57 protein-coding genes and 1 other RNA gene (2 of these 58 cut by a window edge) are annotated in these 54,698 nt (G+C 65.1%); 33 read left to right on the top strand and 25 right to left on the bottom strand.

Features of this window, described 5'->3' with window-relative positions:
- The 3 genes from AC4NN3_RS12705 to AC4NN3_RS12695 all read right to left on the bottom strand — a co-directional run.
- Positions 1-1,356, bottom strand: the 5' portion of a protein-coding gene (locus tag AC4NN3_RS12705; protein ID WP_491927460.1) for a monovalent cation:proton antiporter-2 (CPA2) family protein. The gene continues 495 nt to the left of window position 1, outside the view; 1,356 of the gene's 1,851 nt are visible here — the first part of the coding sequence; it begins with the start codon at positions 1,354-1,356; its stop codon lies beyond the left edge, outside the window.
- An 18-nt stretch (positions 1,357-1,374) separates the two neighbouring features.
- Positions 1,375-2,100: a DUF1013 domain-containing protein gene (locus tag AC4NN3_RS12700; protein ID WP_491927459.1), complete on the bottom strand. Its 726-nt coding sequence runs from the start codon at positions 2,098-2,100 to the stop codon at positions 1,375-1,377.
- Between the two features lie 143 nt (positions 2,101-2,243).
- The gene (locus AC4NN3_RS12695) at positions 2,244-3,257 is read right to left on the bottom strand and encodes an NAD(P)H-quinone oxidoreductase (protein WP_491927458.1); all 1,014 of its coding nucleotides are present in this window, start codon (positions 3,255-3,257) and stop codon (positions 2,244-2,246) included.
- 78 nt (positions 3,258-3,335) lie between these two features.
- Between AC4NN3_RS12695 and AC4NN3_RS12690 the strand changes: the two genes are divergently transcribed.
- On the top strand, positions 3,336-3,518 hold the full coding sequence (locus tag AC4NN3_RS12690; protein ID WP_491927457.1) for a DUF1192 domain-containing protein: 183 nt from the start codon (positions 3,336-3,338) through the stop codon (positions 3,516-3,518).
- A 6-nt stretch (positions 3,519-3,524) separates the two neighbouring features.
- Here the strand turns inward: AC4NN3_RS12690 and AC4NN3_RS12685 are convergent, their stop codons facing one another.
- Positions 3,525-3,737, bottom strand: a complete 213-nt coding sequence (locus AC4NN3_RS12685; protein ID WP_491927456.1) for a hypothetical protein — start codon at positions 3,735-3,737, stop codon at positions 3,525-3,527.
- Positions 3,738-4,360: 623 nt separating this feature from the next.
- On the opposite strand from AC4NN3_RS12685, the gene rcdA reads away from it, so the two are divergent.
- Positions 4,361-4,879, top strand: a complete 519-nt coding sequence (gene rcdA, locus AC4NN3_RS12680) for a protease adaptor protein RcdA (protein WP_232846612.1) — start codon at positions 4,361-4,363, stop codon at positions 4,877-4,879.
- A gap of 97 nt (positions 4,880-4,976) precedes the next feature.
- On the opposite strand, the gene rpmE is transcribed toward rcdA, so the two are convergent.
- Positions 4,977-5,198: a 50S ribosomal protein L31 gene (gene rpmE, locus AC4NN3_RS12675; protein WP_193334663.1), complete on the bottom strand. Its 222-nt coding sequence runs from the start codon at positions 5,196-5,198 to the stop codon at positions 4,977-4,979.
- Positions 5,199-5,420: 222 nt separating this feature from the next.
- Here rpmE and AC4NN3_RS12670 point away from each other — a divergent pair, with 222 nt between their 5' ends.
- Positions 5,421-7,238, top strand: a complete 1,818-nt coding sequence (locus tag AC4NN3_RS12670) for an ABC transporter ATP-binding protein (protein ID WP_491927455.1) — start codon at positions 5,421-5,423, stop codon at positions 7,236-7,238.
- Between the two features lie 104 nt (positions 7,239-7,342).
- Here the strand turns inward: AC4NN3_RS12670 and AC4NN3_RS12665 are convergent, their stop codons facing one another.
- Together AC4NN3_RS12665 and AC4NN3_RS12660 are read right to left on the bottom strand one after the other, a co-directional pair.
- Positions 7,343-8,368, bottom strand: a complete 1,026-nt coding sequence (locus AC4NN3_RS12665) for a peptidoglycan -binding protein (protein WP_491927454.1) — start codon at positions 8,366-8,368, stop codon at positions 7,343-7,345.
- A gap of 4 nt (positions 8,369-8,372) precedes the next feature.
- Complete coding sequence (locus AC4NN3_RS12660; RefSeq protein ID WP_491927453.1) at positions 8,373-9,359, bottom strand: flagellar motor protein MotA; 987 nt, start codon at positions 9,357-9,359, stop codon at positions 8,373-8,375.
- Between the two features lie 173 nt (positions 9,360-9,532).
- On the opposite strand from AC4NN3_RS12660, the gene AC4NN3_RS12655 reads away from it, so the two are divergent.
- Complete coding sequence (locus AC4NN3_RS12655; protein ID WP_491927452.1) at positions 9,533-10,249, top strand: DUF1868 domain-containing protein; 717 nt, start codon at positions 9,533-9,535, stop codon at positions 10,247-10,249.
- Between the two features lie 114 nt (positions 10,250-10,363).
- Here AC4NN3_RS12655 and AC4NN3_RS12650 read toward each other — a convergent pair whose 3' ends face one another.
- The 5 genes from AC4NN3_RS12650 to AC4NN3_RS12630 form a co-directional block, all read right to left on the bottom strand.
- The gene (locus AC4NN3_RS12650) at positions 10,364-11,158 is read right to left on the bottom strand and encodes an inositol monophosphatase family protein (protein WP_491927451.1); all 795 of its coding nucleotides are present in this window, start codon (positions 11,156-11,158) and stop codon (positions 10,364-10,366) included.
- 3 nt (positions 11,159-11,161) lie between these two features.
- Positions 11,162-11,728 carry an elongation factor P gene (efp, locus tag AC4NN3_RS12645; RefSeq protein ID WP_491927450.1) on the bottom strand — a complete coding sequence of 189 codons (567 nt, stop codon included), beginning with the start codon at positions 11,726-11,728 and terminating at the stop codon, positions 11,162-11,164.
- 122 nt (positions 11,729-11,850) lie between these two features.
- On the bottom strand, positions 11,851-12,984 hold the full coding sequence (locus tag AC4NN3_RS12640; protein WP_491927449.1) for a tetratricopeptide repeat protein: 1,134 nt from the start codon (positions 12,982-12,984) through the stop codon (positions 11,851-11,853).
- Positions 12,981-13,577 (bottom strand): thiamine phosphate synthase, encoded by a 597-nt coding sequence (locus AC4NN3_RS12635; protein WP_491927448.1) that lies wholly within the window; start codon positions 13,575-13,577, stop codon positions 12,981-12,983. Before AC4NN3_RS12635 ends, AC4NN3_RS12640 begins: the two co-directional genes overlap by 4 nt.
- 195 nt (positions 13,578-13,772) lie before the next feature.
- Positions 13,773-14,801 carry a class I fructose-bisphosphate aldolase gene (locus AC4NN3_RS12630; RefSeq protein ID WP_491927447.1) on the bottom strand — a complete coding sequence of 343 codons (1,029 nt, stop codon included), beginning with the start codon at positions 14,799-14,801 and terminating at the stop codon, positions 13,773-13,775.
- A gap of 221 nt (positions 14,802-15,022) precedes the next feature.
- Here AC4NN3_RS12630 and AC4NN3_RS12625 point away from each other — a divergent pair, with 221 nt between their 5' ends.
- Positions 15,023-15,853 (top strand): aldo/keto reductase, encoded by an 831-nt coding sequence (locus AC4NN3_RS12625; RefSeq protein WP_491927446.1) that lies wholly within the window; start codon positions 15,023-15,025, stop codon positions 15,851-15,853.
- A gap of 74 nt (positions 15,854-15,927) precedes the next feature.
- Here AC4NN3_RS12625 and AC4NN3_RS12620 read toward each other — a convergent pair whose 3' ends face one another.
- The 5 genes from AC4NN3_RS12620 to tkt all read right to left on the bottom strand — a co-directional run bounded on the left by AC4NN3_RS12620 (position 15,928) and on the right by tkt (position 21,318).
- Complete coding sequence (locus tag AC4NN3_RS12620) at positions 15,928-17,130, bottom strand: phosphoglycerate kinase (protein WP_491927445.1); 1,203 nt, start codon at positions 17,128-17,130, stop codon at positions 15,928-15,930.
- 86 nt (positions 17,131-17,216) lie between these two features.
- Positions 17,217-17,507 carry a hypothetical protein gene (locus tag AC4NN3_RS12615; protein ID WP_491927444.1) on the bottom strand — a complete coding sequence of 97 codons (291 nt, stop codon included), beginning with the start codon at positions 17,505-17,507 and terminating at the stop codon, positions 17,217-17,219.
- A gap of 118 nt (positions 17,508-17,625) precedes the next feature.
- Positions 17,626-18,165, bottom strand: a complete 540-nt coding sequence (locus AC4NN3_RS12610) for a putative glycolipid-binding domain-containing protein (protein ID WP_491927443.1) — start codon at positions 18,163-18,165, stop codon at positions 17,626-17,628.
- A gap of 123 nt (positions 18,166-18,288) precedes the next feature.
- A complete protein-coding gene (gene gap, locus AC4NN3_RS12605) occupies positions 18,289-19,296 on the bottom strand; it encodes a type I glyceraldehyde-3-phosphate dehydrogenase (protein WP_491927442.1) in 1,008 nt (335 codons plus the stop codon).
- Positions 19,297-19,344: 48 nt separating this feature from the next.
- The gene (gene tkt, locus AC4NN3_RS12600) at positions 19,345-21,318 is read right to left on the bottom strand and encodes a transketolase (RefSeq protein ID WP_491927441.1); all 1,974 of its coding nucleotides are present in this window, start codon (positions 21,316-21,318) and stop codon (positions 19,345-19,347) included.
- Between the two features lie 205 nt (positions 21,319-21,523).
- Between tkt and AC4NN3_RS12595 the strand changes: the two genes are divergently transcribed.
- Together AC4NN3_RS12595 and AC4NN3_RS12590 are read left to right on the top strand one after the other, a co-directional pair.
- On the top strand, positions 21,524-21,811 hold the full coding sequence (locus AC4NN3_RS12595; RefSeq protein ID WP_491927440.1) for a DUF4164 family protein: 288 nt from the start codon (positions 21,524-21,526) through the stop codon (positions 21,809-21,811).
- A gap of 4 nt (positions 21,812-21,815) precedes the next feature.
- Positions 21,816-22,193 carry a cell division protein ZapA gene (locus AC4NN3_RS12590; protein ID WP_491927439.1) on the top strand — a complete coding sequence of 126 codons (378 nt, stop codon included), beginning with the start codon at positions 21,816-21,818 and terminating at the stop codon, positions 22,191-22,193.
- Positions 22,194-22,199: 6 nt separating this feature from the next.
- Here the strand turns inward: AC4NN3_RS12590 and AC4NN3_RS12585 are convergent, their stop codons facing one another.
- Complete coding sequence (locus AC4NN3_RS12585) at positions 22,200-23,822, bottom strand: cation:proton antiporter (RefSeq protein ID WP_491927438.1); 1,623 nt, start codon at positions 23,820-23,822, stop codon at positions 22,200-22,202.
- A gap of 105 nt (positions 23,823-23,927) precedes the next feature.
- Here AC4NN3_RS12585 and ssrS point away from each other — a divergent pair.
- The 3 genes from ssrS (at position 23,928) to AC4NN3_RS12570 (ending at position 25,515) form a co-directional block, all read left to right on the top strand.
- A non-coding RNA gene (gene ssrS, locus AC4NN3_RS12580) (6S RNA) lies at positions 23,928-24,084 on the top strand.
- 28 nt (positions 24,085-24,112) lie between these two features.
- Positions 24,113-24,700 (top strand): 5-formyltetrahydrofolate cyclo-ligase, encoded by a 588-nt coding sequence (locus AC4NN3_RS12575; protein WP_491927437.1) that lies wholly within the window; start codon positions 24,113-24,115, stop codon positions 24,698-24,700.
- Positions 24,697-25,515, top strand: coding sequence for a TIGR00282 family metallophosphoesterase (locus AC4NN3_RS12570; RefSeq protein WP_491927436.1), 819 nt, complete (start codon positions 24,697-24,699; stop codon positions 25,513-25,515). The genes AC4NN3_RS12575 and AC4NN3_RS12570 overlap by 4 nt, the downstream gene beginning before the upstream one ends.
- On the opposite strand, the gene AC4NN3_RS12565 is transcribed toward AC4NN3_RS12570, so the two are convergent.
- Positions 25,512-25,838, bottom strand: a complete 327-nt coding sequence (locus tag AC4NN3_RS12565; protein ID WP_491927435.1) for a nuclear transport factor 2 family protein — start codon at positions 25,836-25,838, stop codon at positions 25,512-25,514. The two genes, AC4NN3_RS12570 and AC4NN3_RS12565, sit on opposite strands and share 4 nt — an antisense overlap.
- A gap of 87 nt (positions 25,839-25,925) precedes the next feature.
- On the opposite strand from AC4NN3_RS12565, the gene AC4NN3_RS12560 reads away from it, so the two are divergent.
- Entirely contained in the window at positions 25,926-26,294 is a 369-nt protein-coding gene (locus tag AC4NN3_RS12560; protein WP_491927434.1) for a winged helix-turn-helix transcriptional regulator, read from the top strand.
- A 78-nt stretch (positions 26,295-26,372) separates the two neighbouring features.
- The gene (locus AC4NN3_RS12555; protein ID WP_193334688.1) at positions 26,373-27,119 is read left to right on the top strand and encodes a YebC/PmpR family DNA-binding transcriptional regulator; all 747 of its coding nucleotides are present in this window, start codon (positions 26,373-26,375) and stop codon (positions 27,117-27,119) included.
- 55 nt (positions 27,120-27,174) lie between these two features.
- On the opposite strand, the gene AC4NN3_RS12550 is transcribed toward AC4NN3_RS12555, so the two are convergent.
- Positions 27,175-27,957 carry a GGDEF domain-containing protein gene (locus AC4NN3_RS12550; RefSeq protein ID WP_491927433.1) on the bottom strand — a complete coding sequence of 261 codons (783 nt, stop codon included), beginning with the start codon at positions 27,955-27,957 and terminating at the stop codon, positions 27,175-27,177.
- A 396-nt stretch (positions 27,958-28,353) separates the two neighbouring features.
- Here AC4NN3_RS12550 and ruvC point away from each other — a divergent pair, with 396 nt between their 5' ends.
- From ruvC to AC4NN3_RS12450, 20 genes are all read left to right on the top strand, one after another.
- A complete protein-coding gene (ruvC, locus tag AC4NN3_RS12545) occupies positions 28,354-28,860 on the top strand; it encodes a crossover junction endodeoxyribonuclease RuvC (protein WP_491927432.1) in 507 nt (168 codons plus the stop codon).
- Positions 28,857-29,474: a Holliday junction branch migration protein RuvA gene (ruvA, locus tag AC4NN3_RS12540; RefSeq protein ID WP_491927431.1), complete on the top strand. Its 618-nt coding sequence runs from the start codon at positions 28,857-28,859 to the stop codon at positions 29,472-29,474. The genes ruvC and ruvA overlap by 4 nt, the downstream gene beginning before the upstream one ends.
- Positions 29,475-30,012: 538 nt before the next feature.
- Positions 30,013-30,351, top strand: a complete 339-nt coding sequence (locus AC4NN3_RS12535) for a hypothetical protein (protein WP_491927430.1) — start codon at positions 30,013-30,015, stop codon at positions 30,349-30,351.
- The gene (gene ruvB, locus AC4NN3_RS12530) at positions 30,348-31,382 is read left to right on the top strand and encodes a Holliday junction branch migration DNA helicase RuvB (protein ID WP_491927429.1); all 1,035 of its coding nucleotides are present in this window, start codon (positions 30,348-30,350) and stop codon (positions 31,380-31,382) included. Before AC4NN3_RS12535 ends, ruvB begins: the two co-directional genes overlap by 4 nt.
- Positions 31,379-31,888: an NUDIX hydrolase gene (locus tag AC4NN3_RS12525; RefSeq protein WP_491927428.1), complete on the top strand. Its 510-nt coding sequence runs from the start codon at positions 31,379-31,381 to the stop codon at positions 31,886-31,888. The genes ruvB and AC4NN3_RS12525 overlap by 4 nt, the downstream gene beginning before the upstream one ends.
- Positions 31,885-32,283 carry a tol-pal system-associated acyl-CoA thioesterase gene (ybgC, locus tag AC4NN3_RS12520; RefSeq protein ID WP_491927427.1) on the top strand — a complete coding sequence of 133 codons (399 nt, stop codon included), beginning with the start codon at positions 31,885-31,887 and terminating at the stop codon, positions 32,281-32,283. Before AC4NN3_RS12525 ends, ybgC begins: the two co-directional genes overlap by 4 nt.
- Positions 32,284-32,509: 226 nt before the next feature.
- On the top strand, positions 32,510-33,211 hold the full coding sequence (gene tolQ, locus AC4NN3_RS12515; protein ID WP_232846816.1) for a protein TolQ: 702 nt from the start codon (positions 32,510-32,512) through the stop codon (positions 33,209-33,211).
- A 1-nt stretch (position 33,212) separates the two neighbouring features.
- Positions 33,213-33,656 carry an ExbD/TolR family protein gene (locus AC4NN3_RS12510; protein WP_491927426.1) on the top strand — a complete coding sequence of 148 codons (444 nt, stop codon included), beginning with the start codon at positions 33,213-33,215 and terminating at the stop codon, positions 33,654-33,656.
- 4 nt (positions 33,657-33,660) lie between these two features.
- The gene (locus AC4NN3_RS12505; protein WP_491927425.1) at positions 33,661-34,761 is read left to right on the top strand and encodes a hypothetical protein; all 1,101 of its coding nucleotides are present in this window, start codon (positions 33,661-33,663) and stop codon (positions 34,759-34,761) included.
- 61 nt (positions 34,762-34,822) lie between these two features.
- Positions 34,823-36,133 carry a Tol-Pal system beta propeller repeat protein TolB gene (gene tolB / locus AC4NN3_RS12500; protein ID WP_491927424.1) on the top strand — a complete coding sequence of 437 codons (1,311 nt, stop codon included), beginning with the start codon at positions 34,823-34,825 and terminating at the stop codon, positions 36,131-36,133.
- A gap of 289 nt (positions 36,134-36,422) precedes the next feature.
- Positions 36,423-36,872 (top strand): peptidoglycan-associated lipoprotein Pal, encoded by a 450-nt coding sequence (pal, locus tag AC4NN3_RS12495; RefSeq protein ID WP_491927594.1) that lies wholly within the window; start codon positions 36,423-36,425, stop codon positions 36,870-36,872.
- A gap of 264 nt (positions 36,873-37,136) precedes the next feature.
- Positions 37,137-38,108: a tol-pal system YbgF family protein gene (locus AC4NN3_RS12490; RefSeq protein WP_491927423.1), complete on the top strand. Its 972-nt coding sequence runs from the start codon at positions 37,137-37,139 to the stop codon at positions 38,106-38,108.
- Positions 38,093-39,367 carry a tRNA lysidine(34) synthetase TilS gene (gene tilS, locus AC4NN3_RS12485; protein ID WP_491927422.1) on the top strand — a complete coding sequence of 425 codons (1,275 nt, stop codon included), beginning with the start codon at positions 38,093-38,095 and terminating at the stop codon, positions 39,365-39,367. The genes AC4NN3_RS12490 and tilS overlap by 16 nt, the downstream gene beginning before the upstream one ends.
- Before the next feature lie 494 nt (positions 39,368-39,861).
- Positions 39,862-41,781 (top strand): ATP-dependent zinc metalloprotease FtsH, encoded by a 1,920-nt coding sequence (gene ftsH, locus AC4NN3_RS12480; RefSeq protein WP_491927421.1) that lies wholly within the window; start codon positions 39,862-39,864, stop codon positions 41,779-41,781.
- Between the two features lie 134 nt (positions 41,782-41,915).
- A complete protein-coding gene (gene glmM / locus AC4NN3_RS12475) occupies positions 41,916-43,259 on the top strand; it encodes a phosphoglucosamine mutase (RefSeq protein WP_491927420.1) in 1,344 nt (447 codons plus the stop codon).
- A 169-nt stretch (positions 43,260-43,428) separates the two neighbouring features.
- Positions 43,429-44,166, top strand: a complete 738-nt coding sequence (locus AC4NN3_RS12470; RefSeq protein ID WP_491927419.1) for an outer membrane protein — start codon at positions 43,429-43,431, stop codon at positions 44,164-44,166.
- Between the two features lie 137 nt (positions 44,167-44,303).
- Positions 44,304-45,293 carry a D-erythronate dehydrogenase gene (denD, locus tag AC4NN3_RS12465; protein WP_491927418.1) on the top strand — a complete coding sequence of 330 codons (990 nt, stop codon included), beginning with the start codon at positions 44,304-44,306 and terminating at the stop codon, positions 45,291-45,293.
- A gap of 85 nt (positions 45,294-45,378) precedes the next feature.
- Entirely contained in the window at positions 45,379-46,425 is a 1,047-nt protein-coding gene (locus tag AC4NN3_RS12460) for an HD domain-containing phosphohydrolase (protein WP_491927417.1), read from the top strand.
- A 9-nt stretch (positions 46,426-46,434) separates the two neighbouring features.
- Positions 46,435-46,935, top strand: coding sequence for a putative pterin-binding protein (locus AC4NN3_RS12455; protein WP_491927416.1), 501 nt, complete (start codon positions 46,435-46,437; stop codon positions 46,933-46,935).
- 3 nt (positions 46,936-46,938) lie between these two features.
- Positions 46,939-49,065 (top strand): hybrid sensor histidine kinase/response regulator, encoded by a 2,127-nt coding sequence (locus AC4NN3_RS12450; RefSeq protein WP_491927415.1) that lies wholly within the window; start codon positions 46,939-46,941, stop codon positions 49,063-49,065.
- Positions 49,066-49,129: 64 nt separating this feature from the next.
- Here the strand turns inward: AC4NN3_RS12450 and gbd are convergent, their stop codons facing one another.
- The 5 genes from gbd to AC4NN3_RS12425 all read right to left on the bottom strand — a co-directional run bounded on the left by gbd (position 49,130) and on the right by AC4NN3_RS12425 (position 54,297).
- Positions 49,130-50,260, bottom strand: coding sequence for a 4-hydroxybutyrate dehydrogenase (gbd, locus tag AC4NN3_RS12445; protein WP_491927414.1), 1,131 nt, complete (start codon positions 50,258-50,260; stop codon positions 49,130-49,132).
- Between the two features lie 148 nt (positions 50,261-50,408).
- The gene (gene araD1, locus AC4NN3_RS12440; protein WP_491927413.1) at positions 50,409-51,404 is read right to left on the bottom strand and encodes an AraD1 family protein; all 996 of its coding nucleotides are present in this window, start codon (positions 51,402-51,404) and stop codon (positions 50,409-50,411) included.
- A gap of 90 nt (positions 51,405-51,494) precedes the next feature.
- Positions 51,495-52,484, bottom strand: a complete 990-nt coding sequence (locus AC4NN3_RS12435) for a TRAP transporter substrate-binding protein (protein ID WP_491927412.1) — start codon at positions 52,482-52,484, stop codon at positions 51,495-51,497.
- A 26-nt stretch (positions 52,485-52,510) separates the two neighbouring features.
- Positions 52,511-53,788, bottom strand: a complete 1,278-nt coding sequence (locus AC4NN3_RS12430; protein WP_491927411.1) for a TRAP transporter large permease — start codon at positions 53,786-53,788, stop codon at positions 52,511-52,513.
- Positions 53,785-54,297 carry a TRAP transporter small permease gene (locus AC4NN3_RS12425; RefSeq protein WP_491927410.1) on the bottom strand — a complete coding sequence of 171 codons (513 nt, stop codon included), beginning with the start codon at positions 54,295-54,297 and terminating at the stop codon, positions 53,785-53,787. The genes AC4NN3_RS12430 and AC4NN3_RS12425 overlap by 4 nt, the downstream gene beginning before the upstream one ends.
- Positions 54,298-54,435: 138 nt before the next feature.
- Between AC4NN3_RS12425 and AC4NN3_RS12420 the strand changes: the two genes are divergently transcribed.
- A protein-coding gene (locus AC4NN3_RS12420; protein WP_491927409.1) for a LysR family transcriptional regulator crosses the window boundary here: on the top strand, positions 54,436-54,698 show its beginning. The gene runs 706 nt beyond the window's last position; only the first 263 of its 969 coding nucleotides appear in the window; its start codon is at positions 54,436-54,438; the stop codon falls past the right edge of the window.

Genomic DNA, 54,698 nt, shown 5'->3' with positions numbered 1-54,698 from the left:
CAGCTCGATCTGCACCGGGTCATCATCGATCAGCGTCATCTCGAAGCCCTGGGCGCGCAGCATGCGGGTGACGATCTGGCCGAACCGGCCATAGCCGAGCACGACGATCTTGCGGTGCTCATCGATGGAGTCGGCGGGGTGCGTGGCCCCGCGTGCGTCCAGCCGCGGCGCAATCAGCTTGTCAAAGACCAGCAGCAGCAGCGGGGTCGTGATCATCGAGAGCGCCACCACCACGCTCATGGTGTCGTATTGGGCCGATTCGAGGACGCCTTCGGTGCGGGCGAGCTGGAGCACGACAAAGGCAAATTCGCCAGCCTGGCTCAGCATGATGGCGATCAGCATGCGGTCGGCGAAGTGCATGCGGAAAAAGCTGGCCAGGCCAAACAGGATCACCATCTTGACGGCCACGAGGCCGATCACCAGCGCAGCGATGCGGAGCGGATCGGTCGCCAGCACCGAAAAAGCGATCGACATGCCCACCGAAATGAAGAACAGGCCGAGCAACAGGCCCTTGAAGGGCTCCAGATTGCTCTCGAGCTCATGGCGATATTCGCTGTCAGCCAGCAGGACCCCGCCGATGAAGCCGCCCAAAGCCGGCGACAGGCCGAGATATTGCGTGATCATGGCGGCGCCCACGACCATGGCCAGGCCCATGGCGGTGAAGGCTTCCCGCAGGCCGGTGCGGGCGACATGGCCCAGAATCGGCCGGACGACATAGCGGCCGGCCACCAGGGCGGCGATGAAGGCGCCGACCACCGATAGCGGCATCAGCCAGTCGATGGGATTGTCGAGGGCTTCCACGGCCAGGGAGACCTCGGCATTGATCGCCGCGCCGCTGCCGGCAATGGCCAGCAGGGGAATGGCGGCCAGCACGGGAATGATGGCCACATCCTGCACCAGCAGGATGGCAAGGCTCGCCCGACCGGTATCGGTGCTGGTGATATCGCGCTGCGCCACCGTTTGCATGGCAATCGCCGTGGAGGACATGGCCAGCGCCATGCCCATGATGAGGGCGACGTTCCAGTGCAGGCCCGTCAGGGTCAGCAGCAGCATGACCACCAAAGAGGTAACGACAATCTGGGTGACGCCCAGGCCCAGCACCTTGTGGCGCATGCGCCAGATTTCGCTGGGCTGCAGATCAAGGCCGATGAGGAAGAGCATCATGACGATGCCGAATTCGGCGATATGGCGGGTGGTATCGCTGTCGGATACCAGGCGCAGGCCATAGGGGCCGATCAGCACGCCGGCGGCAAGATAGCCAAGCACCGTGCCCAGGCCCGCCGCCTTGGCCAGCGGCACCAGCGCCACGCTGGCTGCCAGCAGGACGAAGATGGCCAGCAGGATGTTGTTTTCCATTCTGCTGGCCAGTTCTGCCTAGTTGTCGGAGTCGGTCTGAATCGACTTGAGCCGGGAGAAGACCGAGTCGGCGTCGAAATCGTCCTGCGCTTCGGCCGGGCGATGGTCGTTGGCAGCAAATTCGCCGTTCTCGTCGGTGTGGCCGCGGCTGCCGGAGCGGGCCAGGGCCTCCTCGGCGGTCATCAGCATGGTGCCTTCCTCGGCCTCGTCGACGCCCGGACCACCCTTGGAGGCGCGGCGTACTTCGAGATCGAGGTCGATCTGGCTGCACAGGCCCAGGGTCACCGGATCCATCGCGGCCAGGTTGGCAGCGTTCCAGTGGGTGGACTCGCGCACCGAGTCGATGGTCGACTTGGTGGTGCCGACCAGACGCATGATCTGGGCGTCCTTGAGTTCGGGATGGTTGCGCACCAGCCACTTGATGGCATTGGGGCGCTCGTTGCGGCGCGAAATCGGCGTATAGCGCGGACCCTTGCGCTTGTTGGCCGGGACGTGGACTTTCGGCTCGCTCAGCTTGAGGCGGTAAGCAGGATCGGCCTCGGCCTTCTCGATTTCCTCGCGGGTGAGCTGACCGTTCTGGATCGGGCTGGCACCCATGATGCCGCCAGCGACGTCGCCGTCGGCAATGCCCTGAACTTCGAGCGGATGCAGGGTGCAGAAGGCGGCGATCTGCTCGAATGACAGCGCCGTGTTGTCAACCAACCAGACGGCGGTCGCCTTGGGCATCAACAGTGGCTGGGTCATGATAAATCTCTCCTGCAGGCGCGGCCGGTTTTCCTCCGGACCGCTCCGCCTCTTTGCTTCGTGCTGAGGGGGAACACGGACAATATATGGATTTGCCCGCTGATCCGCAATGGCAATGTAGGATTTGCCCACCGGCAGCGCGGCTAAGCCTGGGCACCGAAGGGGGTTACCAGCACCAGCTTGCCCAGATGGGTGCGTGCCTCCATGGCGCGGTGGGCAGCGGCTGCCTGGTCAAACGGGAACGGGGTGACCGCGGGTTTGACAAAGCCGGGCGCTGACAGCGCCGGCAGCAGGTGGCTGCGGATGTGCTCGGCGATGGCGGCCTTGGTGGCGACGGTCTGCGGGCGCAAGGTCGATCCCGACAGCGTCAATTGCCTTGCCATCAGCGTGCGCAGGGAGATCTGGGCATTGCCGCCGTCAAGGGTCGAGACCTGGACGATATGGGCGCCGCGCGCGCAGGCCTCGATATTGGTCTGGGCCATGGCGCCACCGATGATGTCGAGCACGCGGTCCACGCCGCGGCCCTCCGTCAGTGCCTGCGCGCGGGCGACGATGTCCTCGGTGGTGTAGTCGATGGTGGCGACAGCGCCCAGCCTGGTGGCATAGGCGGCCTTGGCGGGGGAGGAGACCACGGCAATGGCGCGTGCGCCCAGAATGGTGGCGATCTGGATGGCGGCGCCGCCAATGCCACCGGCCGCGCCATGCACCAGCACGCTCATGCCGGGTTGGAGCCCGGCGCGCAGTACCAGGGTCTGGGTCACGGTGAACCAGGTCTCGGGCAGAGCGGCGGCTTCGGGCAGGGTCCAGCCCTCGGGGACCGGCAGCGCCTGGCCGGCGGGAACGGCGACGAATTCGGCATAGCCGCCACCATTGGTCAGGGCCATGACGCGGTCGCCAACCTGCCAGGCGGTGACATCGGTGCCGAGCGCGGCGATCTCGCCGGCCACTTCGAGGCCGGGCAAAGGCGAGGCGCCGGGGGGCGGATCGTAGACGCCGCGGCGCTGCGCCAGGTCGGGGCCATTGACCCCGGCCGCGGCGACGCGGATCAGCACCTCGTCCGGCCCGCAGAGGGGCATGGGCCAGTTCTGGCGCTGCAGGACGTCGGGACCGCCGGGTGCGGTGATGGCAATGGCATGCATGGTGTCTGGTTCGGTCATGGCGCCATGCTGGCCGAAGCGGGCTTGCCCGGCAAGCCCGCCGCGCTAAGCTGCGTCTTCCAATTGCAGGAGGCTGGCATGGATGAAGACGCAGTGGACAAGCCCAGGACGCATGTGGTGGGCATGGATATCGAAACCATGTCGGTGGCGGAACTGACCGAGCGCATCGGCCTGCTCGAGGCGGAGATCGTCCGCTTGCGGGCGGCGATCACGGCGCGGGGCGCCACAAGGCAGGCGGCCGAGTCGGTGTTCAAACTCTAGGGTCGGCTATAGGCGGCCGGGGCCGGGCTCCGCCGAACGGGGGCCAGCAGGTCGTGGCGCGGCGGCAGGCGAGGCCAGGCGGCGCGGCGTATCGTGGCAGCCATGGTCGGGCATGCCGCCGGGCCTGACGGTGGTGCTGGGGCCGCTGACCGGCCTGGGGGCGATGGCCATCAGGCCCACAAGCAGGCTTGCGGCCGTTGCCGCAGATAATGTGGCCATGGTGGCTCTCCAGGTTGATGTCGAGACGCCGGCGGGCGCAGCAGGGGTGAGCCTGCTGTCCGCCGGAGCGCGTGGTTGATTGGGTGTGATGCAAACTGACCATGCCGGCGCCGGAAGTGAATAGACCGGCAATGGACTGGGTTAAGGGAGGGTGTCTTGTTAACCGGCAATTTGCCGGCCGCCGGCAAGCCTTGGTTAAGCATGCAGGGATGGCAGCGCGGGTGGTCGATCCAGCCGGACGGGACAGGGCCATTTCCCGCCAAGCCGGAGGCATGAATGGCCTCTCGGCCCCCACCGCATCGGCGTTCTGGTGCTGCTGTTGTGCGTTTCGAGTCGGCAATCGGCGACGGAAGTGAACAAGGTTAAGCAATTGAACGTCGTTAACGCGCGCTTAAGCAATTGGCGGTAATGTGAGGACATTCAGATTGTTCTGGATTTTTCAGAGTGGTTTCTCCCTCTGTTTGACGCCTCCCTGTTAACTTCGAGAGCGGTTCTTACCGCTCTTTTTTTGTTTTTCGGGCCTGTTGATCATCCAATTGCCATGCTTTTAAACTTGTCTTCACGGCTTGCGGTGCCTGATGGCAGGGCGCCCGACATTGGCGCATGAACGGGGAGACGTCTGGTTGGCAGAGGGGAACGAGAACGGGGCGGCCATCGCGATCGGCCCACGCATCGTCGCCGCGGGCGGCTTTGATACGCTCTATCGCGAAGGCATGACCCTGATCGAGGATGTGGCCTCCTATCTCGACGGCGAGGGACGCGGCGACAGCCGGATCCTCAGCCGCGAGGCGTCCTTCGTCTACGCCACCGAATCCATGCGGCTGACCACAAGGCTGATGCAGCTGGCCTCGTGGCTGCTGCTGCAGCGGGCGGTCAATGAAGGCGAAATCACCAAGGAAAATGCCCGCTCCGAAAAGGAAAAGGTCAAGTTCTCCGCCACGCCATCGGAGCGCGGGGGACCAGGCTATGACCAGCTGCCGCCGGTCCTGCGCGACTTCATCGACAAGGGCGACCGCCTGTTTGACCGGGTGATGCAGTTCGACGTGCTCGAACGCGGCCGCATGAGCGAGATGGATCCGGGCACCGCCAATGGTATTGCCGACCAGCTGGCGCGGCTCAAGGCAGCCTTCGGGCGGGCCTGAGCCAGCCGCCCCTGAGCGCCGGGGCGGGCCCATCACCGTTTCGACAATAAAAAACCCGGCACAATGGCCGGGTTTTTCAATGCTGGTAAAGGCTGGCTTAGATGCCCAGGCCCTTGAAGCGCTCCTTGAAGCGCGAGACGCGGCCGCCGCGATCGAGCAGCTGGCCCGTGCCGCCGGTCCAGGCCGGGTGGGTCTTGGGATCGATGTCGAGCTGCAGGGTGTCGCCGTCCTTGCCGTAGGTCGAGCGCGTCTGGTACTTGGTGCCGTCGGTCATCACCACATTGATCAAGTGGTAGTCCGGATGGGTATCAGCCTTCATGGTATTCGCCTCAAATCAAACGGGCGCCGTGGCGCCCGGAGAGCATCTGGAATTGGTGTTGGGCGCTTCATACAGAAGAGAAGGCCAATCTGCAAGGGCGTGGCGCGGCAATTTCACGCCGGACAAAGCGGTTGCCGCGGCAGGTGCCAGTGCCTATATCGGAGCCTCAGCGCGGCCCGGGATTTCCGGACCCCATCTCTAAAAGAGTGGCGTAACCGAGCGATGACTGACCAATCCGTCCCGGTTCAGGCCGACACGAGCATCCCCACATCCGAGCCGACGACCCCGGTGCGCAAGCTGCAGCCGCTGCGACGCCTGCTGCCCTTCATCCTCAAATATCCGGTGCGGCTGTCGCTGACCGTGCTGTTCCTGCTGATCTCGGCGATATCCTCGCTCTCCATCCCGGCGGTGCTGGGCGGGGCGATCGATGAGGGCTTCATCGAGCAGAACCTGGAAAATGTCGGCCGCTATGGCTGGCTGATCGTGGGCATTGCCGCGGTCATGGCCATTGCCAGCGGCGCGCGGTTCTATTTCATCTCGGTGATCGGGGAACGCGTGCTGGCCGATCTGCGGCAGGCGGCCTTCCTGCATCTGCTGCGGCTCGATGCCCGCTATTTCGATACCAATCGGGTGGGCGAGCTGACCAGCCGGCTCAATGGCGACGTCGCGGTAATCCGCAATGCGGTGGGCTCGAGCTTCTCGCTGGCGCTGCGCTCGCTGGTCACCATTATCGGCGCGCTGATCATGATGTTCCTGACCAGCCCGACGCTGACGCTGGCCGTGGTCATCGCCGCGCCGGCGCTGCTGATCCCGCTTGTCGCCTATTCGCGCCGGCTGCGCGGCATGTCGCGCAAGACTCAGGATGCGCTGGCGGACCTTTCCGCCATGGCCACCGAAATGCTGGGCGCCACCCGCACCGTCAAATCCTTCACCCAGGAAAAGACCCAGTCGGCGATCTATGACGCCCATAGCGAGGACAGCTACCAGGCCGAGATAAAGCGCCTCGGCGCCCGTTCGGTGCTGGTGGGCATGGTGATCTTCCTGGGTACAGCGGCCGTGGTGTTCCTGGTCTGGTGGGGCGCCCGCGCGGTATTTGCCGGCACGGTGACCGCCGGCCAGCTCACCCAGTTCCTCGTCTATGCGCTGATGGCCTCGGGCGCCCTGACCAATGTCAGCGAAGTGCTGGGCATCCTGCAGACCGTGGCGGGCGCCACCGAACGGCTGACCGAAATTCTCGATACCGAGGCGACGATCACCGATCCGGAACATCCGGTGGCATTGCCTGCGCCGGCTTTGGGGACGGTCGCTTTCGAACATGTCGACTTCGGCTACGAGACTAGCGGCTATGAGCAGGTGCTGCGCGATCTGAGCTTTACCGTCGGCAGGGGGCAGACGGTGGCGCTGGTCGGCCCGTCCGGCTCGGGCAAGTCCACGACTCTGTCGCTGCTGCAGCGCTTCTATGACGTCAGCAGCGGCGCCATCCGGGTCGATGGCGTGGATATCCGCAGCGTGCGGCTCGAGGAATTGCGGCAGCGATTCGCCTATGTCGAGCAGGAGCCGACGATCTTTGCCGGCACCATTGCCGACAATATCCGCTTCGGCAAACCCGAGGCGAACATGGCCGGTGTCGAGGCGGCGGCCAAGGCGGCCCTGGTGCATGACTTCGTCATGGAGCTGCCATTGGGCTATGACGCCATTGTCGGCGAGCGCGGGGTGATGCTGTCGGGCGGGCAGAAGCAGCGGCTGGCGATTGCCCGGGCCATTCTGAAAAATGCGCCGATCCTGCTGCTCGACGAAGCCACCAGTGCGCTGGATGCGCAGAGCGAGCGGCTGGTGCAGACGGCGCTGGAGCGGTTGATGGAAGGGCGCACCACGCTGGTAATCGCCCACCGCCTGGCGACGATCCGCGATGCCGACAAGATCCTGGTGCTCGAGGCGGGCCGCATCATCGATGAAGGCACGCATGACCAGCTGGTGGCCAAGGGCGGCCGCTATGCCGAACTGGCGCGGCTGCAGTTCCGGCTGGATGACGTCGGGTAGCATCTGTGGCGCCCGGGCGCTGGTCCGGGGTCTCGCTGGGCTCGACCCGTAATCGTCTCAGATCGCGCCACCGGCGCGATCTGCCGGCGTCCCGCCGTTGCTGCTCACCCCTCGGTCAGCTTGAACTCGATGCGGCGGTTGCGGCGATAGGCTTCGTCGCTGGTGCCCGGATCAAGCGGGGTGAATTCGCCGAAGCCGGCCGCGACCAGGCGGTTGGGTGAGACGCCGCGAGTCACCAGATATTGCGCCACCGAAATGGCCCGGGCCGCCGAGAGTTCCCAGTTGGACGGAAAGCGGGCATTGCTGATGGGGCGGCTATCGGTATGGCCGTCAATGCGCAGCACCCAGTTGATGTCCTCGGGGATCTCGGTTTCGAGCTGCAGGATAGCGTCGGCCAGGGCGTCGAGGTCGGGCAGGCCGCCGGATTGCACATCGGCCTGGCCGGGATCAAACAGCACTTCGGACTGGAAGACGAAACGGTCGCCCACGATGCGGACGTCGGCGCGGCCTTCGAGAATCTGCCGCAGCCGGCCGAAGAAGTCCGAGCGATAGCGGGTGAGATCCTGCACCCGCTGGGCCAGGGCGACATTGAGGCGGCGGCCGAGATCGGCGATCTGGGTGCGCGACTGGCTATCGCGGGCTTCAGAAGCCTCGAGCGCCGTCTCGAGCGCGCCGATCTGGGTGCGCAGGGCGGCCAGTTGCTGATTGAGCAGGGCCACCTGGGCATTGGCTTCGTCGGACAGCTCCTGGGCGGCTTCCAGGTCGCCCTGCAGGCCCGCTATGGCGGCGTCCTTGTCGCCGACGCCGGCGCCAATGCCCTCGAGCTGGCTGGCAAGGCTGGCATTGTCGGCCTGGGTACTGCCCAGGGTGGCGGTCAGGTTGGCGATCTGGCTGTTGAGGTCATCGGCGTTGGCGCGTTCGAGCTGCAGCAGGTCGGTCAGTTCGGCGATCTGGCTGTTGAGGCGGGCGAGCGCCGTGTCGCGGCCCTGCAGTTCCTGCCCCAGGAAGAACTGGGTCAGCATGAACAGGCTGAGCATGAAAATGATGACGAGCAGCAGGCTCGACAGGGCGTCGACGAAACCGGGCCAGTAATTGGCCTCGATGCGCCGGCGGGAACGGGCTCCCGGCATGGGTCTAGTTCCGCCGCTCGTTGTCGGACTGGGCCAGCACCGCGTCGATCAGCTCGCGCAGCTTGCGATTGGTTTCACCCTGCTCTTCGATATGCTTGCGCAGATCATCCTGCTCGGTGCGGATGTGCTTGACCAGGCCATCGATGCCGCGGGCCAACTCGGCCATAGCGCGGATGGCGTTCTGGCTGGAGTTCTGGTTCTGCATGGAGCTGCCGAGCTTGTCGAACATGGCCTGCATTTCCGGGCCGCCGGCATTGGCCTGCATGGCGCTGACGGGGTGGTCGAGCTCGGTCATGGAGGTCATCCAGTCCTCGAGATCGGTATAGAAGGCGTTCTGCGCCTGGCTGGTCTGCAGGTCGAGAAAGCCCAGCACCAGCGATCCGGCAAGACCGAACAGGCTGGACGAGAAGGCGGTGCCCATGCCGGCCAGCGGGGCGCTCAGGCCCTCGCGCAGACTGGCGAACTGGGAGGCGGTGTCGCCATTGGCGACATCGAGCGAATTGATGACCCCGGCCACCGAGGTCACGGTTTCGAGCAGGCCGTAAAACGTGCCCATGAGGCCAAGAAAGACCAAGAGGCCCGTAAGATAGCGCGAGGTGTCCTTGGCTTCGTCGAGGCGGTTGCCAACGCTGTCCAGGATCGAGCGCATGGAGGATGGGGTGATCACCGCCTCGCCGATGCGTTCGCGCAGGATGCCGGCCACCGGGGCCAGCAGGATGGGCGCCCGCACATTGGTGGTGGTGCCGTCCTGCAGGGAATTGACCCAGTGCACTTCGGGAAACAGGCGGATGACCTGGCGGAAACTGAGGAATATGCCAATGAACAGGGCAAAGAAGATCATCGAGTTGATGAAGGGATTGGCCCAGAAGAAGGTGGTGATGGTGTTGAACAGGATCGCCCCGACCAGCGCGACCAGCACCAGAAAAATCAGGATCTTGATGAGGTAAACGGTCGGGCTGGCGAGGTGGTAGGGATCATAGCCTTGCGTCATGTCTGCCTGAACCTTGCCTCAACGCGCAAATCACTGCGGGCAAGACTAGTTCAGACCGAGCTTATGGGGCAATGCCAAAGGTTAACCATTGCAACGGTGTGAACGGCCGTCACGCAAGTTTCGCGAAGCAGACGTAAGGGGAGCCGTCCGCCACCTGCCCGAGAGTTTTCACCATGCCCATCGACCTGCCCACGCTCGCCCAGCATTTTGGCCACCAGCCCGATCGTGCGCCGCCCCGGCATCTGGGCACGCGCTACAACCAGGCGGGCGCCTTCCTGCCCGAGCCGGGCAATACGGTGGTCTGCCATGTGGTGGAAGGCTCGGCGACGCAGCAGGCGCTGGCCGATGCGCGGCTGGTTTTCCAGGGCATGGCGGATGCGGCCAAGCTGGCCTTCACGCCGGTCGCCAGCTATCACATGACGCTGTTCCAGGGGATTATCGAGGGACGCCGGGAATACCCCTACTGGCCGCGCGACATGGACGGCGCCACCTCGATCGCCGCCATGACCGACGACTTCACGCGGCGGCTGGACGGCTTTGCCGGCGGCCCGGCCTTCCAGGTGGCGGTCAACGGGGTGGCGCCGACCGGCCTTCGGCTCGAGGGCGTCACTGCCGCGGATCGGCAGGCCATGGCGGACTGGCGCGACGGTTTCGCCGACCTACTCGGCTATCGGCACCCCGATCACGAGACCTATGAATTCCACATCACCATGGCCTATCTCGTCGACTGGATCGACGCAGACGCGCTGCCGGAATGGCAGGCCATGCTGCACGCGGTCGAGGCCGACATCGTGCAGCGCGCACCCATGCTCGAGCTGCGGGCGCCGGCCTTTTGCAGCTTTGCCGACATGAACTGGTTTGAAGAACTGCTGGTGTTCAACCCACGCTAGAGCATTTCACCGTTTCTCTGAAACGGCTCAATCGCTCTAACTCTTTGGTTTGTCGCGTCTTCGAACCGCAAAAGTGGAGCCACTTTTGCTGAAAACGCTCCAGGGGGGCTGAGCCTACTGAACCGCCCGGATTTCCTTGAGCAAAGCGGGCTGCAGGGTTTCGTTGCCGGCAACGATCTGGCCGTTCCAGACCGAGCCGGGCGAACCGGCAAAGTCGGAGACGAAACCGCCGGCTTCCTTGACCATCAGCATGCCGGGCGCCACGTCCCAGGGGGCCAGGCCGGCTTCCCAGAGCGCGTCATAGCGGCCCGAGGCCAGCCAGGCCATGTCCACGGCAATCGAGCCGGAGCGGCGAATGCCGGCGACAGCGGGATTGATATGGGCGAGCTGGCGCAGCTGCAGGCTGTCATTGGGGGTGCCCTGGGTCTTGATGCCGGTGCAGACCACGGCGTCCGACAGGCTGCGGCGACCGGCAACGCGCAGACGCTTGCGGTCATTGAGCCAGGTGCCGCCGCCCTTTTCGGCGGTGTAAAGCTCGTCCATCACCGGATTGTAGATCACCGCTGCGACGATCTCGTTGGCGCGCTCGAGGGCGATGGCCACGGCAAAGAGCGGGATCGAGTGCAGGAAATTGGTGGTGCCGTCGAGCGGATCGACGATCCAGCGGTGCTGGCCATCGGTGCCGGCGACCTCGCCACCCTCTTCCATGAGGAAGGCATAGGTGGGGCGGGCCTTTTGCAGCTCGGTGAAGATCACCTGCTCGGCGCGCAGATCGGCCTTGGAGACGAAATCGGCCGGGCCCTTGCGGGAAACCTGCAGGTTTTCGACTTCATTGAAGTCCTTGGTCAGCGATTTGCCGGCCTTGAGGGCGGCGCCGACCATGACATTGAGGATTGCTGAACGGGCCATGGATCAGTCCGCCCGGCGCATATAGGTGACTTCAGAGGTGTCGACGACGATGCGCTCGCCAACGGCGATGAAGGGCGGCACCATGACCTTGAGGCCGTTGGACATGATGGCTGGCTTGAACTGGCTGGACACGCTCTGGCCCTTCTGCACCGGATCGACCTCGGTGACTTCGAGCACCACATTGGCCGGGAACTTGATGCCCAGCGGGGTGTCTTCGTGCATTTCGAGGGTGATCTTCATGCCGTCCGAGAGGAAGGCGGCGCGGTCGCCGACAAAATCCTTGGCCAGCTCGACCTGCTCGTAGCTCTGCTGATCCATGAAGACCAGGCTGTCGCCCTGCTCGTAGAGGAAGGTGAAATCGCGGAATTCGAGGTCGACCTGCTCGACCGTTTCAGCGGAGCGGAAACGCTCGTTGAGCTTGGTGCCGGTCAGGATGGCCTTGAGCTCGACCTGGGCATAGGCGCCGCCCTTGCCGGGCTTGACGTGATCGACCTTGACCGCGACCCAGAGGCGGTCCTGATGGTTGATGACGAAACCGGGGCGGATTTCATTGCCGTTGATCTTGGCCATGCGGGTGGGTGCTTTCGGGTGCGCGAAGTGTTGGAGCGGGCCACGCGCGCCGGATGCGGCTGGCCGAAGAATGGTTGTGCTGACGGGCGTGGGGCGCTTATTGCCTCAGAATGCCGCTCTGTTCAAGGGTTTTGCGGTTCTGCCGCCGGGGTGACCGTCGTCGGCAGCAGGTCGGGCAGGGTGGTGGGCGCGGTGTCGCCACTGCCGGGCGGGGCAATGGAGGGGATTTCCGCGATCGTCTCGATGCTGGGCGGCGTGCCCGGCCAGAAGCGGGCGCGCTGCTCTGCCAGGGCCAGGTCTTCCGGCGGAATGGAGACGAGAAGGCGATCCAGCGCGGGGTCGCTCAGGCCCTGGCGGCGCGACAGGGCGCGCCACATGGCAGCCTCCTGCAGATCGAGCGCCACGCCCTCGCCCACGGCCAGGAGCTTGGCATAGCGGTTCTGGGCGACGGCGCTGCCGGCCTCGGCGGCCCGGGCATACCAGCCGGCCGCAGCGGCGACATCGCGCTCGATGCCCTGGCCGAGATAGAGCAGGGTCGCGTAATCGACCTGTGCCTCGGTCAGGTTCTGCTCGGCCGCCAGGCCAATATAGCGCGCGCCTTCCTCCGGATTGGGCGCCAGGCCGGCGCCCTCGATCAGCATGGTGCCATAGTCATATTGCGCCTCGGCGAGGCCGGCCTCGGCGGCTTCCAGCATCAGGCCGGCCGCTGTGGACAGGCTGGGCGAGGCATAGATGCCTTCAATATGCAGCAAAGCCAGATTATATTTGGCCGGCAGGTAGCCGGCCTTGGCGGCCCTGTTGAACAGGTCGGCGGCGCGCGCGCGGTTCTTGGGCACGCCGATGCCGTCCTGGTAGAGCATGGCCAGCTCGAACATGGCCAGGATATCGCCGTTCTTGGCGGCCAGCTCGTACCAGCCGGCGGCGCGCTGGTCGTTCTGGGCCACGCCGAGGCCCTTGGCGTAGATCTCAGCAATCAGGGTCTGGGCCGGCGCATCGCCCTGTTCGGCACGCGGCAGGGCAAATTCGAGCGCGGTAAGGAAATAGCCGCGCTGGAAGGCGCCAAAGGCCAGATCGGTCGGCACGCGGGGGCCAAAGATCTGGTCGCTGATGATCTCGGCAGCGCCGGCTGGCGGGGGGGCTTCCTGGACCGCCTCGTCCTGCACCACGTCCTCCTGGGCTGCGGCAAGGCTGGCCAGCGACAGGGTCGAGAGCAGAACCGAAAGGAGCAGCAGAGGAAGGCAGCGCCGGATGGTCATGGCTTGCCCAGGGCGTTGAGGATGGCCCGCGCGGCAGCGGCGGGATCGTCTGCCGACCAGATCGAGTCCGACAGGGCGAGGAATTCAGCGCCGCGCGGATCGACGGAAGGGGTCGCGGCCGGGTCGCTGAGCACGGCGGGGATTTCGAAGGTGGTGGCCCACCACTCGGCAAGGTCGGCCGCTTCGGTATCGCTGCCGCCCGCAAGGGGCCCAAAGAACAGATAGTCGACATCCATTTCGCCGATGGTCATGGCGTCGTGGCGGGTCGGGATGTGGCCGGCCCCGACGATCAGGCCCGGCTTGAGCGCCTTGAGCGCCGCCTTGACGGCGCCGGCATCGCCGGCGACATGCACGCCATCGGCGCCAATCGTCCGGGCGAGGGGCGCATCATCCTCGACCAGCACGGCGCAGCCGGCGGCCTGGCCGATGCCGACCAGCTGCCTGGCAAAGCTGGCATAGTCAGCGCTGTCGCGGGTGCCGCGGCGAACCAGCAGGGCCGAGAAGGGGGCAGTATCCAGCACAGCCTGCAGGGTCTGGGGAAAACGCTCCGGGTCGGCGGCGGCGGGCGTGATCAGATAAAGCTGGGGGGCCATGGGTTCTCGATACTGACGCTATGGGCCTCTTCATGGGGGGCCATTTTGGCAAGAAAGAGGACGCCCCTCCAATAGGGGATGGAAATGTGACGCGCAAAGAAAATGCGCGTCCCGTTCTGGAGACGCGCACCGGCCTGACAAAAAGGCGCGCCCGCTGGGGGCGCGCAGGTGTGACGTTGGGACGTCGGGCAGAAATCAGGCAGCGGTGTCGATCTCGCCGCTCCAGGTGCCGAGCGCGGCCAGCGAGTTCATATGGGCGCGGTGGCTGAAGGCGGCCTGGGCGGCCGGGAAGTTCTCGCGTCGACCGGCCCAGGTGCGCAGGGCCACATTCTGCAGCGCGCGACCGTAGGAGAAGGTCAGCGGCCAGGGCTTGCCGGCGATCTGGTTCATGGCCGAGAGGTGGGCGGTGGCCTCCTCATCGGTCTGGCCGCCCGAGAGGAAGGCAATGCCGGGCACGGCGGCCGGGACATGCTCGCGCAGCACGGCCACGGTGCGGCGGGCCACTTCCTCGAAGCTGGGCCGTTCGCGCGAATTGATGCCGGGCATGATCATGTTGGGCTTGAGCAGCATGCCGCCCAGATCGACACCGGCGAGGCGCAGTTCCTTGAAGGTGTTTTCCAGCACGTCACCGGTCACCGCGGCGCAGCGCTCCATGGAATGGTTGCCCGGATCGCCATCGCCGACCACTTCGGGCTCGACCACCGGCACAATGCCAGCCTCCTGGCAGAGGATGGCATAGCGGGCCAAAGCATGGGCATTGGCGCGGATATTGTTGCGGGTGGGGGCCACGTCATTGATGGTGATGACGGCGCGCCACTTGGCAAAGCCGGCGCCGTGCTCGGCATAGCGCACCAGGCGCTGGCGCAGGCCGTCGAGGCCTTCGGTGATCTTTTCGTTGTGGTCGCCGGGCATGGGGAAGGCGCCGCGATCGACCTTGATGCCGGGGATGACGTCGGCATCGGCCAGGATGGCGCGGAACGGGGTGCCGTCGGCGGCGGACTGTTCGAGGGTTTCTTCGGTGAGGATGACGCCGGAAATGTACTTGGTCATCGCCTCGGTGGAGCGGAACAGCATTTCGCGGTAGTCGCGGCGCAGATCGAGCGAGTTGGGCAGGTTGATCTTGGCAAAGCGCTTGGCAATGGTGCCTTCGGATTCGTCGGCGGCCAGGATGCCCTTGCCGGGCTCCATCAGTTTCTGGGCAATGGCATTGAGCGACTTCGTCATGGGCAAACCTCGGCTGTGGGATTGAGCAGAGATTAGACTTTCGTTGCCGGCAGTTCGATTAGACCTAGGGTTATTAGACCAAAGGCGGATCTTGTATGGAAGATGACGGAACGGTTGGCGATAGGGCCCGTTATGGTCTAGACTGTCTCTCGCCAGGTGCCTTCGGCGCCTCCCCAAATCTGCCGGCGCCCCAGCGCCTCCCCCAATGATGGATGATACTGATGAGCACGCAACCGCATGTGAGCTTTAACGATGGCCATGCCATTCCCCAGATCGGTCTGGGCGTCTGGAAAGCCACCGACGAAACGGCCGCCACGGCCGTGGCCAGTGCGCTGGGAGCGGGCTATCGGCATATCGATACCGCTGCCATCTATGACAATGAAACGGGCGTCGGCACCGGCATGGCGCAGGCCGATGTGGGCCGTTCGGAGATTTTCCTGACCACCAAGCTGTGGAACGAGGCGCAGGGCTTCGATTCAACGCTGCGGGCCATGGACGAGAGCCTGAAGCGCCTCGGGACCGACTATGTCGATCTCTATCTGATCCACTGGCCCTCGGCATTTCGCGGCAAGTTCATCGATACCTGGAAGGCGATGATCCGGCTGCGCGAGGAGGGCAAGGCCCGCTCCATCGGGGTGTCCAATTTCGAGGGCGACACCATCGATCAGCTGATTGCCGAAACCGGCGTGACCCCGGCGATCAACCAGATCCAGCTGCATCCGCTATTTCAGCAGGCGCAGATGCGGGCCAAGAATGCCGCGCTGGGCGTGGTGACGGAAAGCTGGAGCCCGCTGGGCCAGGGCAAACTGCTGGAAAATCCCGCGCTGGCAGCCATTGCCGCCCGGCATGGCAAGAGCGTCGCGCAGGTGATCATCCGCTGGCATATCGAACTGGGCCTGGTGGTGATCCCCAAATCGGTGACGCCGAGCCGTATCGTCGAAAACTTTGCGGTGTTCGATTTTACGCTCAGCGACACGGACAAGGCCGCCATCGCCGCGCTCGACAGCGCCGACGGCCGCCTTGGCTCGGATCCGCTGACGGCCACGTTCTAGGTCAGCCGCAATCAAAAGGCCGTCACCCTGGGGTAGCGGTCTGGTTCATTCCAGAGGACGGCTGGCGCCGCAGCCTACTTCTTGAGCGCATCAACCCCCGGCAGGGGCTTGCCTTCCATCCATTCGAGGAAGGCGCCGCCGGCGGTGGAGACATAGGTGAAGTCGTCCTTGACGCCGGCATGGGCCAGCGCGGAGACCGTGTCGCCGCCGCCGGCGACCGAAATCAGCTTGCCGTCACGGGTGCGCTTGGCGACGTGCTTGGCGATGGCGACGGTGCCGGCGTCAAACGGGTTCATCTCGAAGGCGCCCATGGGGCCGTTCCAGACCACGGTATTGGCGTCGTCGATGGCGCCCAGAATGCGCTCGATCGAGGAGGGGCCGATATCGAGCATCATGGCGTCATTGTCCATGGCATCGACGCCATAGAGGCGTGTGGGCGTATCGGCCTTGAAGTGCCAGGCCATGACGGCGTCGATGGGCAGGATGATGGCACAGCCGCTGTCGATGGCCTTGTCCATGATGCGCAAGGCGGTTTCGGCAAGGTCCTTTTCGCAGAGCGACTTGCCGACGCCATAGCCCTGGGCGTGCAGGAAGGTATTGGCCATGCCGCCGCCGATAACGAGGCCATCGACCTTGGTGACGAGGTTTTCCAGCAGGTCGATCTTGGAGGAGACCTTGGCGCCACCGACAATGGCGACCACGGGTTTTTTGGGCTTGCCGAGGCCGGCTTCGAGCGCTTCGAGCTCGGCCTGCATGCCCAGGCCCGCAGCGGCGGGCAGCAGATGGGCCAGAGCGGCGGTCGAGGCATGGGCGCGATGGGCCGCCGAGAAGGCGTCGTTCACATAGACATCGCCCAGGCTGGCCATGCGCTGGGCCAGTTCGGTGTCATTGGCCTCTTCGCCGGGATGGAAGCGGGTATTTTCCATGATCAGCACCGAGCCGGCCGGCGCCTCGTCGATGGCCTGCTTGGCCGCGCTGACATCGGTCCAGTCGGTGGCGACAAAGCCGACCGGGTGGCCGGTGGCGTCGGCGACGGCGGCACAGACCTGCTCGAGCGAGAATTCGGGATCGACCTTGCCCTTGGGGCGGCCGAAATGGCTGAGCAGGATGGCCTTGCCGTCATGCTTGACGATTTCGCGAATGGTGGGCACCAGCCGCTCGATGCGGGTGGCATCGCTGACTTCGCCATCCTGCATGGGAACGTTCAGATCGGCCCGCAGCAGCACGCGCTTGTTGGTGAGATCTAGCTCATCAAGGGTTTTGAACGTCGCGCTCATGGTGGGCCTCCGGAACAGATACTAAGCCGTGGCGTAGCAGAGCGCTGGCGGAGGGGGAAGGCAAGTCGCGCAAAAATCTGTGGCGGTCAGGCGGGCAGCAGCATGGTGCGCAGGCCATGCCCGGCAAAAAACAGCGGCAGGCCAAGCAGGGTAACGCAGATCAATTGTCCCAGGTCATCGACCAGGACATGGCGGGCAAAGCCGTCGCTGGGCCAGGCGGCAAGGCCGACGCGGCGGCGGATCAGGCGATCGCGGACCAGGACATAGAGCGCGGTGAGGGCGGGCGGCACCACGAGGGCGGCGGGCTGCCCTATGCCGCCGATTACCAGGGAGGCAATGGGCAGACTGGCGAAGATGCGCGGCATGATGTGGAACATGGTTTGTGCCCCTGCAACCTGACTGCTGCAAAGGCTAGGCTAGTTTGATGACTCGGCGGTGACAAGGCAGGTGGCATAACCATGGCGTGAACGGCAGGTGGGCTCCACGCCGGCCTGATCAGGCTTGGCGGTCGAAGAGGCCCGGATAGTCGAGCACCAGGCCATCGGCGTCGACGGTTATGACCCGCTCGAACGGACCGTCGGCCGACTGGTAGCGGAAGCGGGTGTCGTCGAGCCTGGTATAGATCTGCTCGTCGCGCCGCACCGTCATGGCGTCGGCATCGATCCAACTCATGGCAAAGCGTTGCGGCTGGTCGATGATCCAGTCGCAGCGCCAGAGCGGCAGGGAATTGGTCAGGGGCGAGACGGAGAGATCGATGTCGATGCAGCCACGCAAAGCGGGGAGCGGCTCGGCGCGGTCGTCGCTCCAGTTGCCGGCGCCATCGCTGAACAGTTCGAGTACCGCGCCATCGGTGCGCTCGAGCCGGACGGTGCGGACCTGGCCGGCCTCGTCGAGCTTGAATCGGTAAAACAGGCCGAAAGTGGGGGTGATGATGGCGCTGCGCACCCTTGTGTCGCGGGCAGTAGCGATGACATGGCAATGTTCCAGCGTCGCAGAGTCTAGGCCGCGCCAGCGGACGGATCGATCAAGGCTCATTGCGGTCCCGCACAAGTGGAGTGGATCGATAGTGGCCAAAGCGGCACGGGCTGGCAATCGGGCGGCAGCAAAAAGGGCGCCCCGCTGGGACGCCCTTGATGGACTGCAGTCAGGCCAAAAAGCCTAGAGCGTCTTACCCATAGCGACGGCGGTGTCGGCCATGCGGTTGGAGAAGCCCCATTCATTGTCGTACCAGGCCAGGATCGAGGCGAAATTGCCGCCCATCACCTTGGTCTGGTCGAAGGCCAGGGTCGAGGAATGGCTGTCATGGTTGAAGTCGATCGAGACATTGGGCTGGGTGGTGAAGCCCAGAATGCCCTTGAGCTCGCCTTCGGCATACTTCTTGACGGCAGCATTGATTTCGTCGGCTGTCACATCGCGCGAGGTGAGGAACTTGAAGTCGACGCAGGAGACATTGGGTGTAGGAACCCGGATGGAAACACCGTCCAGCTTGCCCTTGAGCTCGGGCAGCACCAGGCCAATGGCCTTGGCGGCGCCGGTCGAGGTCGGGATCTGGCTGAGCGCGGCCGCGCGGCCGCGATAGAGATCTTTGTGCATGGTGTCGAGCGTGGGCTGATCACCGGTATAGGAGTGGATGGTGGTCATCATGCCGCGTTCGATGCCGAATTCCTTGTGCAGGACATAGGCAACGGGAGCCAGGCAATTGGTGGTGCAGGAGGCGTTGGAGACCACGATGTGGTCAGCGGTCAGCGCGGCGTGGTTGATGCCGAAGACCACGGTCAGGTCGGCGCCATCGCCGGGGGCCGAAATCAGCACCTTCTTGGCACCGGCCTTGAGATGGGCGCTGGCCTTTTCCTTACTGGTGAAAATGCCGGTGCATTCAAGGGCGATGTCGACCTTCATGGCGGCATGCGGCAATTCGGCCGGGTCGCGCACGGCGGTTACCTTGATGGGGCCGCGGCCGACGTCAATGGTGTCGCCGTCGACGGTGACGGTGCCGTTATAGCGGCCATGCACGCTGTCGAAGCGGAACAGGTGGGCATTGGTTTCGACCGGGCCGAGATCGTTGATCGCGACGACCTCGATATCGGTGCGGCCGGATTCCATGATCGCCCGGAGGACGTTGCGGCCGATACGACCAAAGCCATTGATGGCGACGCGAATTGCCATGGGGAGACGCTCCTTGGGAGGGGTTCGGAGAAGGGAGGCTGCGCTCTCTTACAACTGTGCCGTGACGGCTTCAACAATGGCTTTAGGCGTAATGCCAAAGAACTCATAGAGCTCGTCGATCGGGCCGGAAGCGCCAAAGCCGGTCATGCCGACAAAGCGGCCCTTGTCGCCCAGCAGCTTGTTCCAGCTCATCTCGGTGCCGGCCTCGATGGCGACGCGCGCCTTGGCCTTGCCGATGATCTCGGTGCGATAGGCATCGGACTGACTGGCGAAGAGCTCCATGGAGGGCACCGAGACGACGCGGGCGGAAATGCCCTTTTCCTCGAGCAGCTTCTTGCCGTCGAGCGCGATGGCGACTTCCGAGCCGGTGGCGAAGATCACCGCTTGGGCATCGAGATCGCCGGCCAGGGTATAGGCGCCGCGGGCCGACATGTTCTCGGCGGTATATTGCGTCCGCACGGTGGGCAGGTTCTGGCGCGACAGAGCCAGGATCGACGGCGTCGTGTCGCTTTGCAGCGCCAGCTGCCAGCATTCGGCGGTTTCCACCGCATCGGCCGGGCGGAAGACCAGCAGGTTGGGAATGGCACGCAGGGCGGACAGGTGTTCCACCGGCTGGTGGGTCGGGCCGTCTTCGCCCAGGCCGATCGAGTCATGGGTCATCACATAGATGACGCGCTGGCCCATCAGCGCCGAAAGGCGGATGGCCGGACGGGCATAGTCGGTAAAGCACATGAAGGTCCCGCCATAGGGGATCAGGCCGCCATGCAAGGCGATGCCGTTCATGGCGGCGGCCATGACGTGCTCGCGGATGCCATACATCATGTAGCGGCCGGCATAGTTGTCGGCCTGGAAGGGCAGGGTTTCCTTGGTATTGGTCAGGTTCGAGCCGGTGAGATCGGCCGAGCCGCCCTGGGTCTCGGGCACCACGGCATTGATGATCTCAAGCGCCATCTGGCCGGACTTGCGGGTCGCGACCTTGGGCTGGTCGACGGTCAGCTGCTTGATATAGTCGGCCATGGCATTGGCAAAGCCGGCGGGCAGTTCGCCGGCCATGCGACGCTCGAACTCGCTCTTGTGCGCGGAGGCACCGAGGCGCGCGGTCCACTCGCCGCGGATGTTCTGGGCGCGCTTGCCGGCAGCGCGCCAGGCAGACAGCGTGTCGGCGGGGATTTCAAAGGCGGGATAGGTGATGCCGAGCGCGGCCTTGGCGCCGGCCAGTTCCTCGGCGCCGAGCGGGGAGCCATGCACCTTGTTGGTGCCGGCCTTCTTGGGCGCGCCGAAGCCGATCGTGGTCTTGGCGGCGACCAAAGTGGGCTTGTCGGCGGCCTTGGCGGCGAGCAGGGCCTTTTCGATGGCGTCCTGGTCGTGGCCGTCGATCTCGATGGTGTGCCAGCCCGACGCCTTGAAACGGGCGATCTGGTCAGTGCTGTCGGCATTGGAGACGGCGCCATCGATGGTGATCGAGTTATTGTCCCAGATCACGGTCAGCTTGTTGAGCTTGAGATGGCCGGCCAGGGCAATGGCTTCCTGGGAAATGCCTTCCATCAGGCAGCCGTCGCCGGCCAGGCACCAGGTGTGGTGATCAACGAGGTCGGCGCCGAATTCGGCGGCCAGCTTGGCCTCGGCCACGGCCATGCCGACGGCATTGCCGACGCCCTGGCCGAGCGGGCCGGTCGTGGTCTCGATGCCCTGGGCAAAATGATATTCGGGGTGGCCGGCGGTCTTGGAGTTGAGCTGGCGGAAATTCTTGATCTGGTCGATCGTCATGTCCTCGTATCCGAGGAGGTAGAGCGAGGCGTAGAGCAGCATCGAGCCGTGGCCAGCCGAGAGGACGAAGCGATCGCGGTCAGCCCATTTGCTGTCAGCGGGGTCAAACTTCATCACCTTGGTGAACAGCACCGTGGCAATGTCGGCGCAGCCCATGGGCAGGCCCGGGTGGCCGGAATTGGCTTTTTCAACCGCGTCCATCGACAGGGAGCGGATTGCATTGGCCAGATCGTTCTGCTGGGCTGTGTTGGTCATCGGGCTTGCACTTTCCTGGGACTGAAATCTGGGGAGAAGATGGTCCAAACGCCTCCTCCCAAAGGCGGGTTCGAGGCATAACAGGTTGGGATTGCCTGTCAATGACAAGGCATGGCTGACGTGGTGGCGCGCCAGTTGCATTGCGGCCAGCGCTGGGGCAGGCTGGCAGCGGCGGAATCGCCGCGCGTTGAGGACCGTAGCAGCAATGAGTGACACGGAACTTCAAGATGATCTGACTGCCGCCAATGCGCGGTTCGATCGGGCGCTGGCGCGGCTCAACCAGTCGGTGCAGGATCTGGGCACCCGGATGCGCCAGCATAACCGCATGGAGGTCGATACCCAGCGGCTGGTGCATGAGCGGGCGCGGCTGGCGACCGAGCTGGACAAGGCTGCGGCGCGGGCCAAGCGGCTCGATGACAGTGCCCATGAGGTGTCGCGACGCCTGGTCGACGCGATGGAGACGGTCCGCTCAGTGCTGGCCAAGGCGGAGTAGCGGCATGCCCGAAGTCAATGTCGAGATCAATGGCCGCAAATACCGCATGGCCTGTGAAGAGGGCCAGCAGCAGCATCTGATCGGCCTGGCGCAGCGCTTTGACGCCCATGTCGAGCAGCTCAAGGGCGCCGTGGGCGAAATCGGCGACAACCGGCTGACGGTGATGGCCGGCATTGCGGTGGTCGATGAGCTGGCCGAGGCCGAGCGCAAGATCAAGGCGCTGGAAAGCGACGTGCTGGTGCTGACCCGGGCAGGCCAGGAAGTGGCCGCCGAGATCGAGGCGCTGGAAATCCGCTTTGCGCAGAAGCTCGGCGCGGCCGCCCGCACGATCGAGGGCATGGCCACCATTCTGGACGACACGGCGCCGGTGCCGCAGGGCTGAGCCGGTTCAGGCGCCGGCCCTGCCCATGCGGTGCATGAAGGCCTGCTCGATATCCATCTGTTCAAGCGTATCGCGCAGCACGGTGTCGTCGAGTTCGCGGGCATCGCGGGCGGCGATCAGCCGGGCGCGGCGCGCCTCGAGCAGTACGCTGCCCAGCCAGAACGACGCGTCGGGATTGAACTGCAGATCGGTCGCGGTGTCCTTGGTGGCCAGCCGCCGCGCGACGAATTCGGCCAGCTTGCGGTTTTCCAGGTCCAGATCGGTAGCCAGATGGGCCGCCACGGTCTGCCGGTCGGCCTCGTCGCAGAACTGCTGTGCCAGCGCCTGCTGGTCGGCGATGAACTGGCGGTCGCGCGTGTCATCCAGCTGCAGGGCGCGGATCAGCCAGGGCAGGCTGAGGCCCTGAATGACCAGGGTGGCGATGGTGACGAAAAAGGCGATGGCGAGAATGGCATTGCGGCCCGGAAAATCCGCGCCGGTGGCGGTCACGGCCGGAATACCGGCCGCGGCGGCGAGGGTGACGACACCGCGCATGCCGGTCCAGGCAATGACCAGGTTTTCCTTCCAGGCCAGCGGCGGCTGCGGGATGGGATAGCGGCGCGCGCGCTCCGGCGACAGGCTGGCCAGCCGCTTGCCGATGCGGCGGTGGCGCCAGCGTCCGAGCCCTGCCGTGCCGAACACCCAGGCAAAACGGATGAATATGGTGGCCAGGAAAATGGCGGCCGAGGCGCCCAGCAGCTGCCAGATGGCGTAGCCCGCCGCGGCGGCATCGCCGATGACGAAGCGCAGCTGCAGGCCGATATAGGCAAAGACGAAGGTCTCGAGCAGGGTATCGATGGTGCGCCAGAAATTGCGCTCCTGCATGCGCTCGGCATAGCCCGACTCGGTGGCGTGGTGGCCCAGGGCAAAGCCGGCGGCGACCACGGCCAGGACGCCCGAGGCGTGCAGCTCCTCGGCCAGCAGATAGGCGGCGAAGGGGACGATCACCGAAATGGCGGTCGCCAGCGAGGGATTGGTCAGCTTGCGCCGGGCGATGCGGGCGAGGTGGCCGATGACCATGCCGACAACGATGCCGAGCAGCGCCGCATAAAGGAAATAGAGCGGCGTGCTGGCAATGAAGGTATGGGTACCGGCCACGGCGGCTACGGCCACGGTGAACAGGGTCAGGGCCGCCGCGTCATTGATCAGGCTTTCGCCCTTGAGCACGGTCATGACCGCGGTGGGCAGGCCCGCCTTGCGGCCGATGGCAATGGCCGCCACGGCGTCGGGCGGCGCCAGCACGGCGCCCAGCACAATGGCAGCGGCACCCAGGCCCGGCACCAGCATATTGGCGATGATGCCGACCAGCGCGGCGGTGCCGAACACCATGAAAACGCCCAGATTGACGATGGAGCCGAGGCGCCTGGCGAAGCTGGAAAAGGAAAAGTCGCTGGCTGCCGAGAACAGCATGGGCGGCAGGAAAATGCCCAGGATGATCTCGGGCGCCAGTTCCAGCCGGGGAATGCCGGGAATGAAGGAGGCGGCCAGACCCACCATGGCGACCAGCAGAGCCGGCTGCACATTGCGCCGCTCGGCCAGAGCGGTGATGGCGATGGCCACGATGATCACGACAAGAATATGGGCAAACATCGGGCGCTCCGGAGGGACGCTCACAAAGTGGTGAAGCGGCTGGGCAAAAACAACCCACTTTCCGGTGTGGTGCTCTATGCAGCGCGGTGGCAACGCACTATATCTTGGCGGCTGCCCGGTGCGTGAGGATACCAATATCCCCGGGGCCTTATCGATCTTAAGGGAGCTGTCCCTGACCGGACCCGTGGGTTCGGACATACGGCGCCCACCTACGTAAAGTAGGTTCCGGGATCGCTTATCCCACGGCCAGGGTGGCACCTAATTTCTGAGAGCAGGCTTCAGCGCGGCGCATGGTGGACGAGACAATCGAAGACGCCAAGGCCGGTTTGCGGCGTCAGGCTCATGCCGCGCGCGCTGCGCTTTCCCCCGTCGAGCGCGCCGAGGCCGCCGGGCGCGTGGCACAGCACTTTTTTGCCGGCATTGCCCTCAAGGCGGGCCAGGTGGTGGCCGCCTATTGGCGCATCCGCGACGAACTCGACTGCCAGCCCATCCTGCTGCGGCTGATGGAGGGCAACCAGACCGTCGTGCTCCCCGTGGTGCTTGGCCCCGACCAGCCGCTGGAGATGCGGATCTGGGAACAGGGCTCGGCGCTCTACGAGGCCGGCTTTGGCACGCTGGCGCCCTCTGACCTGGCGCCGCTGGCCGAGCCGGACGTGGTGCTGATGCCATTGCTGGGTTTTGACAGACTTGGCACGAGACTGGGCTATGGCGGCGGCTACTATGATCGGACTTTGGCGCAGATGACGAAAACCCCCACCCTGATCGGCCTGGCCTTTGCCGCCCAGGAACTCGACGCCATTCCGCGTGACGACCATGACGTGCCGCTCGACGCGGTGATCACCGAGGCCGGCCTGCGCCATTTCGGCGCCAGCGCATGAGGCTGCTGTTTCTGGGCGACGTGATGGGCCGGTCCGGCCGCGATGCGGTCAATGATCGCCTGCCGGGGCTGATCGAGCAGTACAAGTTCGATTTCGTCGTGGTCAATGGCGAGAATGCCAGCCATGGCAAGGGCCTGACCGAGCCGCATTTCAACGCCATCCGCCATGCCGGGGCCGATGTGGTGACGCTGGGCGACCATGCCTTCGACCAGCGCGAGACGATTTCCTATATCGAGCGCGAAAACACGCTGATCCGGCCGATCAACATGCCGCCCGGCACGCCCGGGCGCGGCGCCATGCTGGTCACCGGCCGCAATGGGCACAGCGTGCTGGTGGTCAATGCGCTGGGGCGCGTGTTCATGGGCCCGGCCGATGATCCGTTCCGCGCGGTGGAAGCGGCCGTGGCGGCCTGTCCTTTGGGCGAACAGGCCGATGCCATTGTCGTCGACTTTCACACCGAGGCGACCTCGGAAATCCAGGCCATGGGGCATTTCCTTGATGGCAAGGTGAGCCTGGTGGTCGGCACCCATACCCATATTCCCACGGCCGACCATCGCGTGCTGCGCGGCGGCACGGCGCTGATGGCCGATGCCGGCATGTGTGGCGACTTTGACTCGGTCATCGGCACCGATACCGAAGAGCCGCTCAACCGGTTTCTCACCGGCATTCCCAATGGGCGGTTCTCGCCGTCCGAGGGCGAGGCCACCTTGTGCGGCATTGCCATCGAGACCGATCCACGCAGCGGGCTGGCGCGGCAGGCAATGCCGCTGCGCATTGGGGGCAGCCTGGCACAGGCCTTGCCGGTCTTCGGCTAGCCGATCGCCAGGCTGGCGATGCGGTTGCCGTCAAGGGTGAAGCGGTAGGTCAGGTTGGCCGGGCTGCCGGGGAAGTTGCCCGACACCCTGCCGGTGACGGCCTCTGTGTCGCCCTTGATCCTGGCGTCGATCACCTCGACGGTTACCCGATATTTCGCCGTGGTATGCTCCAGCCAGGCGCGTATGGCAGTTTGGCCGATATGGGTCTGGCCCTCGTCATGCACGCGCGCATCCGGCGCGAAGGTGGCCAGCATGGCCGCGATATCGTGGCGGTTGGCGGCGGCGAAGTAGTCGGCAAGCGGGGCGGGCAGGGTCTGGGCCATGGTGGCCTCCTTTTCTTGGCGGGTGCCAGAGATAGGGGTACACTGCACCACACCACAAGAACCGACGAAAAAGTAAGGTACCCACTTTTGAGTAAGTCCATTCATCCCATTCCCGGCTCGGCGGCCGACCGGGTGGAGCAGGCGCTGCAGTTTCTCGAGGGCCGCTGGAAGCTGGTGATCCTGTTTCGCCTGTTCGGCGGCAAGGTGCAGCGCTTCTCCGAGCTGGAGCGGTCGATCCCGGCGATTTCGCAGAAGATGCTGATCCAGCAGTTGCGGCAGATGGAGGCCGACGGCATCGTCCGGCGCATCGTGCATCACCAGGTGCCGCCCAAGGTGGAATATGGCCTGACCGATTGGGGACAGGCGCTGTGTCCGGCGCTCGATGCCCTGCTGGGCTGGGCCGAGACCAGGCCGGCAGTGGAATCGGTGCGCCCCGAGGCTGCCGAGGGCTCTTGAGCGGCGCCGCTCTTTATTTTTGCCAATCATCCCCCTATAAGCGGGCAAAATTCGTCAGAAGCATCCGCGAGGGATCGAATGGCCGGCCATTCACACGCCAAAAACATCATGCACCGCAAGGGCAAGTCGGACGCCGTGCGTTCGAAGGTCTTTTCCAAGCTGGCCCGCGAAATCACCGTGGCGGCCAAGATGGGCATGCCCGATCCGGCCTTCAATTCGCGGCTGCGCCTGGCCGTGGTCAATGCTCGCTCGCAGTCCATGCCCAAGGACAATATCGACCGCGCCATCAAGAAGGCGATCGGCTCGGACGGCGAGAATTTCGAAGAGATCCGCTATGAGGGCTATGGCCCGGGTGGCGTTGCCATCATCGTCGAGACGCTGACCGACAACCGCAACCGCACCGCCTCCAATGTGCGCTCGTACTTTTCCAAGTGCGGCGGCGCCATGGGCGAAACCAATTCGGTCGGCTTCATGTTCGACAAGGTCGGGGAGATCGTCTACCCGGCCAAGGCCGGCAGCGAAGATGCCATCATGGAAGCGGCGATCGAGGCTGGTGCCGATGACGTCGAGAGCAGCGAAGACGGTCACTATGTGACCACGACCTTCGAGGCCATGGTGGACGTGGCCGCCGCGCTGGAAAAGGCGCTGGGCGAAGCGGAATCTGTCAAGGCCGTATGGAAGCCGCAGACCAATGCCCCGATCGATGCCGACAAGGGCGCGACGCTGATGCGGCTGATCGCCATGCTGGAAGAAGACGATGACGTGCAGAACGTCTATTCGAACTTCGAAATGAGCGATGAGGACATGGCCAAGCTCGACGCGTAACGCCCTGGGCTGATGACCGGAATTTCGGGGGCGGTGCTGCAGGCGCCGCCCTTTTTCATGCCGACTGCTGCAGGTCCGGATCGGCCAGGTCGGCGACATTGACCACGGCGGAGCGGTTGCGGCCGGCGCGCTTGGCCTCGTAGAGACGCTGGTCGGCGATGCGGAACAGTTCGGCAAATTCGCGCTCGCCCTCGAACACGGCGCCGCCAATGCTGACCGAGAGCAGGTGGCGCTGGCCGTCCGGGGCAAAGTTGGCCAGACGCACCGAGCGGCGGATGCGCTCGGCAATGGTTTCGGCCTGGTACTGGTCGAGGTCGGGCAGGTAGACGGCAAACTCCTCGCCGCCCATGCGCCCCACCAGATCGCCCGAGCGCAGCACGGCCCGGATCGAGCGGGCGATGATGGCTAGGGCGTCGTCGCCGCAATCGTGGCCAAACAGGTCGTTGATGGCCTTGAAGTTGTCGGCGTCGATCATCAGCAGGGCGCTGGTCGTGTCCGGCCGGCGCTGGGCCAGCAGGCCGCCGACACGCGCGGTAAAGGCGCCGCGATTGAGGCAGGAGGTGAGGCTATCGGTGCGCGCCACCAGGCCCAGGCGGATATTGCTCAGCGCCAGGCCACGCACCCGCATGCCCAGAAACAGGAACAGCGGCATGCCGACAATGGCCGGGATCAGGATCGCGCTGACCATGGCCCGCTCCAGGGCCCGGGCGCCCAGGTCGCCGAACAGCACGACATTGACGATCAGCGACACCACCATGCAGAAAAGGGTTCCGATCAGCGTCCATCGGCCGACGCTGGACCAGCTCTGCAAAGCGGTCAAAGACTTGGGGCGCAACATCGGCAATCTCCGGCGGGCAACGGCGCGTCAATTTCTGCGCTGGCCTGGTGCAATCAATAGTGAGGGATGACGCGTCCCCGGCAAAAATGGTGTCGACGTTCGGCGTGCTCTGAAATTACTCGGCCCCCGTCAGCACGATGCTGGCATAGCGGGAAAACAAACCCGGCAGAGGCATGATCGTTCCCTTGACCCTGCCCTTGCCCGGCTGGTGGTTAACCGTTTGCCAAGTCAGGCGCGCGGCTCAGGAATCTGTCTGTCACAGGCTAGGGTGAGCCGCTGAACAAAGGGTTGGCGAGATCGGCGCAATTGACCCTATCGTCCGTTTTTCCACGCGCGTGTTTCCGCTTTGTTCACATTGGGCTTGGTAGGATCGTCGCCGGCGATTAAGGATGATCCATGAACCTGACGACGCGAATCATTGGCATTGATCCGGGCCTGCGCCGTTGCGGCTGGGGTGTGATTGAAAGCCAGGGCAACCGCCTGACCTTTGTCGGCGCCGGGACGATAACGCCCGCGGTCGATGGCGGGCTGGCCGAACGGCTCGCAATGCTGTTCGCCGGGCTCAATGCAGTGCTGGACCGGTTTGCACCGGCCGAGGCGGCGGTGGAAGAAACCTTCGTCAATGCCGGGGTGCGTTCGGCGCTGATCCTGGGTCAGGCCCGCGGGGTAGCGATGCTGACGCCGGCGGCGCGCGGCCTGCCGGTGGCCGAATATGCCGCCAATCTGGTCAAGAAGTCCGTCGTGGGCACGGGCCACGCGGGTAAGGGACAGGTCGAACTGATGGTGCGCACGCTGATGCCGACGGCAGATTTCAAGGGGCCCGATGCGGCCGATGCGCTGGCGATTGCCATCTGCCATGCGCATCACCGGGTATTGCAGCAGCGCTTGAGGGCCATGGCATGATCGGCAAGCTCAAGGGCATGATCGACAGCTTTGGCGATGACCATGTGCTGATCGACTGCGGCGGCGTCTGCTACGAGGCGTTCTGCTCGAGCCGGACCCTGCAGGCGCTGCCGCGGGTGGGCGAAGCCGGCGTGCTGTTCATCGAAACCATTGTCCGCGAGGACATGATCCGGCTCTATGGCTTTGCCACCGAAACGGAAAAGGCCTGGTTCAACCTGCTCTCGACAGTGCAGGGCGTGGGCGCACGCGTGGCGCTGTCGATCCTGTCGGTGCTGTCGCCGTCCGAACTGTCGAGCGCCATTGCGCTGCAGGACAAGGCCATGATCGGCCGCGCCAATGGCGTGGGGCCCAAGCTGGCCGTGCGGCTGGTGACCGAGCTCAAGGGCAAGGTGCCGACCGGCGTCGGCATCGATGCCGGCACGCTGGGGCTGCAGGCGGCTCTGGGCGACGGCGTGGCGCCCGGCGCCATTGCCGATGCGGTCTCGGCGCTGACCAATCTGGGCTATTCGAGTGCCCAGGCGTCCGCCGCCTTGGCGCGCATCGTCGCCCGCGAGGGCGATGGCGTGCCGACCGAGAAGCTGATCCGGCTGGGCCTGCGGGAGTTGAGTAGTTGAAAGTCGATGTCCAACGACAGCTTGACACAGCTACGGCATATTTCCTGGCCGGTGAGCGCTGTGCCCTCAACATAAAATTTGGTCAGTACGACTTTCATTCTATCTCTGCGCCAACCATCACGAATTATGTGTTTTCTGTCGAGCTTGCTTTCAAGCTGGTTCACTTTCTCGCATCTGGCTCCAGAGAGCGCGGGCATGACCTGGAAGTGCTGTACCTTGGGCTACCCGATGAAGTCAGAAACAACCTCCCGCATCTGGCTGGATGCGTTTCCGACATAGCTCGATACTTCGAAGATTGGCGGTATCCGTTTGAGAGGGAGCTCCTGTTCGGAGACTTTGACGATCCACGACGCGCCTTCATTGAATGCTATTGTGAGATCAGGCGACTGCGGCCCCAGTTGGCAAGTGTCTATGAGAGCCTATGGGGCACCTTCGAGCCGGAGTGGGTTTTATCGTGGCCGGAGGCCCAACCGTGCTGGGAGTTGAGACTGGCAGCTGCGTCGTCTAAAGCGGACCTATGAATGCTCGGGTGAACGTAATGTCGTCTCTTGTCGAACAGATTGAGAAGCTAAACCTTCCAAAGGGGCAATCGCCCACAATTCCTGCGCTTGTGCTAGAGGCGGCAGACCGCCTTGGCTTGGTGCTGCAATTGACGTCTCCATCAGTGCCTGAACAATACGAGGTCTCGCGATCCGGTAACCCTTGCGGCTACATTCACGCCAGACATGGCGGCATGACCGTGAGTTACCCCGATGCCGCTGGCGAAGACCTATACCAGGGATCGGTCGATGGCTTTGCCGGCTTTACCGATAACGAGCGGGAGACAAGAGTGCTTTTTGCTCTGGCGCTGATTGCGGCGCGGATGCTCCGCGCATGAGTCTTACCTCCCCCATTGCCGGACGCGACGGCGACGTTGATGTCGCCATGCGCCCGTCCGGCTTTGCCGAATTTGTCGGCCAGGCCGATGCGCGGGCAAATCTGGAAGTCTTCATCGCCGCGGCCAAGCAGCGCCAGGCGGCGCTGGACCATGTGCTGTTTGTCGGGCCTCCCGGACTGGGCAAGACAACGCTGGCGCAGATTATCTCCCGCGAGCTGGGCGTCGGCTTTCGGGCCACCTCGGGCCCGGTCATCGCCAAGGCGGGGGACCTGGCGGCGCTGCTGACCAATCTGGAAGACCGCGACGTATTGTTCATCGACGAGATCCACCGCCTGAGCCCGGCCATCGAGGAAATCCTCTATCCGGCGATGGAGGATTACCAGCTCGACCTGATCATCGGCGAGGGCCCGGCGGCCCGCTCAGTGCGCATCGACCTGGCCAAGTTCACGCTGGTAGGCGCCACGACGCGGGCGGGCCTGCTCACCACGCCGCTGCGCGACCGCTTCGGCATTCCGGTGCGGCTCAATTTCTACACGCCCGAAGAACTGGTGCAGATCGTCACCCGCGGGGCGCGGTTACTGGGCATGCCGATGGCGCCGGACGGGGCGATGGAAATCGCCCGGCGCTCGCGCGGCACGCCGCGCATTGCCGGGCGCCTCTTGCGTCGGGTCACCGATTTTGCCCTGGTCGAAGGCTCAGGCCAGATCACCCGCGCCATTGCCGACAAGGCGCTGCTGCGGCTCGATGTCGATGCGCGCGGGCTCGACCAGCTGGACCGGCGCTATCTGGGTACGATTGCCGATTTCTATGATGGCGGGCCGGTTGGTATCGAAACCATAGCGGCGGCCTTGAGCGAGCCGCGCGACGCCATCGAGGAAATCGTCGAGCCCTACCTGCTGCAGCAGGGCTTCATCCAGCGCACGCCACGCGGGCGCATGCTGACCGGCGCCGCCTTCCAGCATCTGGGCAAAAGCGTGCCGCAGGGCTTTGTCGGCCTGCAGGCGAGCCTGTTCGAAGAGCCCGAGGCATGAGCGCGGCGCGGACCATGCTCAGTTTCTCGATCGGCGGGACGCGGTTCAACTACCGCGTGGCCGGGGCGGCAATACGGGATGGGCATGTGCTGGTCGATCGCGAGAATGACGACGACTATTGCATGCTGCCCGGCGGACGGGTGGAGATGGGGGAGCCGAGCGACCTGGCGCTGCTGCGGGAAATGGCCGAGGAACTGGCCATGCCGGTGTCGCTGGGGCCTTTGCTGTTCACCTATGAGAGCTTTTATGGCCGCGAAGGCGAGCGGTATCACGAGCTCAGCCTGATCTATTCCATCGAACTGCCGGTCGAGGTCCGTCCGGGCGGGCCGCAGCCATTTCTGGTGCGCGAGGATGAAGGCAAGCTGCTGCAGTTTTCCTGGCTGCCGCTGCAGGGACAGGCACTCGACGCGGCCCGGCTGATGCCCCCATGGCTGCCGCAGCGGCTGCGGAGCCATGTGGGCGCCGTCGAGCATGTGATCTTTCATGAGGCGGACGACGTGGCATGAGCCCGCATCGCTTTCCCGTTCGCATCTATTACGAAGACACCGATTTTTCCGGCAATGTCTATCACGCGGCCTATCTGAAATTCTTCGAGCGGGGGCGCACCGAGTTCCTGCGCGATCTGGGCGTGCACCATGCCGAACTGGCGGCACAGGGCATTGCCTTCGCGGTGCGCTCGATGACCCTCGAATTTGAGGGGGCGGCCCATATCGACGATCTGCTGGTGGTCAGCACCAGGGTCGCCAAGGTCTCCGGCGCCAGGCTGGTGCTCGAGCAGTCCATTGCCCGCGGGGAAACCGTGCTGACCCGGGCCTCGGTCGTGGTGGCGGCGATCAAGACCAGCGGCGGGCCGGCCCGGCTGCCGGCGACGCTACGTGCCCTGTTGGTGCAGCAGGACTGAGCGCGCCTGTCGGCGCGATCACGACTTGGTGGCTCGTGCTGACTGAGTCGCTTTGTTAACCATTCCTTGACCATAATTGCGGCAAAGCGAACATGTGTCCGGTTCGGGGTCCGCAACGCTCCGGTTTCCGGGCATTTCTCTTAATTTTGACAGATTTAGACCCCATCGCCTTCCGGCTGAGGGTCGGTGCGAGAACCAGGCCAAGAAGGATCACTACATGGAAGCCATGGACGCTGTGGGCGCCGTCGTGCCGCACACCGATTTTTCCATCTGGGGCCTGTTCTGGGCCGCCGACTGGATCGTCAAGTCCGTGATGCTGGGTCTGCTGGGCGCCTCGGTCTGGTGCTGGGCGATCATCATCGACAAGACCATCGTCTATCGCCGCACCAATGCCGAGATGAACCGCTTCGAGCGCACGTTCTGGTCGGGGCAGTCGCTGGAAGAGCTCTACCAGATGCAGTCGGAGAAGCCGTCCGGCGGCATGGGCGCGGTCTTCGTCGCCGCGATGAAGGAGTGGAAGCGCAGCCATGAGCAGAATGCCGCGAGCTTTCTGGGCATGCAGCAGCGGCTCGACAAGGTGCTCGACGTCGCCATTTCGCGCGAGAGTGACAATCTGGAAAAGCGGCTCGGCTTTCTCGCCACCATCGGCTCGGCCGGCCCGTTCATCGGCCTGTTCGGCACGGTATGGGGCATCATGAATGCCTTTACCGCCATTGCCGCCTCGTCCAATACCAGCCTGGCCGTGGTGGCCGGCCCGATCGCCGAGGCGCTGTTTGCCACCGCCATTGGCCTTGTCGCGGCCATTCCGGCGGTTATCGCCTATAACAAGCTGAGCTCGGACGCCTCCAAGATGGTGGGGCGCCTCGAAGGCTTTGCCGACGAATTCTCGACCATTCTGAGCCGCCAGCTCGAAGCGCGGAGCCACTAATATGGGCATGGGCGTAGCAGGCGGTGGTGGCGGCGGACGCGGCCGGCGCGGTCGCAAGAAGGCGATCATCAGCGAGATCAACATCACGCCCATGGTGGACGTGATGCTGGTGCTGCTGATCATCTTCATGGTGGCAGCGCCGATGATGACGGCCGGCGTGCCGATCGACCTGCCGCAGTCGGCGGCTGGCGACATGCCCAACCAGGCCGACCCGGTCACAGTGGCGGTGACGCCCGAGGGGGTCATCTATGTCAACGAGGACGTGGTCGCCGAGACCGACCTGACCAGCGCCCTTACCGCCATGGGCGTTGTCGGTGCCGAAGACCGCATCTTCCTGCGCGGCGATACGACCGCCGACTATGGCTCGGTGATGCGGGTCATGGGCATTCTGTCGGCGGCCGGCTACACCAAGATCGGTTTGATCACCGAGCGGAACCCGGGCTAGTCCAGTGCGCATTGGCGTAACCGCATCGATTCTTGCCCACATCGTGGTGCTGACCATTGGCCTGATCAATCTGGGCATGACGCAGCCGTTGACGCCGGTGGTGGAGTCGATCTCGGTCGATCTCGTGCCGATCGAAGAATATTCCAACATTCGCGCCGGCCAGCTCGACAGCACCGTTGTCGAGACCGAGACGCCCTCGATCGTCGAAGACGACACGCCCGCCGAGATCGCCCAGCCAACCGGCAATACCGAGGAAGATCAGGTGACCCCGTCGCCGGCCGACATTCCCACTCCCGCGCCGGTAACCAATACGGCGCCAGCGCCCGAGAGCCAGCCCGAGCCGGCGCCCGAGCCAGAACCGGAGCCTGAGCCGGCCCCGGTTCCGGCCACAAGGCCGACCCCGGCGCCCGAGCCGGTGCCGGAACCCGTGCCCGAGCCCACGCCAGAGCCGACCCCGGCCCCCGAGCCGGTGCCTGAGCCCATCCCCACGCCCGCACCGACACCCGAGCCCGTGCCGGAGCCTGTCCCCGAGCCGGTGACCCCGGCCGTGGCGGCGCCGGCCCCGGCGGCGCGGCCGAGCAATCTGGCGCAGTTGCGCGAACGTTTTGCCGCGGCCGAAGCCGAGCGCAAGAAGCGCGAGGAACAGGAGCGCCAGCGCGCTGCGGCGGCCCAGCAGGCGGCGCAGGAGCAGCCGACCGAACAGCTCGATGCCTCGCTGGCTGATGACATTTCCGCCATTATCAACACCGATACTACCACCGGTGGCACGACCGGGGCCGGTGGCACGCCGACGCTGGGCGATACCACGGGCACCTCGGCGCGGCTCAGCCAGTCGGCCATCGATGGTCTGGTGGCCCGCATCAAGACGTGCTGGAACCTGCTGCCGAGCGACATCAATAGCGGGCTCAATGTGGTATTGCTGGTGACGATGAACCCGGACCGGACGGTGGCGAACACGCAGATCGTCCAGGCCGATCCGTCCCCGGCCGGCGGCGCGGTGGCCCGCGCGGCGCAGCGCGCGGTGACAGCCTGCGGCCCGTACGACATGCTGTCGAACGACGCCTTCGACAACTGGCGGCAGATCGAAATGGAACTGCGCCCATGAATTTGGATTGGTATGCTGGGCGCGCAGACTGGCGCACCAGCGGCGACATTGGAGACGATAGATGACCCTGCTTACCCGGCGCCATGCGCTCAAACTCGGCCTGGCGGGTAGCGCGCTGCTGGCAAGCACCTCGCTTACCCTGGCGCAGTTGCGCATCGTGGTGGAGGGGGCCAACTTCCAGCCCCTGCCGATCGCCATCCCCGATTTCGCCTCGTCCGACCCGGCCTTCGGCACCGAGATCGCCGAAATCGTGCGCAACAACCTGCGCCGGTCCGGCCTGTTCCTGCCGCTCGATCCGGCCTCGCTGCCGGTGCAGGTCGGCGATGTCAGCGCGGCGCCCGATTTTGCTACCTGGCGCACCGCCAATGTCGATGCCCTGGTGATGGGCGCGGTGGAGCGCGGCGGCCAGATTTCCTCGTCGGTACGCGTCTGGGATACCCAGCAGGCGGCCCAGGTGGTCGGCCAGAGCTACAATACCGACGCCAATTCCAGCCGGCGCGTGGCCCATATCATCTCGGACGCCATCTACCAGTCGCTGGCCGGCGGCACGGGCTATTTCGATACCCGCGTCATCTATGTGGCCGAGAGCGGCCCCAAGGCCAACCGCGTGCGGCGCCTGGCCATCATGGATCAGGACGGCGCCAATGTGCAGTACCTGACCGATGGCAGCACCATGGCGCTGACGCCACGTTTTGCGCCCAATGGCGACCTGGTCACCTATATGAATTTCGTCGACGGCAATCCGCAGGTCTATCTGCTGCAGCTGTCGACCGGCCAGCAGCGCCGCCTCGCCGATGTCGGGGCGATGACCTTTGCGCCGCGCTTTTCGCCCGATGGCGGCACGGTGGCCTTCTCGGTGGAACAGGCTGGCTCCACCAATATCTATTCCACCAGCGTCAATGGCGGGTCACCGCTGCAGCTGACCTCGGGCACGGCGATCGATACCGGCCCCTCCTATTCGCCCGATGGCAGCCGGCTGGTGTTCGAGAGCGATCGCGGCGGCTCGCCGCAGATCTACATGATGGGCGCGGGCGGCGGCACGCCGCAGCGGGTCAGCTTCGGCCAGGGCAGCTATTCCACCCCGGTCTGGGCGCCGACAGGCGATCTCATCGCCTTCACGCGGCAGTCGGGCGGCCAGTTCAATATCGGCATCATGAATGCCGATGGCTCGGGCGAGCGCATGCTCTATACCAGCTTTCACGCCGAGGGCCCGACCTGGGCGCCCAATGGCCGGGTCATCATGTTCTTCCAGGATCCGGGCGGCAATGACGGCCCCAAGCTGATGAGCGTGGATATCTGGGGCCGCAACCTGCTGACCATCCCGACCGAAAGCTATGCGTCCGATCCGGCCTGGTCCGGCCTGCGGGCATAATTCTACAGCCAGACCGTACCCTCGTCAGCCGCGGGTACGGTCAGCATCACCCTTTGGCGCCAAGGGCTTAACCTTAACGGGCGACAGGCTGTCACTGTGGCGCCACGGCATCATCACAGAAAAGCCAGCATTCCCGCCACATTGGTGCCGTGATAGGCAATGATTAACCAAGCCAGCAAACCCGGCCTTAAGATTAAGTGCGGTAAATCCCGAACTTAAGATTTTGCCTTTCAGGAGCCTATCCGTGGTCATCACCGCACCTTTCTCCACCGCATTGCGTGCCGCCGCCATGCTGCTTTTCGTCGTGGCGATCGCGGCCTGTTCGCGTACGCCCAACACGCTGCCGACCGGCGTGGGCAATCTCGGGCCTGGCGGCGGCGCTCCCGGCAGCCAGCAGGAATTCCTGGTCTCGGTCGGCGATCGCGTGTTCTTCACCACCGATTCGAGCTCGCTGACCCCCGAAGCCTCCGCCACGCTGGACAAGCAGGCCGCCTGGCTCAACCAGTACCAGAACTACCGCATCATGATCGAAGGCCATGCCGACGAGCGCGGTACGCGCGAATACAATATCGCCCTGGGCGCCCGCCGTTCCTCGGTGGTGGTGAACTATCTGGTGTCGCGTGGCGTCAGCCAGCAGCGCATTACCAGCCAGTCCTTCGGCAAGGAACGCCCCGTGGCGATCTGCAACGACATCTCGTGCTGGAGCCAGAACCGCCGCGCGGTCACGGTCGTTCAGTAGACCTGGCGGTCTTCGCCAAGCCGGCTTCCCAGGAAGCCACCAGTCGGTGCAAACCGGCAACAGCAGCGCCCGGAGCCAGCTAAATGGCCCGGGCGCTTTGTTTTGACCAAAATTGGCCTTTATTTGCAGGCCAGCAACGGTCCATGGTTCTTGTGCACAGCGGACCTTCGGAGGCTCAGTATCTTGCAGACAATCTTTTCAACCCGAACAGGCAGAACGGGCCTGCGACTGGCCCTGGCCAGCGTCCTGGCCCTGGGGGTCGCGATGCCGACCCTGGTCAATGCCGCGATGTTCTCGACGCCCGCGCCGCTTGGCCGCGTGCTGAGCGACGCGGCGCCCGAGCGCGTGCACGTGGCACAGGCCGCCGATACGGCCCAGCTGATGGTGCGCATCCAGCAGCTCGAAGAGCAGAACCGCCTGCTCAATGGCCAGATCGAGGGACTGACCTTCCAGCTCACGCAGATGCAGGAACTGGTCAACCGCATGGCCGAAGACAATGAATTCCGCTTCCAGGCGCTGGAAGGCGGTGCCAGCCCAAAAACTGATGCGGCAACCCAAGCAGGCGGCGTGACGCAGCCTGAGGCGTTGCCGCAGGACCCGGCCAATACGGCTCTGGACCCCCAAGGGGTGCCGATGACCGATATTCCCGAGCAGGGGGTGCAGCCGCTCCCCGGCGAGATCGAGTTCGACCCCACCTTCACCGATGGCAGTGCCGCGCCGATGGACGATCTGGGCAATTCCGCCGATCCGCTGGTGGGCACCGGCGCCACGGGGGGCGTCGACCTGGTCACCGGGCAGCCGCTCAACCTGAGCTATGACCCGGCCGCTGCCGATACCGGCAATGCGGATGCCGACGCGCAGTTCGCTGCCGGCTTTGAAGCGATCAGCACCGGCGACTACCCGTTTGCCGAGGATCAGTTCACCCAGTTCCTGGCGCTCTATCCCGACAATCCGCAGGCGACCGAAGCGGCCAACCTGCTGGGCGATGCCTTGCTCTACCGGCAGGCCTATAGCCAGGCGGCCGACGTGCTGCTCAATGCCTTCCAGAAGGCGCCGGACAATCCGCGCGCGCCGGACCTGCTGCTCAAGCTGGGCATGGCTTTGTCGGGTGCCGGTGAGCGCGAAACCGCCTGCCGCACGCTGGCGGAAGTCGACAAGCGCTTCACCGCCCTGCCTGCCGTGTTCACGACCCGGCTGGCCGAGGAAAAGGCCCGGGCCGCATGCCCCCCCGGCTAGGACCAGACCTGGCCAGCCCGGCCGGGCTTGCGGCGCTGTTCGCCGATGTGGCGACGGCGCCGGCCATCGGCCTTGCGGTGTCGGGCGGGGCGGACAGCCTCGCTCTGCTGCTGCTGGCGACGCGCTGGGCCGCCAGCCGGTCCCAGCCGCCGCGCCTGGTGGTCTATTCGCTCGACCATGGGTTGCGGCCGGAGGCCGGCGATGAAGTTGCCATGGTGCTCGATGTCGCGCGCTCGCTTGGCGTGACGGCGCGCGGGCTGGTCTGGTCCGGCGACAAGAAGGTCACGGGCGTGCAGGAAGCGGCGCGCCAGGCGCGCTACCGGCTGATCGGCGCGGCCATGCGGGACGATGGCGTCGGCGTGTTGCTGACGGCCCATCACCGCCAGGACCAGGCCGAGACGGTGCTGATGCGGCTGGCGCATGGCAGCGGCGTCGAGGGCCTCAAGGGCATGAGCGCGATGGCCGAGATCGAGGGCGTGCTGGTGCATCGTCCCCTGCTCGATGTCGATCAGGCGAGCCTGGTCGGCATTGTTGCCGAGGCCGGGCTGGTGCCGGCGGCGGATCCTTCCAATCTCGATTCCCACTACGAGCGCGTACGCTGGCGCCAGGCCATGCCGGCCCTGGCCGAACTGGGGCTTGATGCGGCGACGCTGGCCCAATTTGCCGCGCGGATGGGCGAGGCCGATGCGGCCATTGCGCAGATGGCGGACGCGGCCTTTGCCGATATCGTGCGGCTCGATGGTTTTGGCGCGGCGTCCATCGCCCTGGCGCCCTTTGCCGGGCTTTCGCCCGCCGTGTCGACGCGGGTGCTGGGCCGGGTGCTCAATATCGTGGGTGGGCGGCAGAAGCCGCGCGCCCTGGGGCAGGTGGAGCGGCTGCGGCAGGCGATCTGCGGGCCGGGCCTCGACCGCGCCAGCACTGTGCTGGGCTGCGTGGTGCGCCTCAAGGGGGAGGCCATCAGCGTGGCGCGCGAGCCGGGGCGGGCGCTGCCCGGCGACGCGATCCTGCTGCCGCATGGCGAACTGGTCTGGGACGAGCGCTTCCGCATCATCAATGGCTCGGACGAAAGCGGGCTGACCGCCAGCGTGGCCGACTACCTGCCGCGCCACCGGCTGGAAGCCTTTCTGGGCTTCAAGGTCACCGCACCGGCCGAGGCCATCCGCACCGCGCCGATCGTGCGCGATGCTGCAGGCGGCGTGCTGTCGCTGGGCGGCTGGTCGTTCGACGCGCGCATCAGCGTGCAGTTGCTGATCGACTGAAGCGGCAGGCGTACGCTTGTCCCGCTTATCCCCGCAGCCATAACCGCGCGCATAATCATGCCCATTACCCCACGCGGCGGCCTGCAGGCGAACAGTGGTGGGGTGAGCCGGGTGGAGGTTTTGCCTCTTCCACAGGTTCCAAGACGGCCGTGCGGGGGCGAGCGATCTCCGTGCCGCCGAACAGTTCCAAAAACCGGCACCCCGAGGCGGTTATCGTCTCATTTTTCAAATTTACCGGAGGCGAAATCCGTCTCGGGGTCCGCTCCTCTGTTCCTCACCGGAGGCGGCTGCGCCGTCCGGCGCGGCGGCACGCCCATACCGCATGGCGACAGCGTTGCCCGCCTGCACCATGCCATGTTAACCCCATCCGGATATTGTGACTGGACGGGGCGCCCAAAGCGCCGCAGGTCTGGCCCTTGTAACGCCCCATTGCCGGACTTACATTCGGCCCACTAACCGCGCCTCCTCGCGTGGTCCTTTCCGGGACAGGATTGATGAACGGAAATTTCCGCAACTTCGCCATCTGGCTGGTCATTCTCTTTATGCTGATGGGCCTGTTCCAGGTCTTCCAGTCGTCGACCCGCTCGGTTTCCGTTTCTGACAAGAGCTACAGCCAGTTCGTGAGCGACGTTGCGGCCGGTCGGGTCAACAGCGTCACCATCACCGACAATGTGGTGTCCGGCGCGCTGTCGGACGGTACGCGCTTTGAAACCGTGCTGCCTGCCGGCGCCGACATCATTTCGCGCCTCGAGGCCAGCGACGTGTCGATCACGGCACGGGCGCCCGAAACCAGCCCGTTCTGGACGGTGCTGCTGAGCTCCTGGCTGCCCTTCATCGTCATTATCGGCGTCTGGTTCTTCTTCATTCGCCAGATGCAGGGTGGCGGCAAGGGCGGCGCGATGGGCTTTGGCAAATCGCGCGCCAAGCTGCTGACCGAATCAAGCGGCAAGGTGACGTTCGAGGACGTGGCCGGTGTGGACGAGGCCAAGCAGGATCTCGAGGAAATCGTCGAATTCCTGCGTGATCCGGGCAAGTTCCAGCGCCTGGGTGGCCGCATTCCGCGCGGTGTGCTGCTGGTGGGCCCTCCGGGCACCGGTAAAACGCTGCTGGCCCGTTCGGTTGCCGGCGAAGCCAATGTGCCGTTCTTCACCATTTCGGGTTCGGACTTCGTTGAAATGTTTGTCGGCGTCGGCGCCAGCCGCGTGCGCGACATGTTCGAGCAGGCCAAGAAGAACGCGCCCTGCATCATCTTCATCGACGAAATCGACGCCGTCGGTCGCCAGCGCGGCGCCGGTCTCGGTGGCGGCAATGACGAACGCGAGCAGACGCTCAACCAGCTGCTGGTCGAGATGGACGGCTTCGAGGCCAATGAAGGCATCATCCTGATCGCCGCCACCAACCGTCCCGACGTGCTCGATCCGGCGCTGCTGCGTCCAGGCCGCTTCGACCGCCAGGTCGTGGTACCCAATCCCGACGTTGCCGGTCGCGAAAAGGTGCTCAAGGTCCATGTCCGCAAGGTGCCGCTGGCCCCTGACGTCGACCTCAAGGTGCTGGCCCGGGGTACCCCCGGTTTCTCCGGCGCCGATCTGATGAACCTGGTCAACGAGGCAGCCCTGATGGCGGCGCGGCGCAACAAGCGCTTTGTCACCCATGCCGAGTTCGAGGATGCCAAGGACAAGATCATGATGGGCGCCGAGCGCCGCACCATGGCCATGTCCGAGGACGAAAAGAAGCTGACCGCCTATCACGAAGCCGGCCACGCCATCATCGCGCTCAAGGTTGCCGGCATCGATCCCATCCACAAGGCCACCATCATCCCGCGCGGTCGCGCGCTGGGCATGGTGATGACCCTGCCCGAGAGCGACAGCTATTCGTTCTCCCGTGAAAAGGCCCTGGCCCGGCTGACCATGCTGTTTGGCGGCCGCGAGGCCGAGATCATCAAGTTCGGTCCGGAAAAGGTCACCAGCGGCGCGTCGGGCGATATCCAGATGGCCACCAGCCTTGCCCGCTCGATGGTGATGGAATGGGGCATGAGCGAAAAGCTCGGCCGCGTCCGCTACAAGTCGAGCGACCAGGAAGTGTTCCTGGGCCATTCGGTGACGCAGTCGACCAATATGAGCGATGACACTGCCCGTATTATCGACCAGGAAGTGCGCAAGCTGATCGAGGATGGCGAGGCCTCTGCCAAGCAGATCCTGATCACCTATCAGGATCAGTGGGAAGCCATTGCCCAGGCGCTGCTCGAATATGAGACGCTGACGGGCGACGAGTTGCGCGCCCTGATGGAAGGCCACCAGCCGGTCCGGCCGGACGAGAATGGCCCTTCCAACAAGGCCAGCGGCGTGCCCTCGGCCGGCAAGAAGCGGCCCGATGCGCCGCCAGCCGGCGATCTCGAGCCACAGCCGGGCAGCTAGCACCGACGACAGAATTGAAGGGGCCGCCGCGAGGCGGCCCTTTTGCATGGCGGGGATTTCCGCTATGCCGCCACAAAGTGGTATTAATCCCGGCGGCCAGCAGGCCGCGCAGCGCGCGATGAGGGGCAGATCAGATGGTACGTAAGTATTTTGGCACCGACGGTATCCGCGGGCTGGCCAATGGCCCCAAGCTGACCCCGGAACTGGCGCTCAAGGTGGGCATGGCGGCGGGGCAGAAATTCGTGCGCGGCGACCACCGCAACCGCGTGGTGATCGGCAAAGATACGCGCCGCTCGGGCTATATGATCGAGCAGGCGCTGACGGCTGGTTTCACCGCGGTGGGCATGGACGTCTACCTTTTAGGGCCGATGCCGACCCCGGCCGTGGCCATGCTGACCCGCTCGCTGCGCGCCGATCTGGGCGTGATGATCTCGGCCTCGCATAATCCGTTCGAGGACAACGGCATCAAACTGTTCCGCCCCGATGGCTACAAGCTGAGCGACCAGATCGAGCTCGAAATCGAGCGGCTGATCGACAGCGACCTCTCCAAGACGCTGGCGCATGGCCGCGATATCGGGCGGGCGCATCGCGACGAAGAGGCGCGCACGCGCTATATCGAGTATGCCAAGCGCACGCTGCCGCGCAATACCGACCTGGCCGGCCTGCGCGTGGTGCTCGATTGCGCCAATGGCGCGGCCTACAAGGTGGCCCCGATCGCGCTGTGGGAGCTGGGCGCGGAAGTGTTCACCATCGGCGACAAGCCCGATGGCTTCAACATCAACGACAAGGTCGGCTCGACCGCGCCCGAAGCGGTGGCGGCCAAGGTGCGCGAGATGCGCGCCGATGTCGGCATTGCGCTCGATGGCGACGCCGACCGCGTCATCATCGTCGATGAAAAGGGCAATGTCGTCGATGGCGACCAGTTCATGGCGGTGATTGCCGAGAGCTGGCTGCAGCGCGAAGTGCTGCAGGGCGGTGGCATCGTGGCCACCGTGATGTCCAATCTGGGGCTCGAGCGCTACCTGACCACGCTGGGGCTGACGCTGGAGCGCACCCAGGTGGGCGACCGCTATGTGCTCGAAGCCATGCGCGCCAAGGGCTTCAATGTGGGTGGGGAACAGTCCGGCCATATCATCCTGTCCGATTTCACCACCACGGGCGATGGTCTGGTCGCGGCGCTGCAGCTGCTGGCCGTGCTCAAGTCGCAGGACCGGCCGGTGTCGGAGATCTGTGCGCGCTTCACCAAGGTGCCGCAGGTGCTGCGCAGCGTGAAATTCAAGTCCGGCAAGCCCCTGGAGAACAAGCTGGTCATGGCGGCCATCGCCGATGGCCAGGCCATGCTGGGCGTTGGCGGGCGGCTGGTGGTGCGGGCCTCGGGCACCGAGTCGGTGATCCGGGTGATGGGCGAGGCGGACGATGCCAGCCTGGTCTCATCGGTGGTACAGCAGATCGAGACGGCCATTCTCGACGTCGCGTGAAGTCTATCGCAAGTGTAAATGCAAAGTAACACTGATTAACGATTTGCTAATGGCTGGTCACATTTATAGACGGCGGTAAGGTTAAATCTTTGGGTTAAGCGACATTTAAGGATATTGCCCGATATTGAGGGCAATCGACTGGTGTCGTGGCAACCAAAGGACATTACTCATGCGCAAGCTTATCGCTGCGATCATGGTGGCAGGGACCGCCCTCGTTGGCGGTCAGGCAATCGCCGCCGATTTTCCCTATTATCCGCCGGTGATCGAAATCCCCGATGTCGACTATGGCGTATCGGGCAGCTTCTACCTGCGCGGCAGCGCGGCCGCCAATGCGATGTGGACGCCGCATGTGAATCACCCTACGGCATCCAACGGCTCGGGCATTTTCGAGATCAACCGCTTCGGTTACGGCTATTCGGTCGGCGCCGGTGTCGGTTACGAATTCGGCAACGGCTTCCGCACGGACGCCACGGTGGACTACCTCAGCAATGAAGGTATGCGCGCCACCATCGTCGGCGGCGCACCGGCACTCGCCAATGGCGACCATACCTTGTCGCTCCGCTCCACCATCGTGCTTGCCAATGCCTATTACGACTTCCCTCTGGCCAGTGACAGTTATGGCGCCGCGGGCGGCGCCTTCGGCTATGTCGGCGCGGGCGCCGGTGTTGCCTTCAACGATTTCGTCACCAATGGCCCGGGCAATCCGGATACTCGCGACCAGAACACCAGCCTGGCTGCTGCCGGCATGGTCGGCGTGGGCTACGACTTCGGCCAGGTGGTTGCCGATATCGGCTATCGCGCGCTCTACATCAACCGGATCCAGAACGACGCGGCGCCCAATCCCTACACGCTGGACAACAACTGGGTACATGAAGTGCGCGGCACGCTGCGCTACCGCTTCAACTAGCCGGACAGCGCCCGCCACGACGGCGCGCAACCGAACGGCAATTGCGCCGGCACCCGAAAGGGTGCCGGCTTTTTTGTGCCTCTGCGCTGGACAGGGCCGGTGTCGGGTGTTCTGCTCGGCGCAAGGGAGAGCAGATTATGAAGGTTCTGATCGTGGGCGCCGCCGGCATGGTTGGCCGCAAGCTGGTATCGGCGCTGCTGGCGGAAGGGCAGGTCGGGGGCAAGGCCATTAGCGGTCTGACCCTGGCGGACGTGGTCGAGCCGTCCCCGCCCGGTGGGTCAGTGCCGCACACATTGGTGGCGGCGGACCTGGCCGATCCGGCAACGGCGAACCGCCTCATCTCGGACCGTCCCGATCTGATCTTTCATCTGGCGGCCATTGTCTCGGGCGAGGCCGAGGCCGATTTCGACAAGGGCTATGCCATCAACCTCGATGGCACACGGCATCTGTTCGAGGCCATCCGCCACGCGGGCCAGGCCGGGCCCTATTGCCCCCGGCTGGTGTTCACCTCGTCGATTGCGGTGTTTGGCGAGCCGCTGCCGGCCGTGATCGGCGACAGCCACGACCATACCCCGCTGACCAGCTATGGCACGCAGAAGGCGATCGGCGAACTGCTGCTGGCCGACTATTCGCGGCGCGGGTTCCTCGATGGCGTCGGCATCCGCCTGCCCACCATTGCGGTGCGGCCCGGCAAGCCCAACAAGGCCGCTTCGGGCTTCTTTTCCGGCATTATCCGCGAGCCGCTGGCGGGCCTGGGAGCCGTGCTGCCGGTGCCGGACAGCGTGCGGCACTGGTTTGCCAGCCCGCGCGCGGCGGTGGGCTTCCTGTTGCATGCTGCGGTCCTCGATACACAACTGCTGGGGCATCGGCGCAATCTGTCCATGCCGGGCGTGGCGGCGACCGTAGGCGAACAGATCGCTGCCCTGGAGCGGGCTGCTGGCCCCGGAGCGGTGGCGCTGATCCGGCGTGAACCCGACGCGATCATTGCCGGCATCGTCGCGGGCTGGCCCAAGGCCTTTGCCGCCGATCGCGCCCGCGCCCTGGGCTTTGTCGGCGATGCCAGCTTTGACGAGATCATCGCCATCCATATTGCCGACGAACTGGATGGCCGCATCGCGGTCGTTTGACGTTCACCAAGCCGAAACCATCGTACCACTTGGATACTATGTTCTGGTGGGAGATTTAATATGGTGATCCTCCACGAGGTTCCCCATGCGCGTTGTCATTGTCGAGGACAATTCCATCAATCTGGATTTGCTGTGCTCCCTGGTGGGCAGGCTCCCCCATGTCACGGTACAGGGGTTTTCCGACCCGGCGCTGGCGCTTGCCGATGCCCGCCAACAGGGCTGTGACCTGCTGATCGCCGATTACATGATGCCGGGCCTCAGTGGTCTGCAGCTGATCGAGGCGATGCGGGGGCTGGCGTCGCACGCGCATGTCCCCATGGTGATGATCACGGCCGACAATGACCGGGCCGTACGGCTTGCCGCCATCGCGGCGGGGGCGACCGACTTCCTGACCAAGCCTGCCGACCCGCTGGAGCTGCGGTCGCGGGTAACCAATCTGCTGGCGCTGCGCGGGGCGCAGAATGCCCTGGCAGAGCGTGCGGCGTCTCTCGCTGCTGAAATTGCCGAGGCCACCTCCGATCTGCAGCGGCGGGAAGAGGAAATCATCTGCCGGCTGGCGCGGGCCATCGGCTTTCGCGATGGCGATACCCGGGATCATGTCGACCGGGTGGCGCAGATTGCCCGCATGCTGGCCGAAGCGCTCGGCGAGGACGCGACCTTTGTCCGCAATCTGGGCCTGGTGGCCCCCTTGCACGATGTCGGCAAGATCGGCGTCCCGGACGCCATCCTGAACAAGCCGGGGCGCCTGGATCCCGATGAAATGGCGATCATGCGCAGCCATGTGGGTATTGGCGCCAAGATCCTGGCGGGCGGCGATTCCGACCTGGTGCAGATGGCCGAGGCCATCGCGGCCGGGCACCATGAACGCTGGGACGGCACCGGCTATCCGCGTGGATTGGCCGGCTCGGCCATTCCGCTGGCCGCCCGGATCACGGCAGTGGCCGATGTGTTCGATGCGCTCTGCAGCCCACGGCCCTACAAGGCGGCGTGGAGTCTTGAGGCTGCCTATGCGGAAATCTGCCGCGGCGCCGGATCGCATTTCGACCCCGCCTGTGTCGCCGCCTTTGCCCATAGCTGGCCGCGCATCGAACCACTGATGGGTGCCCCCTCTTCCGCCACCGTTGCAGCTTAGGACATGTCCGTGCGCCACCTGCTTGCCATCGCCCTGCTCGCTTTGTCTCCGCTTGCCGCCGCATCCGCGCAAGACCTGCCGGCGCCTACCGGCCCGGTGGTGCTGACCATTTCGGGCGCCATCGGCGTTTCCAATATTGAGGGGGCGGCGGTCTTCGACCAGGCCATGCTCGACGGGCTGGCCCAGCACACGATCACCAGCCAGACGCCCTGGTATGACGGCGACCGGACCTTCAGCGGCGTGCTGGTCTCGGCCCTGCTCGAGGCGGTGGGCGCCACAGGGTCGGCACTGAGCGTAACCGCGCTCAACGGCTATTCCGCAGAAATTCCGCGAGACGATGTCACGCTCCATCCCGTCATTCTGGCCAGCCGGGTCAATGGCGAACTGCTGAGCGTGCGCGAAAAGGGGCCGCTGTTTGTCATCTACCCGTTCGACACCCATCCCGAACTCTTCAATGAAGTGTATTTCGGGCGGTCCGTCTGGCAGGTCACCGCCATGAGCGTGCAGTAGGTGGTGAGCGGGCTGCTGGCAGCAGTCGGTCACGCCTCCCGGCCCATGGTTGCGGCTATGGTCACGCTGGCCATTGTCAGCGTGGTGCTGCTGGCCTCCACGGTATGGCTGTTTGCCGAACTGCGTGAGCGACATGACGCGGTTACCCATTCCATTCGCGAGGATGCCGTCTGGGCGACATTCCAGAGCGACCGCGAAACGGCCAGGCTCATCGAAGCGCTCCGATCCCCGCACGGGGATGGCCCGGTGGACGAGATCAGCCTGGCCTTTGACCTGCTCTACAGCCGCACGGAACTGCTCGGCGCCGGTTCCTATGCCATTGCCTTCGGCAGCGATCCGGTCATCGGCAAGACAGCCGCCCAGATCGTGACGCTGATCAAGGACATGACGCCGAAGATGGATCGCCTTGTCGGAGAGCCTGCCGCCTATCCGGCCATGGCGCCCGACCTGCTGGCGGCGGCCCGCGCTGTCCGCGCCCAGACCAACGCCCTGATCATCGCCACCAATGCCGCCGTCAATGCCAAGCGCGTGGAGGAACGCCGCAAGACCCTCGATACCTATTGGCGCATCGGGGCGGCCGTTTCGGCCCTGACGGTGGCCTTGACGTTGATGGTGGCCTTGCTGGCCCTGCAGTTGCGCCACATCGCCCGCTCGGGAGGGGAAATGGCGGCGCTGAGCCGCCGCAATGCGCAGGCGGCGATCGACGCCCAGGCGGCCAATGTGGCCAAGTCGACCTTTCTGGCCACCATGAGTCACGAAATCCGCACACCGCTCAACGGCATTATCGGCATGGCCGAGCTGCTGGCCGATTCCGAGCTCAGCCGGGAACAGCGCGACCAGCTGCGCGTCATGCGCCAGTCGGGCGACGTGCTGCTCGACGTGATCACCGACATTCTCGATTTTTCCAAGCTCGAAGCGGGCGAGATGCGCATCGACAGGCAGGCGGTCAGCCTGCCGCAATTGCTGCATTCGGTGCGCGAGATCATGGCGCCGCGGGCGGCAGCGGCGCAGCTGCGGCTGCAGCTGCACGGCCCCGACATCGTCATCCATGCCGATGCCGGGCGTCTGCGCCAGATCCTGCTCAATCTGGTGGGCAATGCCATCAAGTTCACCCCGGCGGGATCGGTGATGGTATCGGCGGTGCTGGAGGGCAGGTTGCTGCGCTTCAGCGTGACGGATACCGGGACGGGCATTGCCGAGGCCGATCTGCCACGCCTGTTCAAGGATTTCAGCCAGCTCGATGGCTCCAATACGCGCCTGCACGGCGGCACTGGTCTGGGGCTGGCGATCTGCCGGCGCGTGGCCGAGACCATTGGTGGGCGCATCGGGGTAGAGAGCCGGCTGGGACAAGGCAGCACATTCTGGTTCGAGCTGCCGGCGGGCCCGATCGACTGTGCCCACAGCCTGCCCGAAATGGCGGGCCCCTGCCCGCAACGCTATATCGGGATCGGGCGCGTCCTGGTGGTGGATGACAATGCCATCAATCGCGAGGTGGCGGGATCGCTGCTGCAGCGCCTGGGGTTGAGCGTGGCCTATGCCGAAGACGGGGCGACGGCGCTGGACGCTTTGGGCGACAGCGACTTCGACCTGGTGTTCATGGATATGCAGATGCCGGTGCTCGACGGCCTGGCGGCAACGCAGCAGGCCCGGTCGGCGGGGCAGACCGTGCCGATCGTGGGGCTGACGGCCAATGCCTTCGAATCGGATCGCGACGCCTGCCTGGCGGCCGGGATGGACGGGTTCCTCGCCAAGCCGATAACGCGGCAGAAGCTGGAGGCGGTGCTGGTGCGGCTGCTCGGCCAGTCAATGGTCGAGGCCAACACGCCGGCAGCACCGTTGCCGCCCCATGTCGATGCCGATTATCAGCAGGCCCTGATCGAAGAGGTCGGGCAGGACACGTTCGATGCACTGACGGCCCGGTTCGGCGCGGAGTTGACGGTGATGCTGGCCACAGCGCGCGCCGCTGCCGTGACGGGTGACAGCAAGACGCTGGGGGCGGTGCTGCATACCATCAAGGGCGCCGCGCTCAGCCTGGGCTATGGCCAGCTGGCCGAGAGCGTGGATCGACTGCGTCAGCAGCCCGATATCGCGGCCGGCGACGTCGACCGGCTGCAGCCCAAGGCGGCCTGAGGCAAGCGCCATTTCAGGTCGAGCCGCCGACGACCTCGACCCGGAACCGCTTGATAGCCTCGTTTCACATGCTTTGTTCGAGAATGCGCACAAAGTCCGGCGCCTTCACCGGTCTCGGATTGGATGCTGTCGAGTGGTCCTTGACCGCGTGCTGGGCGACCGTTTCAAAGCAGTCCGCGGTGACGCCCATCTGGCTGAGTGTCGCCGGCAGGCCGAGTCGCCGGGAGAGGGCTGCCATTGCCGCAGCCAGGTCCGCATCCGGCGACAGGCCCAAGGCGGCCCGAAGCCGGGCGTATTTGTCTTCGCTGCCCACCGCATTGTAGCGCAGCACGGCGGGCAGCAGCACGGCATTGAGGGTGCCATGATGCAGCCTGACCGATTTCAGGCCGCCAAGCGGGTGCGACAGCGAATGCACGGCGCCCAATCCCTTCTGGAAGGTCAGGCCGCCCTGCAGCGCGGCCATCATCATCTCTTGCCGCGCCTGAACATTGCTGCCGTCGCGCGTTGCCGGCTCGAGCCAGCGGGCCGCGCGGGCCAGGCCGTCGAGGGCGATGGCGTCGGCCACCGGGTTGAAACGCGGGCTGAGAAAGGTCTCGATACAGTGGGTGATGGCATCCATCCCGGTTGCGGCCGTGAGATAGGGCGGCAGGCCGAGGGTAAGATCGGGGTCGCAGATGGCCACGTTGGGGATCATATACGGGGAGATGAAGCCAAGCTTGCGTCCATCCTCCAGCGTCAGCAGGGCGGCGCGCCCCACCTCGCTGCCGGTCCCAGCCGTGGTCGGCACCGCGATGACGGCCGGCTTGTCTGCGGTGATCCGGTCCAGGCCGCCAAGAATGGCAGCATATTGCTGCAGCGGCCCGCCATGCGTTGCCAGCAGCGATACAGCCTTGCCCAGATCGATGGCCGAACCGCCGCCCAGGGCCAAGATGCTGTCGCACCCGGCCGCCTTATAGCAGGCGACGGCCTCGATGGCTGCCGCTTCGGTGGGGTTTTCGGGGGTGCCGTCGAAGACGGCGGTGTCCTGGGGCAGACCAGACCTGGCCAGAACGGTAGCGAGCAGGCCGGCCGCCACGATCCCCCTGTCGGTAACGACAAGCGGGCGCGACACCCCCAGCAGCCTGAGCTCCTCGGCAAGCATGGTGATCGCGCCAGAGTCGAACTGGATGCGGGTCAGGTACTGAATGAGGGCCATGGTGGTTCTCCGGTCTGTCGCGGTCGTGGGGATGGTGCCCCTCAAATGGCTGAAACGCCACCTCGGGCCCGCCCCGATGACAATGGCAGCAAGGCGGCCATGAAGTCCTGCGGCTGGCCCCGCGCCAGGCGATGCGGGGCCGCTTTGGTCACAGCGACCTGATCGGCTGCAGCCCGTTCCGCGAGGGGACCAGTGCAATGGCATTGCGCAGTGGCCGGCCGAATTCGGGGATGCCGATTTCAAACACGTCGCCGACCTGGGTCTTGATGCCGTCGCCGAACGAGGCCACCGAGGTGCCCATGAACTGCACATGCACATCGCCGGGGCGCAGGAACTGGTCGTATTTGAAGTGATGGTATTCGAGATTGGCCAGGGAGTGACACATATTGTCCTCGCCGGTGGGGAATGACTTTTCCCACAGCGTCTTGCCGTCGCGCAGGATGCGCACGGTGCCCACGAGGTTGGCGGGCAGCTCGCCGATGAAGAGCTCCGGGCCATAGGCGCAGAAGCGCAGCTTGGCATGGGCGAGATAGAGGTAGTTCTTCTTTTCGGTAACGTGGTCGGTGGTCTCGTTGCCCACCGCGAAGCCGACGCGCCAGGGTGCGCCATCGGGGGCGATGACGTAAAGGCCGACCACTTCAGGCTCTTCGCCGGAATCCTCGGCAAAATCGGGCATGGGCAGCGCCTGGCCCGGCCGCGAGACGATCGAGCCATCGCCCTTGTAGAACCATTCCGGCTGCACGCCGGCCTGGCCGGCTGCCGGCTTGCCGCCCTCGACCCCCCATTTGAAGACGCGCATGGAATCGTTGAGTTCGGCCTCGGCGCCGGCAATCTTGGCATGCATCTGGCTGCGCGCCGCAGCGCTGCCCGTATGGGTCAGGCCGGTGCCGGCGATCACGCAATGGGCAGGATCCTCGTGGTCGAGCGGCGGCAAGACGCGCCCTGCCGCCAGCAGCCCGTCATAGTCATGCGCCTCGCCCGTGCCGCGCCTGTTGACCTCCTCGGCCAGCGAGCGACCGGCAGCAATGGCGTCGAGCGCGAGCTGGCGTACCGTGGCCGTGCCGTTGAGGGTGAGAATGGCGTTGCCGTCAACCACGCCGACGGCGCGCGCGCCATCGGTGGGCTCGAACTGAATCAGCCGCATGAAAAGTCTCCGCTATCTGTGTCAAAAGAGGGCGGCGCGCAATGGCCGCCCCAGTGGGGAGGCGGTCATCCGCCTCCCGTCCGGGCCGCTTTAGTCGGCGGTGCCCATGTCTTCGCGCGCCTGGGCGATCAGCTCGGCGCCGATGGTCTCGGTGAATTCCGCGACCACGGGCGCCACGGTCTCGCGCATGCGGGCCATTTCGGTGTCGGACAGGCGCGTCACTGCCATACCCTCCTGCTCGAGCAGGCCGACAAGACGGTCCGCGTCCGAACGCGAAAGCTCGCGCTGGTAGACGGCCGATTCATGGGCGGCCTCCATCACCAAGGCCTGATCCTCGGCCGAGAGGCTGCTGAACCAGGTCTTGCTGGCGAGCAGCAGATAGGGCGTATAGACGTGGCCGGTCAGGGCCAGATGATCCTGCACTTCATAAAAGCGACTGGAATAGATCAACCCGACCGGGGTTTCCTGGGCATCCACGGCGCGGGTTTCAAGCGCGGTGAACAGCTCGGGATAGGGCAGGGGCACCGGATTGGCGCCCAGCGCGGTAAAGGTCGAGATGAACAGCGGGTTGGGGATCACGCGGATATTGAGCCCGGCCACGTCATCGACCGAATTGATCGGGCGCACGGCATTGGTCATGTGGCGGAAGCCATTGTCCCAATAGGCGAGGCCCACCATGCCCAGCGCGTCGAGCTTGGCGAACAGCGCATCGCCGACCCGGCCGTCCATGACCTTATCCACCGCCGCGAAGTCGGGGTAGAAGAACGGCAGGTCAAAGATCAGGAATTCGGGGATCGAGCCGACGAGGTTGGAGGTGGGGCCGACCATGACTTCGAGGATCCCGCCCTGCAGCGAGGACTGCATCTGTGGCTCATTGCCCAGCGTGCCATTGCCGAATTTCTGCAGCTCGACGCGGCCTCCGGTCTTTTCGGCGACCAGTTCGACGAATTTGTTGACGCCCTGGCCGACGGGATGTTCCTCGACCGGCACATAGCCGATACGGGCGGTCTGGGCCGCGGCAGGCAGGCTGGCCGCGGCCAGCACCAAGGCGGTGGCAGCAAGCAGGTGAGTCAGTTTCATTGGTTTGCTCCGGTTTGTTGCTTGGCTTAGTAGAAGAGTTCGAGCGGACCCGTGACGATGCCGGGAAACAGCACCAGCAGGACCAGCACGGCAATTTCGGCGAGCAGGAAGGGAAGTACGCCGGCCACCGCCTTTTCCAGCGGGATGCGGGCGACGCCGCTGACCGTGTTCAGCACGGCGCCGACCGGCGGGGTGATCATGCCGATGGCGGCGCAGATGATGAAGACGACGCCGAAATAGATGGGGTCGATGCCCGCCGCCTTGACCACCGGCATCAGCACCGGCACCAGGATGGTGATGGCCGGCGTGAAGTCGAGCACGCTGCCGATGATGAAGACACCCAGCATCATCAGCGCCATCAGCAGGATGGGCTGCTCCATGAACGGGCCGAGCAGGCCGATCACCTGGGCGGGGACATTGGCGATGGTGATCAGGAAGGCGGTGACGCTGGAGGCCGCCACCAGCAGCATGATGATGGCGGTGAGCTTGGCCGATGCCAGCAGGCAGCCATAGAGGTCCCTGAGCGTCAGTTCGCGATAGATGACCATGCTGACAAACAGCGCGTAGGCTGCCGCCACGATGCCGGCTTCGGTCGGGGTAAACACGCCCATGCGCAGCCCGGCAATGATGATGACGGGCAGAAACAGCGCCCAGACCGCGTCGCGCAGCGAGCGCAGCACATGCTTGAGGCTCTGGCGCGGCAGGGTCGGGGTCTGGTCGCGGCGGGCCATGAACCACCAGGCCGCCACCAGGCTCAGGGCCATCAGCAGGCCCGGCACGATCCCGGCCAGGAACAGCTTGACGATGGAGAGATTGGCCGTGACGCCGAGGACGACGAAGCCGATGGAGGGCGGAATGACCGGCGCGATAATGCCGGTTGCCGCCATCAGGCCGGCGGTCCGGCCGACCGGATAACCGGCCTTGAGCATGATGGGAAGCAGCATGATGGCCAGCGTGGCGGTGTCGGCAATGGCCGAGCCGGACAAGGCCGCCAGCACCACGCCGGTGCCGATCACCACATAACCCAGCCCGCCGCGCAAATGCCCGAACAGGGCCATGGCAACGTCGACGATGCGGCGTGACAGCCCGCCTGCGGTCATCAGCTCACCGGCCAGCATGAAGAACGGAATGGCCATCAATGGGTAGCTGTCGGCGCCGTCGATCATTTTTTGCGCCAGGATCTGCGGATCCATCATGCCCAGCATCCACATCATGGCGATGGCGCAGACCATCAGCGCGAAGGCAACCGGAACGCCGATGGCCATGGCCCCGCCGAGCGAGGCGAGAAAGACCAGCGCGCTCATCGGCCTTCCCCCTCTGCAGGCAGCACATTGGGCTGCAACCGGCTGTGGTCACCCCGGGCAGACGAGTAGAGATTGAAGACAAGGATCAGCGCCCAGGACAGGGCGGCGGCGATGCCGGCGGCATACAGCCAGCCCACCGACACGCCCGACAGCGGCATCTGGTTGCTCCAGTTGATCTGGGTCTGGCGCAGGCTGCCCTGGAAGACCAGCCAGCTGCACCACAGCATCAGCAGGTGGGCGATCCACAGGGACACTATCCTGAGCCGCGGCGACAGCCGGGTGATCAGCGCGTCCACCGAGATATGCAGACCTTCGCGCAGCGCCACGACGCTGCCCAGCATGATGATCCAGACAAAGATCAGCCGCGAGATTTCAACCGAAATGGGAATACCCGAGCGCAGCCCGTAGCGCAGCACGACGTTCCAGAACACCAGCAGGCACATGATGCCCATGCCCAGGACGAGCAGATGCTCCATCCAGCGAAACGCGGAAAATTTGGACTTCTCCAACAGGTAACCTCCTCATGCACGCCGGTTTCGCCTTGCGCTGGCGGCTCTCGGATGTCGTGCATGGTGGTTTTTCTAGCGGCGGGTGGCGAGCGTGTATAATGATGTGTTCTGATAAAGGTATGAGGAGGAGTTATACCTATGTTGCCCACGCTCGAAGCCATGGCGGCGCGCCTGCGCCTGCGTCACTTCCGTCTGCTCATCGCCATCGACGATCACGGCTCGGTGCAGAAGGCGGCGGAAGCGGTCGCCCTGACCCAGCCAGGCGCCACCAAGGCCCTGCAGGAAATCGAGGCCGCCATGGGCGAGCAGCTGTTCGTCCGCAACCATCGCGGGCTCGAGCCGAACGAACTGGGCCACTGCGTCATCCGCTATGCGCGGCTGGTGATGACCGACATGACCCA

Source organism: Devosia sp. MDV22-iso42 (assembly GCF_058629155.1).
The sequence above is the reverse complement of the archived record's forward strand: the minus strand, read 5'-3'. Positions and strand labels throughout refer to the sequence as shown.

Coding starts and splice junctions, on each gene's coding strand:
- AC4NN3_RS12640 (WP_491927449.1), bottom strand. CDS start 12,984: ATGACCATCCGGCGCTGCCTTCCTCTGCTGCTCCTTTCGGTTCTGCTC.
- AC4NN3_RS12655 (WP_491927452.1), top strand. CDS start 9,533: ATGCCCATCGACCTGCCCACGCTCGCCCAGCATTTTGGCCACCAGCCC.
- AC4NN3_RS12595 (WP_491927440.1), top strand. CDS start 21,524: ATGAGTGACACGGAACTTCAAGATGATCTGACTGCCGCCAATGCGCGG.
- AC4NN3_RS12620 (WP_491927445.1), bottom strand. CDS start 17,130: ATGAGCGCGACGTTCAAAACCCTTGATGAGCTAGATCTCACCAACAAG.
- tolQ (WP_232846816.1), top strand. CDS start 32,510: ATGGACGCTGTGGGCGCCGTCGTGCCGCACACCGATTTTTCCATCTGG.
- AC4NN3_RS12660 (WP_491927453.1), bottom strand. CDS start 9,359: ATGACGCAAGGCTATGATCCCTACCACCTCGCCAGCCCGACCGTTTAC.
- AC4NN3_RS12690 (WP_491927457.1), top strand. CDS start 3,336: ATGGATGAAGACGCAGTGGACAAGCCCAGGACGCATGTGGTGGGCATG.
- ftsH (WP_491927421.1), top strand. CDS start 39,862: ATGAACGGAAATTTCCGCAACTTCGCCATCTGGCTGGTCATTCTCTTT.
- efp (WP_491927450.1), bottom strand. CDS start 11,728: ATGGCCAAGATCAACGGCAATGAAATCCGCCCCGGTTTCGTCATCAAC.
- AC4NN3_RS12510 (WP_491927426.1), top strand. CDS start 33,213: ATGGGCATGGGCGTAGCAGGCGGTGGTGGCGGCGGACGCGGCCGGCGC.
- rpmE (WP_193334663.1), bottom strand. CDS start 5,198: ATGAAGGCTGATACCCATCCGGACTACCACTTGATCAATGTGGTGATG.
- AC4NN3_RS12550 (WP_491927433.1), bottom strand. CDS start 27,957: ATGTTGCGCCCCAAGTCTTTGACCGCTTTGCAGAGCTGGTCCAGCGTC.
- AC4NN3_RS12625 (WP_491927446.1), top strand. CDS start 15,023: ATGAGCACGCAACCGCATGTGAGCTTTAACGATGGCCATGCCATTCCC.
- AC4NN3_RS12695 (WP_491927458.1), bottom strand. CDS start 3,257: ATGACCGAACCAGACACCATGCATGCCATTGCCATCACCGCACCCGGC.
- AC4NN3_RS12565 (WP_491927435.1), bottom strand. CDS start 25,838: ATGGCCCAGACCCTGCCCGCCCCGCTTGCCGACTACTTCGCCGCCGCC.
- tolB (WP_491927424.1), top strand. CDS start 34,823: ATGACCCTGCTTACCCGGCGCCATGCGCTCAAACTCGGCCTGGCGGGT.
- AC4NN3_RS12460 (WP_491927417.1), top strand. CDS start 45,379: ATGCGCGTTGTCATTGTCGAGGACAATTCCATCAATCTGGATTTGCTG.
- AC4NN3_RS12490 (WP_491927423.1), top strand. CDS start 37,137: ATGCCGACCCTGGTCAATGCCGCGATGTTCTCGACGCCCGCGCCGCTT.
- AC4NN3_RS12435 (WP_491927412.1), bottom strand. CDS start 52,484: ATGAAACTGACTCACCTGCTTGCTGCCACCGCCTTGGTGCTGGCCGCG.
- AC4NN3_RS12665 (WP_491927454.1), bottom strand. CDS start 8,368: ATGCCGGGAGCCCGTTCCCGCCGGCGCATCGAGGCCAATTACTGGCCC.
- tkt (WP_491927441.1), bottom strand. CDS start 21,318: ATGACCAACACAGCCCAGCAGAACGATCTGGCCAATGCAATCCGCTCC.
- denD (WP_491927418.1), top strand. CDS start 44,304: ATGAAGGTTCTGATCGTGGGCGCCGCCGGCATGGTTGGCCGCAAGCTG.
- AC4NN3_RS12700 (WP_491927459.1), bottom strand. CDS start 2,100: ATGACCCAGCCACTGTTGATGCCCAAGGCGACCGCCGTCTGGTTGGTT.
- ruvB (WP_491927429.1), top strand. CDS start 30,348: ATGAGTCTTACCTCCCCCATTGCCGGACGCGACGGCGACGTTGATGTC.
- AC4NN3_RS12470 (WP_491927419.1), top strand. CDS start 43,429: ATGCGCAAGCTTATCGCTGCGATCATGGTGGCAGGGACCGCCCTCGTT.
- gbd (WP_491927414.1), bottom strand. CDS start 50,260: ATGGCCCTCATTCAGTACCTGACCCGCATCCAGTTCGACTCTGGCGCG.
- ruvC (WP_491927432.1), top strand. CDS start 28,354: ATGAACCTGACGACGCGAATCATTGGCATTGATCCGGGCCTGCGCCGT.
- AC4NN3_RS12590 (WP_491927439.1), top strand. CDS start 21,816: ATGCCCGAAGTCAATGTCGAGATCAATGGCCGCAAATACCGCATGGCC.
- ruvA (WP_491927431.1), top strand. CDS start 28,857: ATGATCGGCAAGCTCAAGGGCATGATCGACAGCTTTGGCGATGACCAT.
- AC4NN3_RS12525 (WP_491927428.1), top strand. CDS start 31,379: ATGAGCGCGGCGCGGACCATGCTCAGTTTCTCGATCGGCGGGACGCGG.
- gap (WP_491927442.1), bottom strand. CDS start 19,296: ATGGCAATTCGCGTCGCCATCAATGGCTTTGGTCGTATCGGCCGCAAC.
- ybgC (WP_491927427.1), top strand. CDS start 31,885: ATGAGCCCGCATCGCTTTCCCGTTCGCATCTATTACGAAGACACCGAT.
- AC4NN3_RS12610 (WP_491927443.1), bottom strand. CDS start 18,165: ATGAGCCTTGATCGATCCGTCCGCTGGCGCGGCCTAGACTCTGCGACG.
- araD1 (WP_491927413.1), bottom strand. CDS start 51,404: ATGCGGCTGATTCAGTTCGAGCCCACCGATGGCGCGCGCGCCGTCGGC.
- AC4NN3_RS12685 (WP_491927456.1), bottom strand. CDS start 3,737: ATGGCCACATTATCTGCGGCAACGGCCGCAAGCCTGCTTGTGGGCCTG.
- AC4NN3_RS12430 (WP_491927411.1), bottom strand. CDS start 53,788: ATGAGCGCGCTGGTCTTTCTCGCCTCGCTCGGCGGGGCCATGGCCATC.
- AC4NN3_RS12650 (WP_491927451.1), bottom strand. CDS start 11,158: ATGGCCCGTTCAGCAATCCTCAATGTCATGGTCGGCGCCGCCCTCAAG.
- AC4NN3_RS12615 (WP_491927444.1), bottom strand. CDS start 17,507: ATGTTCCACATCATGCCGCGCATCTTCGCCAGTCTGCCCATTGCCTCC.
- AC4NN3_RS12555 (WP_193334688.1), top strand. CDS start 26,373: ATGGCCGGCCATTCACACGCCAAAAACATCATGCACCGCAAGGGCAAG.
- AC4NN3_RS12630 (WP_491927447.1), bottom strand. CDS start 14,801: ATGACGAAGTCGCTCAATGCCATTGCCCAGAAACTGATGGAGCCCGGC.
- AC4NN3_RS12575 (WP_491927437.1), top strand. CDS start 24,113: ATGGTGGACGAGACAATCGAAGACGCCAAGGCCGGTTTGCGGCGTCAG.
- AC4NN3_RS12635 (WP_491927448.1), bottom strand. CDS start 13,577: ATGGCCCCCCAGCTTTATCTGATCACGCCCGCCGCCGCCGACCCGGAG.
- AC4NN3_RS12535 (WP_491927430.1), top strand. CDS start 30,013: ATGTCGTCTCTTGTCGAACAGATTGAGAAGCTAAACCTTCCAAAGGGG.
- AC4NN3_RS12570 (WP_491927436.1), top strand. CDS start 24,697: ATGAGGCTGCTGTTTCTGGGCGACGTGATGGGCCGGTCCGGCCGCGAT.
- AC4NN3_RS12670 (WP_491927455.1), top strand. CDS start 5,421: ATGACTGACCAATCCGTCCCGGTTCAGGCCGACACGAGCATCCCCACA.
- AC4NN3_RS12585 (WP_491927438.1), bottom strand. CDS start 23,822: ATGTTTGCCCATATTCTTGTCGTGATCATCGTGGCCATCGCCATCACC.
- pal (WP_491927594.1), top strand. CDS start 36,423: ATGCTGCTTTTCGTCGTGGCGATCGCGGCCTGTTCGCGTACGCCCAAC.
- tilS (WP_491927422.1), top strand. CDS start 38,093: ATGCCCCCCCGGCTAGGACCAGACCTGGCCAGCCCGGCCGGGCTTGCG.
- glmM (WP_491927420.1), top strand. CDS start 41,916: ATGGTACGTAAGTATTTTGGCACCGACGGTATCCGCGGGCTGGCCAAT.